Source organism: Streptomyces sp. NBC_00554 (assembly GCF_041431135.1).
Classification (GTDB): Bacteria; Actinomycetota; Actinomycetes; order Streptomycetales; family Streptomycetaceae; genus Streptomyces.
In genome coordinates this window covers 7,341,810-7,398,532 of sequence record NZ_CP107799.1, presented here as the reverse complement: position 1 = coordinate 7,398,532, position 56,723 = coordinate 7,341,810, and the positions used below count along the sequence as shown (strand labels likewise).

At 71.1% G+C, this 56,723-nt stretch carries 53 protein-coding genes (2 of these 53 cut by a window edge); 33 read left to right on the top strand and 20 right to left on the bottom strand.

Annotated elements, in window-relative coordinates:
• Positions 1-540 carry the 3' portion of a S1C family serine protease gene (locus tag OG266_RS32565; RefSeq protein WP_371550071.1) on the top strand. 531 nt of this gene lie to the left of the window's left edge, so only the last 540 of its 1,071 coding nucleotides appear in the window; the start codon falls outside the window, past its left edge; it ends in the stop codon at positions 538-540.
• Between the two features lie 234 nt (positions 541-774).
• Here OG266_RS32565 and OG266_RS32560 read toward each other — a convergent pair whose 3' ends face one another.
• Positions 775-990 carry a hypothetical protein gene (locus OG266_RS32560; RefSeq protein ID WP_266465007.1) on the bottom strand — a complete coding sequence of 72 codons (216 nt, stop codon included), beginning with the start codon at positions 988-990 and terminating at the stop codon, positions 775-777.
• A gap of 113 nt (positions 991-1,103) precedes the next feature.
• Between OG266_RS32560 and OG266_RS32555 the strand changes: the two genes are divergently transcribed.
• A complete protein-coding gene (locus OG266_RS32555; protein ID WP_266465004.1) occupies positions 1,104-2,306 on the top strand; it encodes a bifunctional adenosylcobinamide kinase/adenosylcobinamide-phosphate guanylyltransferase in 1,203 nt (400 codons plus the stop codon).
• A gap of 136 nt (positions 2,307-2,442) precedes the next feature.
• On the opposite strand, the gene OG266_RS32550 is transcribed toward OG266_RS32555, so the two are convergent.
• Complete coding sequence (locus OG266_RS32550) at positions 2,443-3,516, bottom strand: class I SAM-dependent methyltransferase (protein WP_371550067.1); 1,074 nt, start codon at positions 3,514-3,516, stop codon at positions 2,443-2,445.
• A gap of 154 nt (positions 3,517-3,670) precedes the next feature.
• On the opposite strand from OG266_RS32550, the gene cobT reads away from it, so the two are divergent.
• The 3 genes from cobT (at position 3,671) to OG266_RS32535 (ending at position 7,508) form a co-directional block, all read left to right on the top strand.
• On the top strand, positions 3,671-4,807 hold the full coding sequence (gene cobT / locus OG266_RS32545) for a nicotinate-nucleotide--dimethylbenzimidazole phosphoribosyltransferase (protein WP_371550065.1): 1,137 nt from the start codon (positions 3,671-3,673) through the stop codon (positions 4,805-4,807).
• A gap of 203 nt (positions 4,808-5,010) precedes the next feature.
• On the top strand, positions 5,011-6,768 hold the full coding sequence (locus OG266_RS32540) for a phosphatidylglycerol lysyltransferase domain-containing protein (RefSeq protein WP_371550063.1): 1,758 nt from the start codon (positions 5,011-5,013) through the stop codon (positions 6,766-6,768).
• Between the two features lie 38 nt (positions 6,769-6,806).
• Complete coding sequence (locus tag OG266_RS32535; protein WP_371550061.1) at positions 6,807-7,508, top strand: hypothetical protein; 702 nt, start codon at positions 6,807-6,809, stop codon at positions 7,506-7,508.
• Here the strand turns inward: OG266_RS32535 and OG266_RS32530 are convergent.
• Positions 7,445-8,212 carry a hypothetical protein gene (locus OG266_RS32530; protein WP_326723641.1) on the bottom strand — a complete coding sequence of 256 codons (768 nt, stop codon included), beginning with the start codon at positions 8,210-8,212 and terminating at the stop codon, positions 7,445-7,447. The two genes, OG266_RS32535 and OG266_RS32530, sit on opposite strands and share 64 nt — an antisense overlap.
• A 71-nt stretch (positions 8,213-8,283) precedes the next feature.
• Between OG266_RS32530 and OG266_RS32525 the strand changes: the two genes are divergently transcribed.
• Positions 8,284-9,066, top strand: a complete 783-nt coding sequence (locus OG266_RS32525) for an adenosylcobinamide-GDP ribazoletransferase (protein WP_266464989.1) — start codon at positions 8,284-8,286, stop codon at positions 9,064-9,066.
• A gap of 38 nt (positions 9,067-9,104) precedes the next feature.
• Here the strand turns inward: OG266_RS32525 and OG266_RS32520 are convergent, their stop codons facing one another.
• The 4 genes from OG266_RS32520 to OG266_RS32505 all read right to left on the bottom strand — a co-directional run bounded on the left by OG266_RS32520 (position 9,105) and on the right by OG266_RS32505 (position 15,386).
• A complete protein-coding gene (locus OG266_RS32520) occupies positions 9,105-9,773 on the bottom strand; it encodes a spherulation-specific family 4 protein (protein ID WP_371550058.1) in 669 nt (222 codons plus the stop codon).
• Positions 9,770-11,728: a hypothetical protein gene (locus OG266_RS32515; RefSeq protein ID WP_371550056.1), complete on the bottom strand. Its 1,959-nt coding sequence runs from the start codon at positions 11,726-11,728 to the stop codon at positions 9,770-9,772. Before OG266_RS32515 ends, OG266_RS32520 begins: the two co-directional genes overlap by 4 nt.
• A complete protein-coding gene (gene pelF, locus OG266_RS32510; protein WP_371550054.1) occupies positions 11,725-13,245 on the bottom strand; it encodes a GT4 family glycosyltransferase PelF in 1,521 nt (506 codons plus the stop codon). Before pelF ends, OG266_RS32515 begins: the two co-directional genes overlap by 4 nt.
• Before the next feature lie 119 nt (positions 13,246-13,364).
• Positions 13,365-15,386, bottom strand: coding sequence for a hypothetical protein (locus OG266_RS32505; RefSeq protein WP_371550053.1), 2,022 nt, complete (start codon positions 15,384-15,386; stop codon positions 13,365-13,367).
• Positions 15,387-15,766: 380 nt separating this feature from the next.
• Here OG266_RS32505 and OG266_RS32500 point away from each other — a divergent pair, with 380 nt between their 5' ends.
• From OG266_RS32500 to sucB, 3 genes are all read left to right on the top strand, one after another.
• Positions 15,767-17,287: a leucyl aminopeptidase gene (locus OG266_RS32500; protein WP_371550051.1), complete on the top strand. Its 1,521-nt coding sequence runs from the start codon at positions 15,767-15,769 to the stop codon at positions 17,285-17,287.
• Between the two features lie 286 nt (positions 17,288-17,573).
• On the top strand, positions 17,574-18,962 hold the full coding sequence (gene lpdA, locus OG266_RS32495; protein WP_266464970.1) for a dihydrolipoyl dehydrogenase: 1,389 nt from the start codon (positions 17,574-17,576) through the stop codon (positions 18,960-18,962).
• Positions 18,963-19,069: 107 nt separating this feature from the next.
• Positions 19,070-20,860: a 2-oxoglutarate dehydrogenase, E2 component, dihydrolipoamide succinyltransferase gene (gene sucB, locus OG266_RS32490; protein ID WP_371550047.1), complete on the top strand. Its 1,791-nt coding sequence runs from the start codon at positions 19,070-19,072 to the stop codon at positions 20,858-20,860.
• Positions 20,861-20,916: 56 nt separating this feature from the next.
• Here sucB and OG266_RS32485 read toward each other — a convergent pair whose 3' ends face one another.
• Complete coding sequence (locus OG266_RS32485) at positions 20,917-21,582, bottom strand: hypothetical protein (protein WP_266464964.1); 666 nt, start codon at positions 21,580-21,582, stop codon at positions 20,917-20,919.
• A gap of 280 nt (positions 21,583-21,862) precedes the next feature.
• On the opposite strand from OG266_RS32485, the gene OG266_RS32480 reads away from it, so the two are divergent.
• The 4 genes from OG266_RS32480 (at position 21,863) to OG266_RS32465 (ending at position 27,307) form a co-directional block, all read left to right on the top strand.
• Positions 21,863-22,486, top strand: a complete 624-nt coding sequence (locus tag OG266_RS32480) for a GntR family transcriptional regulator (RefSeq protein WP_266464960.1) — start codon at positions 21,863-21,865, stop codon at positions 22,484-22,486.
• A 294-nt stretch (positions 22,487-22,780) separates the two neighbouring features.
• A complete protein-coding gene (aceE, locus tag OG266_RS32475; protein WP_371550045.1) occupies positions 22,781-25,483 on the top strand; it encodes a pyruvate dehydrogenase (acetyl-transferring), homodimeric type in 2,703 nt (900 codons plus the stop codon).
• Positions 25,484-25,561: 78 nt separating this feature from the next.
• Positions 25,562-26,533 (top strand): YafY family protein, encoded by a 972-nt coding sequence (locus OG266_RS32470; RefSeq protein WP_266464952.1) that lies wholly within the window; start codon positions 25,562-25,564, stop codon positions 26,531-26,533.
• 255 nt (positions 26,534-26,788) lie between these two features.
• Positions 26,789-27,307 (top strand): DUF4240 domain-containing protein, encoded by a 519-nt coding sequence (locus OG266_RS32465; protein WP_266470749.1) that lies wholly within the window; start codon positions 26,789-26,791, stop codon positions 27,305-27,307.
• A gap of 32 nt (positions 27,308-27,339) precedes the next feature.
• Here the strand turns inward: OG266_RS32465 and OG266_RS32460 are convergent, their stop codons facing one another.
• A complete protein-coding gene (locus tag OG266_RS32460) occupies positions 27,340-27,573 on the bottom strand; it encodes a hypothetical protein (protein WP_371550043.1) in 234 nt (77 codons plus the stop codon).
• A gap of 124 nt (positions 27,574-27,697) precedes the next feature.
• Here OG266_RS32460 and OG266_RS32455 point away from each other — a divergent pair, with 124 nt between their 5' ends.
• Positions 27,698-27,838, top strand: a complete 141-nt coding sequence (locus tag OG266_RS32455; RefSeq protein ID WP_329548079.1) for a hypothetical protein — start codon at positions 27,698-27,700, stop codon at positions 27,836-27,838.
• Positions 27,839-28,036: 198 nt separating this feature from the next.
• Here the strand turns inward: OG266_RS32455 and OG266_RS32450 are convergent, their stop codons facing one another.
• A complete protein-coding gene (locus OG266_RS32450; RefSeq protein WP_371550040.1) occupies positions 28,037-28,954 on the bottom strand; it encodes a TIGR01777 family oxidoreductase in 918 nt (305 codons plus the stop codon).
• Positions 28,955-29,020: 66 nt separating this feature from the next.
• Here OG266_RS32450 and OG266_RS32445 point away from each other — a divergent pair, with 66 nt between their 5' ends.
• A complete protein-coding gene (locus OG266_RS32445; protein WP_266464942.1) occupies positions 29,021-29,509 on the top strand; it encodes a GNAT family N-acetyltransferase in 489 nt (162 codons plus the stop codon).
• Between the two features lie 20 nt (positions 29,510-29,529).
• On the opposite strand, the gene OG266_RS32440 is transcribed toward OG266_RS32445, so the two are convergent.
• Together OG266_RS32440 and OG266_RS32435 are read right to left on the bottom strand one after the other, a co-directional pair.
• The gene (locus tag OG266_RS32440; RefSeq protein WP_371550038.1) at positions 29,530-30,216 is read right to left on the bottom strand and encodes a TetR/AcrR family transcriptional regulator; all 687 of its coding nucleotides are present in this window, start codon (positions 30,214-30,216) and stop codon (positions 29,530-29,532) included.
• Between the two features lie 97 nt (positions 30,217-30,313).
• Complete coding sequence (locus tag OG266_RS32435; protein ID WP_371550036.1) at positions 30,314-31,498, bottom strand: MarP family serine protease; 1,185 nt, start codon at positions 31,496-31,498, stop codon at positions 30,314-30,316.
• Between the two features lie 388 nt (positions 31,499-31,886).
• On the opposite strand from OG266_RS32435, the gene OG266_RS32430 reads away from it, so the two are divergent.
• Both OG266_RS32430 and OG266_RS32425 read left to right on the top strand, forming a co-directional pair.
• On the top strand, positions 31,887-32,600 hold the full coding sequence (locus OG266_RS32430; RefSeq protein ID WP_329550267.1) for a peptidoglycan recognition protein: 714 nt from the start codon (positions 31,887-31,889) through the stop codon (positions 32,598-32,600).
• Positions 32,601-32,864: 264 nt separating this feature from the next.
• Positions 32,865-34,235, top strand: coding sequence for an NAD(P)/FAD-dependent oxidoreductase (locus OG266_RS32425; RefSeq protein ID WP_371550033.1), 1,371 nt, complete (start codon positions 32,865-32,867; stop codon positions 34,233-34,235).
• Positions 34,236-34,238: 3 nt separating this feature from the next.
• On the opposite strand, the gene OG266_RS32420 is transcribed toward OG266_RS32425, so the two are convergent.
• Entirely contained in the window at positions 34,239-35,678 is a 1,440-nt protein-coding gene (locus OG266_RS32420; RefSeq protein WP_371550032.1) for a regulator, read from the bottom strand.
• A gap of 286 nt (positions 35,679-35,964) precedes the next feature.
• Between OG266_RS32420 and lipB the strand changes: the two genes are divergently transcribed.
• From lipB to OG266_RS32400, 4 genes are all read left to right on the top strand, one after another.
• Entirely contained in the window at positions 35,965-36,762 is a 798-nt protein-coding gene (gene lipB, locus OG266_RS32415) for a lipoyl(octanoyl) transferase LipB (protein ID WP_329548072.1), read from the top strand.
• 107 nt (positions 36,763-36,869) lie between these two features.
• On the top strand, positions 36,870-37,835 hold the full coding sequence (gene lipA, locus OG266_RS32410; protein ID WP_371550029.1) for a lipoyl synthase: 966 nt from the start codon (positions 36,870-36,872) through the stop codon (positions 37,833-37,835).
• A 337-nt stretch (positions 37,836-38,172) separates the two neighbouring features.
• Positions 38,173-38,370: a hypothetical protein gene (locus OG266_RS32405; RefSeq protein ID WP_266464918.1), complete on the top strand. Its 198-nt coding sequence runs from the start codon at positions 38,173-38,175 to the stop codon at positions 38,368-38,370.
• 87 nt (positions 38,371-38,457) lie between these two features.
• On the top strand, positions 38,458-39,159 hold the full coding sequence (locus tag OG266_RS32400) for a DUF4191 domain-containing protein (protein ID WP_266464914.1): 702 nt from the start codon (positions 38,458-38,460) through the stop codon (positions 39,157-39,159).
• Positions 39,160-39,276: 117 nt separating this feature from the next.
• Here OG266_RS32400 and OG266_RS32395 read toward each other — a convergent pair whose 3' ends face one another.
• The 3 genes from OG266_RS32395 to OG266_RS32385 form a co-directional block, all read right to left on the bottom strand.
• Entirely contained in the window at positions 39,277-39,810 is a 534-nt protein-coding gene (locus OG266_RS32395; RefSeq protein WP_266464910.1) for a flavin reductase family protein, read from the bottom strand.
• 283 nt (positions 39,811-40,093) lie between these two features.
• A complete protein-coding gene (locus OG266_RS32390) occupies positions 40,094-41,281 on the bottom strand; it encodes an acyl-CoA dehydrogenase family protein (RefSeq protein ID WP_371550026.1) in 1,188 nt (395 codons plus the stop codon).
• Positions 41,282-41,421: 140 nt separating this feature from the next.
• Positions 41,422-41,889: an RDD family protein gene (locus OG266_RS32385; RefSeq protein WP_371550024.1), complete on the bottom strand. Its 468-nt coding sequence runs from the start codon at positions 41,887-41,889 to the stop codon at positions 41,422-41,424.
• Between the two features lie 199 nt (positions 41,890-42,088).
• On the opposite strand from OG266_RS32385, the gene glnA reads away from it, so the two are divergent.
• The 4 genes from glnA (at position 42,089) to OG266_RS32365 (ending at position 45,778) form a co-directional block, all read left to right on the top strand.
• The gene (gene glnA / locus OG266_RS32380) at positions 42,089-43,498 is read left to right on the top strand and encodes a type I glutamate--ammonia ligase (protein WP_371550022.1); all 1,410 of its coding nucleotides are present in this window, start codon (positions 42,089-42,091) and stop codon (positions 43,496-43,498) included.
• 135 nt (positions 43,499-43,633) lie between these two features.
• The gene (locus OG266_RS32375; protein ID WP_371550021.1) at positions 43,634-44,122 is read left to right on the top strand and encodes a hypothetical protein; all 489 of its coding nucleotides are present in this window, start codon (positions 43,634-43,636) and stop codon (positions 44,120-44,122) included.
• Positions 44,123-44,270: 148 nt separating this feature from the next.
• Complete coding sequence (gene htpX / locus OG266_RS32370) at positions 44,271-45,191, top strand: zinc metalloprotease HtpX (protein WP_371553039.1); 921 nt, start codon at positions 44,271-44,273, stop codon at positions 45,189-45,191.
• A 2-nt stretch (positions 45,192-45,193) separates the two neighbouring features.
• Positions 45,194-45,778, top strand: coding sequence for a hypothetical protein (locus OG266_RS32365; protein ID WP_371550019.1), 585 nt, complete (start codon positions 45,194-45,196; stop codon positions 45,776-45,778).
• Between the two features lie 14 nt (positions 45,779-45,792).
• Here the strand turns inward: OG266_RS32365 and OG266_RS32360 are convergent, their stop codons facing one another.
• The 3 genes from OG266_RS32360 to OG266_RS32350 form a co-directional block, all read right to left on the bottom strand.
• A complete protein-coding gene (locus OG266_RS32360; RefSeq protein WP_266464892.1) occupies positions 45,793-46,104 on the bottom strand; it encodes a hypothetical protein in 312 nt (103 codons plus the stop codon).
• Between the two features lie 274 nt (positions 46,105-46,378).
• A complete protein-coding gene (locus OG266_RS32355) occupies positions 46,379-47,737 on the bottom strand; it encodes a DUF2252 domain-containing protein (RefSeq protein WP_371550016.1) in 1,359 nt (452 codons plus the stop codon).
• A gap of 5 nt (positions 47,738-47,742) precedes the next feature.
• On the bottom strand, positions 47,743-48,249 hold the full coding sequence (locus OG266_RS32350) for a hypothetical protein (protein ID WP_371550014.1): 507 nt from the start codon (positions 48,247-48,249) through the stop codon (positions 47,743-47,745).
• 165 nt (positions 48,250-48,414) lie between these two features.
• Between OG266_RS32350 and OG266_RS32345 the strand changes: the two genes are divergently transcribed.
• On the top strand, positions 48,415-49,611 hold the full coding sequence (locus OG266_RS32345) for a winged helix DNA-binding domain-containing protein (RefSeq protein ID WP_371550013.1): 1,197 nt from the start codon (positions 48,415-48,417) through the stop codon (positions 49,609-49,611).
• A gap of 53 nt (positions 49,612-49,664) precedes the next feature.
• Here OG266_RS32345 and OG266_RS32340 read toward each other — a convergent pair whose 3' ends face one another.
• Positions 49,665-49,973: a hypothetical protein gene (locus tag OG266_RS32340; protein ID WP_266464884.1), complete on the bottom strand. Its 309-nt coding sequence runs from the start codon at positions 49,971-49,973 to the stop codon at positions 49,665-49,667.
• A 163-nt stretch (positions 49,974-50,136) separates the two neighbouring features.
• Between OG266_RS32340 and OG266_RS32335 the strand changes: the two genes are divergently transcribed.
• The 7 genes from OG266_RS32335 to OG266_RS32305 form a co-directional block, all read left to right on the top strand.
• Entirely contained in the window at positions 50,137-50,496 is a 360-nt protein-coding gene (locus OG266_RS32335) for an arsenate reductase family protein (protein ID WP_371550011.1), read from the top strand.
• 124 nt (positions 50,497-50,620) lie between these two features.
• Positions 50,621-51,292: a hypothetical protein gene (locus OG266_RS32330; protein WP_371550009.1), complete on the top strand. Its 672-nt coding sequence runs from the start codon at positions 50,621-50,623 to the stop codon at positions 51,290-51,292.
• A gap of 366 nt (positions 51,293-51,658) precedes the next feature.
• Positions 51,659-52,687 (top strand): glutamine synthetase, encoded by a 1,029-nt coding sequence (glnII, locus tag OG266_RS32325; protein ID WP_266464870.1) that lies wholly within the window; start codon positions 51,659-51,661, stop codon positions 52,685-52,687.
• Between the two features lie 398 nt (positions 52,688-53,085).
• Positions 53,086-53,673, top strand: a complete 588-nt coding sequence (locus OG266_RS32320) for a winged helix-turn-helix domain-containing protein (RefSeq protein WP_329548059.1) — start codon at positions 53,086-53,088, stop codon at positions 53,671-53,673.
• Positions 53,674-53,776: 103 nt separating this feature from the next.
• Positions 53,777-54,760 carry an NAD-dependent epimerase/dehydratase family protein gene (locus OG266_RS32315; protein ID WP_371553037.1) on the top strand — a complete coding sequence of 328 codons (984 nt, stop codon included), beginning with the start codon at positions 53,777-53,779 and terminating at the stop codon, positions 54,758-54,760.
• Between the two features lie 283 nt (positions 54,761-55,043).
• Positions 55,044-56,315 (top strand): sensor histidine kinase, encoded by a 1,272-nt coding sequence (locus OG266_RS32310; RefSeq protein ID WP_371550007.1) that lies wholly within the window; start codon positions 55,044-55,046, stop codon positions 56,313-56,315.
• Positions 56,300-56,723 carry the 5' portion of a LuxR C-terminal-related transcriptional regulator gene (locus tag OG266_RS32305; RefSeq protein ID WP_371550005.1) on the top strand. Its footprint extends 233 nt past the window's final position, so the window shows 424 of its 657 coding nt (coding positions 1-424); the start codon lies at positions 56,300-56,302; the stop codon falls past the right edge of the window. The genes OG266_RS32310 and OG266_RS32305 overlap by 16 nt, the downstream gene beginning before the upstream one ends.

Here is a 56,723-nt window from a genome sequence, read left to right as displayed (position 1 = left end):
CGCACCGTCAGCGAGGGCAGCACCGGGGGCGGGACCGGCGCCACCATCGCGAACATGGTGCAGACGTCGGCGGCGATCAACCCGGGCAACAGCGGCGGCGCGCTCGTCGATCTCGACGGACGGGTCATCGGCATCCCCACGCTCGCCGCGACCGATCCCACCCTCGGGGGCACGGCGCCCGGTATCGGCTTCGCGATCCCCGCGTCGATGGTCACGAAGGTCGCCGACCAGATCATCAAGGACGGCAGGGTCACCGACTCAGGGCGGGCCGCGCTCGGCATCACGGCCCGTACGGTCGTGGACGACGACTACCAGGCAGCCGCGGGGGTCGCCGTGGTCGAGGTGAAGAGCGGCGGCGCGGCCGACAAGGCGGGCATCGAGCCCGGCGACATCATCACCAAGATCGGGGACACCGACATCACCACGATCACCTCGCTCTCCGAGGCGCTCGCCGCCGAGAAGCCGGGCGACAAGGTGGCGGTGACGTACACGAGGGGCGGGAGCGAGAAGACGGTGGATGTGACCTTGGGCGAGCAGTAGACACGGCGGCGGACACGTGGGTGCCGGGGGCGAGCAGTAGACACGGTGCGGTGGACACGTGGGTGCCGGGAGCGAGCAGTAGAAACGGTGCGGTGGACACATGGGTGCCGGGAGCGAGCAGTAGAAACGGTGCCGTGAACGTGGGTGCCGGGGGCGAACCCCGGCACCCGCCGCTACCGCATCGGCCCGCCTACGCCTCCGAAGCTGCGCGCAGGCCCGGCAGCCCCGACCGGCCTACGCCTCCGCAGCGGCGTGCAGGCTCATCGGTCCGTAGATCTGTGTGCTGTCCTCGAAGAGGAACACCTGCTCCGCGCCGCCCTCCAGGAGCTCCTTCCACACCTCGCCGATCCAGGACTCCGCGTCCCCCTGCGTGGTGAACTCCTCGGGCTGCACCACGGGTTGGACCTCTGTCCCGTCGGCCTTCTCGAACCGCCACGTCCATGCCGCCATGTACGCCTCCCAGGTATGAGCACACTGCACAGCGGAAGCCGGACAAGATCCGGCTCCTGCCCGAAGCCTAGTCGGACCTGCAAGACCTGCGGGGACACGCGAAAATCATCCCCGTGGAACTGACTCTGCTCGGCACCGGCGCCCCAGACGGCCTGCCCCGCCCCGACTGCCCCTGCGCGGCCTGCGCGACCGCGCTCGGCGAGCACGCGCGGGCGGCGACCGCGCTGCTCGTCGACGGCACGCTGCTGCTCGACCTCACCCCCGGCGTGGCGTTCGCGGCCGCCCGTTCCGGGCACTCGCTGGGCGGCGTACGGCAGGTACTGCTCTCGCACCCGCACGACGGCCCCGCGGTCGAGGTGCCGGCCGGGCTGCCGCAGCCCGGGCGGGTCCCCGACGGGCGGGAGTTGGCGCTGCTGACCGGTCACCGGGTGCGGGCCGTGCCGATGGACGCGCCCGGCACGGGGTACGCGGTGACGGGGCCCGACGGGCAGCGGCTGCTGTATCTGCCGCCGGGCGCGGCGCCCGCCGGGCTCGACGTGAACGGCGACCCGCCGTACGACATGGTCGTCGCCGATGTCGTGGGGCGCCCCGACGCCCTGGCGAAACTGCGTGCGGTGGGCGCCGCCGGTCCGGCGACGGACGTGATCGCGGTGCATCTCGACCACGACGTGCCGCCGGGGGCCGAACTGCGGCGGCGGCTCGCGGCGGCCGGCGCACGGGCGGTGCCGGACGGGTCGACGCTGGACGTGGGCGTCTACGAGGACGTCCCCGACGTGCCGCGCCGCACGCTCGTGCTCGGCGGCGCGCGGTCGGGCAAGTCGGTGGAGGCGGAACGGCGCCTCGAGGCCTTCCCCGACGTCCTGTACGTCGCGACGGGCGGCGCCCGCAACGGCGACAACGAGTGGGCGGCACGCGTGCACGCCCACCGCGAGCGGCGCCCCGGCTCCTGGCGCACCACCGAGACCTGCGACCTCGTGCCCCTCCTGGCACAGGACGGCGCCCCCCTTCTCATCGACTGCCTCTCCCTCTGGCTGACCGACGCGATGGACTCCGTGAACGCCTGGGACGACGCGGAGTGGTCCGGCGGCGGGGAACGCGCACTGCGCGCCCGCGTGGAGGAGTTGACGACCGCCGTCCGGCAGACCCGCCGCACGGTCGTCGCCGTCTCCAACGAGGTCGGGTCGGGGATCGTCCCGGCCACGGCTTCGGGGCGGCGGTACCGGGATGAACTGGGGCGGTTGAACGCGGGGTTCGGGGCGGAGTGTGAGCATCTGTTGTTGGTGGTGGCGGGGCAGGCGGTGTCGTTGCGGGGGTGAGGGGGCCGCGGAGCGGCGCGGTGGTGGGGGTCGCGGAGCGGGCCGGAAGGGCCGGTGGGTGGGGGAAACGCCGCGGAGCGGCGGGGAAAGGACCGCGGAGCGGGCCAAGGCAGGGGCCGCGGAGCGGTGTAAAGCCTCAACGGCGGGCGATGATGCGGTACGCGTTCGAGAAGCGGGTGCGGCGGAAGAGGGGGGCCAACACATGGTCCAGGGCGACGGCTGAGGCGAGCAGGGGGACGGACGTGCGCGTCAGGGCCGTACGCAGGTGGCGCTGGAGGACGGTGGGCGGGGCGGGCCGCCACGGGGCATCGAGGCCGGGCAGGACGCGGCTGAGGACCAGCGCGACGGCGCCTGAGAGGTCGTACGGGATGTGCGGTTCTCGACGGTCCGTCGAGACGATCTCGCAGCCGAGCGATTCGAGTTCGGCGAGCAGGTTGGGCAGCGGCATCAGGTGGAGGTGGCGCGGCTGGCCGTAGGACATCCACCACTTGCCGAGGAGCGGGCCGAACGCGCAGTCGGGGTCCGGGACTTCGACGAGGAGGTGTCCGCCGGGGCGCAGCACGGTCAGCGCGGCGCGCAGTTCCTCGCGGGGGTCGGGGGTGTGCTCCAGGTGGTGGAACATGCTGACGACGTCGTAGCGGGCGCGCAGCCGTTCGGCGATCTCCGGGTCGGTGAGCCTGCCGCGGTGGGCTTCCTCCACCCGTCCGGCGGCCCGTGCCTTGTCGACGCGCCGGGTGGGGTCGAGCCCGTCGAAGGCGGTGTACGGGTGGATCTCCTTGGCCACCGCGGGGAAGTACCCGTGCCCGGTGCCGACGTCGAGCCAGCTCTCAGGTTCGGGGTGGGGCAGCATCGCGCGGGCGGCGGCCAGATGACGGCCGTGTCCAGCGCGGGCGGCGAGGATCCGCTCGGCGAGGCCGTCGTGTGCGTCCGCCTGGCGGTCGGGGTGGTAGTCCCGGTGGTAGAAGGCCACTCCCTCGGCCGTCAGCCGGGGGTTCTGGAAGGCGTGGGCGCAGTCCCCGCACTCGTCGACGACGAAGGTGCCGGGTTTGCGCTGCCGCAGGTCCGGTGTGCGGAGCCGGGTGCGCAGCCGCTTCGAGCCGCACCAGGGGCAGTCGTCCCGGCGCGGTTCATGGAACCGGTCGGTGCCCTGGGCGAGTTCGCTCAGCCAGGCGGCGCGGCGTTCGGCGGCCGACTGCGGGGTGGGGGGCATGGGTGCTCCTGTTGTTCCTGCGTGCTCCTGTGGGGACGAAGAGCCGCACGAAAGCCGTACGACAATCCGACACAAAAGGTACGTAGCGGATGGCGATCTCAGGTGCACCGACGTGGCGCAGCCGTGTTCGATCGGTGCCGGTACTGTTCGGCGAATGAGCTCGCTTAATCTCGACGACTTCACCGATCTGATCGAGCGTCCCGACGGAGGCGTCCGCCGCGACGCCGAGGCGCACCGGGAGCGCCAGATCGTGCCGCCCGGCGCACTGGGCCGCCTCGACGACCTGGGTGAATGGCTGGCGGCGGCACAGGGCGCGGTGCCGGTGCGGCCGATCGAGCACCCGCGCGCGGTGCTGTTCGCGGGCGATCACGGGATCGCCGGACTCGGCGTGTCGGCTCGGCCCGCGGGCAGCGCCGACCAGTTGGTGCGGGCGGTCCTGGAGGGCGCGAGCCCGGCGTCGATCCTCGCCCGCCGGCTGGGCGTTCCGGTGCGTGTCGTCGACATGGCGCTGGACTGCGATCCGGAGGGGCTGCCCGACGAGGTCGTACGGCATCGGGTGCGGCGCGGTTCGGGTCGTATCGACGTCGAGGACGCGCTGACTGCGGAGGAGGCGGAGGCGGCGTTCCGCGCGGGCGTCGCCGTCGCGGACGAAGAGGCCGACTCCGGTACGGATCTGGTGGTGCTCGGCGACATCAGCGTCGGCGGGACCACGGCGGCGGCCGTGCTGGTCGCCGCGCTGTGCGGGACCGACGCGTCCGTGGTCACCGGGCGGGGCGGGCTCGCCATCGACGACCTCGCGTGGATGCGCAAGTGCGCCGCCGTGCGGGACGCGCTGCGGCGGGCCCGGCCGGTGCTCGGGGATCAGCTGCAGCTGCTCGCGGTGGTCGGCGGGGCCGATCTCGCGGCGATGACCGGGTTCCTGCTGCAGAGCGCGGTGCGGAAGATGCCGGTGGTTCTCGATGGGGTTGTCTCGGCCGCCTGCGCGCTGGTCGCGCAGCGGGTCGCCTTCCGGGCGCCGGACTGGTGGCTGGCCGGTCAGAACAGTGGGGAGCCGGCGCAGGCGAAGGCGCTGGACCGGATGGCTCTGGAGCCTCTGCTCGACCATGGGGTCACGGTGGGCGAGGGGGCGGGGGCGCTTCTCGCGCTTCCCCTTGTCCAGGCGGCGGCAGCGCTGGCGGCGGAGCTTCCGGAGAAGCCGTTGCCCGAGGCCTCCGGCCAGGACGAGGTCTCCGACCAGGACGAGACCTCCGGCCAGGAAGGGCTCTCCAGCCAGGACAAGGAAGCGGAGTAGTGGCCGGGGCAGGGGGTTTCGCCCCCTCCGCCCCTACCCGTCCCTTGTTCCTGGGGCTCCGCCCCAGACCCCGCTCCTCAAACGCCGGAGGGGCTGAAGATTTCCCCGGCCGGAGCTGAATCTCTCGCTGGCCGGGACTGAATCTCTCCCCAACCGGGGCCAGAAGCCCTTAGCCCGCCCGGCGCCCCATATCATCCCCTCCCATGGGAGATGCCCGAATTGTCGCCGATCGGGAGCGGGGCGCCGCCCAGCGGGCCGCCTCCTTCGCGGTCTGGTACTTGCGCGTTGTCACGTTCTTGAACTTTCTGAGTGCCGTGTGGGTCTCCTTCGGGCAGGACCTGCGGCGGCACAACACCGAGAACTACTTCACCCCGTATCTGCTGACGGCGGGATTCGCGTCCGGCGTCTTCACGATGTTCCTGGCGATCACGATGCGCCGCCGGAAGCGGGCCGCGTGGATCCTGAACCTCGTGCTGAGCGGGCTGTTCCTGCTGTTGTTCGCGTTCGCGCTGGCTTTCCCGGAGATCCGCCGGTACCCGCAGAACTGGATCTCGTGCATCCTGACCGCGGCCTTCGTGGCGTCGCTCGTCGTCGGCCGCCGGGAGTTCTACGCCAAGGGCGACCGGTCGAATCCCAAGCTGGCCGCGGCCGTCGCGGTCGGCGGGCTGTTGGTCACCTCGCTGTTCGCCGCGTTCCTGGTGACGGTCACCAACCAGGCCCACGACGCGCACCGTTCGACCTTCCTCGACCGCTGGCGCTACGGCGTCCTGCGGCTCGTCTCCGTCGCTGCCGACGACTCCCGCTTCCCCGGGATCACCACGCCCAACTGGGTCAACGTCACCATCAACGTGCTCAGCACCCTGCTGATCCTCGCCGTCTTCTACGCCGCCTTCCGCTCCCGGCGTGCCGTCGACCCGCTCACCGAGGACGACGAGCGACGGCTGCGGGCGCTGCTCGACAGATACGGCGACCGGGACTCACTCGGCTACTTCGCCCTGCGCCGCGAGAAGAGCGCGGTCTGGTCGCCGACCGGCAAGGCTGCCGTCGTCTACCGCGTCCTCGGCGGGGTCTCGCTGGCCTCCGGTGATCCCATCGGCGATCTGGAGGCCTGGCCCGGCGCCATCGAACCCTGGCTGGCCGAGGCGCGCGAGCACGGCTGGATCCCGGCGGTGATGGGTGCGAGCGAGGAGGCGGGCACCGTCTATGCCCGGCACGGCCTGGACGCCCTGGAGCTCGGCGACGAAGCCATCGTGGAGACCGCCGAGTTCACGCTCGACGGACGGGCCATGCGCACCGTCCGGCAGGCCTACAACCGGGTCAAGCGCGCCGGGTACGAGGTGCGCATCCGGCGCCACCAGGACATCCCGGCCGACGAGATGGCGTACCTCCTCGAACGCGCCGACGACTGGCGCGACGGCGCCACCGAACGCGGGTTCAGCATGGCGCTCGGGCGGCTCGGCCATCCCGACGACGGGCAGTGCATGATGCTCGAATGCACTGACGGGGACGGTGAGTTGAGGGCGGTGCTGTCCTTCGTGCCGTGGGGGCCGCACGGACTCTCCCTCGACCTCATGAGGCGCGACCGCGACTCCGAGAACGGGCTGATGGAGTTCATGGTGATCGAACTCCTCAACCGTGCCCAGGAGATCCAGATCACCCAGGTCTCACTCAACTTCGCCATGTTCCGCTCGGTCTTCGAACGTGGCGCGCGCCTCGGCGCGGGGCCGGTGCTGCGGCTGTGGCGCTCCCTGCTCAGCTTCTTCTCCCGCTGGTGGCAGATCGAGTCGCTGTACCGCGCCAACGCCAAGTACCGGCCCATCTGGGAGCCGCGGTTCCTGCTCTTCGAGAAGAGCGCGGACCTGCTGCGCATCGGTGTCGCGTCCGCGCGCGCCGAAGGGTTCCTGGAGGCGCCGGGCCTGCCGAAGTGGCTGCACCGAAAGCACCTGGAGTCGCACGGATGAAGTCGCACGGATGAGGACGGAGAGATGAAGTCGCAGAGGTGAGGTGGCCCGCCCGCTGGGCCCGTGCCGAATGGGGGCTGCTGTACGTCACCGTGCGCGAGGCGCTCCTCAGGGAACGGTGGCGGGCGATCCCCATGACCATCGGAACGGTCTGCCTGACGGCCGCCCTCCAGTTCGTCCAGAACCAGTCCTGGGGCTATCAATTCGTCCAGGACATCGGCTCCGTCCGCGCCGAGGACCCGCTCCCGCTCGCCCTCGCACGCACCCCGCTCTCCCTCTTCGTACCGGCGCTCGACCTCCCGGTGTGGGGCGCGCTCGCGCAGATCCTCCTGGTGTTCGGGATCGCCGAGATCTGTCTCGGCCGGTGGCGGACCCTCGTCGTCGCCTACGTCGCCACGCTGGCCGGCACGCTCTACGCGCGCGTGGGCATCGCGTTGGGCCCCGGGAGTCCGCTGGGGCTGCCCTCGGCGGACCGGCTTGTCGTCGACACCGGTCCTTCGGCGGCCGTGGTCGGCCTGGCCGTCTTCGTGTGCTGGCGCTATCGCGCGTACGTCACGGGGGGTCTGGTGATCGCGGCGATGCTCGTCGAGGTCACGGTCAAGGAGAACCTCGCGGGCAAGGAACATCTCGGAGCCATCGCCGTGGTGCTGCTGCTGTGCGGGGTCTCCGCGTGGCGTCACCGGCCGCCGGGCAGCGCGCGGACGGGCTCGGGGTCCGGTTTGCCGCCGATCCAGTCCTGAAGCTTTCGGCTGGGGCCCGCCCAGCGGCGGTCGTGGTGGTAGGCCCGCAGGGTGGACTTGGCCCGGGCGCGCGGCCGGCGCCGGTAGAAGCGCTTGGCCCAGGGCGAGCCGGGGCGGGCCAGCCGGACCGCGCCGACGATCGCGACGAACGGGATGATGACGCCGAAGATCGCCATGCGGGCCTTGCCCTTGCCCAGGGCGAGCAGCGCGATACCGAAGTTCACGAGGATGCTCACGATCACGCCGCCCCGGTCCTGCAGTTCCTCGTCGCTGAGGTCGTTGACGCCGAACGGCAGGAAGCCGCTGAGCACCAGGCCGACGAGGGCCGCCGTGACCACTACGACCTCGACGCTCTTGCGCCCCTCCTCGGTCCAGTAGACGTCGTCGAGATGCAGGATCAGCGCGAACTCGTCGAGCACCAGGCCCGTACCGGCCCCGAACACCACGGCGAACACGGCCGCACCGAATCCGTACCGGCTGCTGGCCACCGCCCCGAAACCGCCGATCACCGTCAGCACGACACCGGGGACGACGTGGTGGATGTGCAGACCGCCCGCCTTCACGTTGCCGAACGGCCCTTTGCCGGCCCGGATCATCCGGACGATGACTCGGGTGATCACAAAGGTCAGCACGAACGAGGCGAGCGCCAGCAGCAGCGGCAGTTTCCCCGGCTCGATGATGTTCCGCTGCAACCAATGACCCATATCGCGCACTTTATCCACGACTGTCCATGGCCGCCGTACGGGCCCCCGGGACCCCCGGGTAACCTGCGCCGGTGTCCAAGACCCCCCTTCCCGACGCCCTCCGCTTCGCCTTCGGCACCCTCACCGTGCTCCCCGTGACGGTGACCCGCTGGGACCGTGCGGCCGCGCGCGGCGGGATGCTGTGCGCGCCTGTGGCCGGGCTGGTCGTCGGGGCGGGCGCGGCTCTGGTGGGGGTGGCGCTGCTGGCGATGGGCGCGGGCCCGCTGCTGGCCGCCGTGGCCACCGCCGCCGTACCGGCCGCGCTCACGCGCGGTCTGCACCTGGACGGGCTCGCCGACACCGCGGACGGGCTCGGCAGCGGCAAGCCCGCCGAGGACGCGCTGCGGATCATGAAGCAGTCGGACATCGGCCCGTTCGGGGTGATCACCCTGCTCTTCGTGCTGCTCGCCCAGGTGGCCGCACTCTTCCAGGCGTACGACACCTCCTGGGCCCGGGGTGTGCTCGCGGCCGTCGTCTCGGCGACCGCGGCCCGGCTCGCCCTCACGCTGGCCGCCCGCACCGGCGTCCCGCCGGCCCGCCCCGAGGGCCTCGGCGCGGCGGTGGCGGGCACGGTGCCGGTGCGCGGGGCCCTGCTGGTGGCGGCCGTGGTCGTCGGGGCGGCGGCCGGCGCTGGTGCGCTCCTCGGGACGTACGACCTCGTGCGCGCCGCGCTCGCGGTCCTCGCCGCCTGCGTCGCCGCCGAACTGCTGCTGCGCCACTGCACCCGCCGTTTCGGCGGCATCACGGGCGACGTCTTCGGCGGCCTGGCGGAGACGGCCGCGACGACGGCGCTCGTGGTGCTGTCACTCGGCTGACATCGGCTCAGCCCATGCGTGGCCTCTCGGGTGGCCTCTCACCCAGCGGGCGCAAGGCCGTGCGGCAGGGTTCCCCAGGGGTGCTCGCCCGTGCCCGGCACCGCGCAGTGCAGGCCGGCGCCCCGCGCGCGGGCGGGCGCCGCCACGTCGACGCCCGCCGGCACACCGTGGACGAGGTGGCACAGCCGCGTCGCTGCGCCCGTCCACGGTGGCGGGCGGTCTTCCCTGTACATGTCGTACGTGTCCCAGGTGCCCTCGAAGGTGACGAGTACGTCGGCGATCCTGGCGTACGAGGGGTGCGGCGCCGTGCCGTGGTTGAGGGCGAGGGTGCCGCAGCCCAGCCCCCGGGCGGCTGTCGCGAGCCGCCGGTAGTACGCGAACTCGGCGATTCCCGAGGCGACCTGGTCGAGGAAGGCGCCGTCGGTTCCGTACCAGGAGCGGTGCCGTGACAGGTCGCGTACGACGGCGGCGCACGGTCTGCGGCCGTAGTCCGTGTCGGTGTACCCGAGCACCCGCACGTCCGCGGCGCGCAGCCGTTCGGCGACCGCGGCGAACGCCGGGTCGGGGCGTTCGCCGGGGCCGCTGGCCGGATTCAGCACGACGGAGTGGAGGCGGGGCGCGGCGGCGATCAGCGCCTCCCACTCGGCGGGGCGTACGGACGGGTGTTCGTAGTAGGGCACGAGGAGGGACTTGCCGGGCTGGTTCATCGGTGGGCGGTCGCCCTTCCCAACAGGCCGCAGACGAGCCCGGTCTGGGCGCCGGCCGCCGCACCGTTGACGATCAGGCCCACCCAGTGGGGGCTGCCCGCGTGCGCCGCCAGTGCCGCGGTCTGGGCGAGCGCAGCGACGCAGCAGACCGAGGCGGTGCTCAGGACGGCGCCGAAGGACTGGAGCAACAGCCCGGTCCACAGGACCACGCCGAGCAGGAGCAGCCCGGCGAGCCGTACGCCGCCGGTCACCGCGGGTGCGTGCGGCCACAGTGCGGACGTGGCGAGGCTGAGCGCGAACAGCGCGGCGAGGTAGCCGGTGAGGCACCGGACGAGGGTGCCGGACGTGGTGCGCCAGAAGTCCTTCGACGTGCCGCTGGACCGCAGCCCGGCAAGGCTCCCGCTGCGGAAGCGGAACAGCAGCCACTCGGCGGGGCCCATGCTCAGCGTCAACGCGACCGCGGCAGGCGCGGCCACCGCGGTGTGCGCGTCGCCTGCCAGTACGTCGCCGAGCGCCACGTAGAGCACGAGGACTCCACTGCCGAGTCCGAAGAGGGCGTAGGGCAAGGAGGTGGCGAGCCACGGGACGGCGGTACGGCGTGGACGCGCCGCCTCGGCGAGCGACCGCAGGCGGGCGCCCCGGGCGCCGGGCGTGATGCGGGCCTTGCGCGGAGCAGCGGGGGCCGCCGACCCACGGCCACGGTTCGCGGCGGTACCGCGAGGACGCACCTCTCCAACAAGCGACCGCAGGCGCGCGCCTCGGGCGCCGGGCAAGACACGCGCCTTGCGCAGAGCAGCGAGGGCCACCGACCGGTCGCCACCGTTCGCGGCGGTACCGCTAGGACGCGCCGCTTCAGCAAGCGACCGCAGACGGGCGCCTCGGGCGCCGGGCACGACGCGCGCCTTGCGCGGAGCGTCACGGGCCGCCGGGCGGTCGCCGGGGCCACGGTTCGGCCGGCCGCGGTCTCCGCTGGGGCCATCCGCCCGCCCACGCTCGCCACTCGTGGCCGTCGAGCCGGTCGTGGCCGGGCGCCGCCCGGTCACGCCGATCAGTGTCCCGAACGGCAGCAGTGCCGCGAGCCCCGCGGACCAGCTACCCTTCCCCGACGCCCCTACAGAGGGCGCCACTTCGAGCAGTGCGAGCAGGGTGACCGCCGCCAGTGAGCCTGTCAGCAGGAGGAGTCTCGGCAGGTCGGGGACCGGATGGAGCATGGCGAGGAGCGCGCCCGCGGTCATCGGCAGCAGGGCGGCGAGCAGGGCCCGTTCGCGGCCCATCACCAGCAGTACGGTGGCGGCGCCGAGATAGCAGGACTGTCCGGCGGCGAAGGCCACCGCCGCCGGTGCGGCCGTGCCCACCGCGGCCAGCGCGACCAGGGAGCCGAGCAGTACGCCCACCGGGGCGCCGACGAGCAGTGAGCGGCGGGCGGCCGAGCGGTCGCCCAGCCCCAGCAAGGAGTACGCCCGGTGGGCCAGCCCCTGGTTCCAGGTCCAGCCGCACAGCGCCCCGGCGAGCAGCGGGACCGTGCCGGCGGGGAGCCCGAACTCGCCCTTGGGGCCCGCGAGGAGTGGCGCCCCGAGTACGTATCCGAGGCCCGGCAGGGCGAAGACGACACCCCGCAACAGGCAGCCGAGGAGGCTGAGTTGCCAGGGGTCGTGGGGTGGGTCTTCCGGCTCGGGGTAGTGGCGCTCGACCCGTTCGTACAGTTCCTCGGCGAGGGCGAAGGAGTTCTCCATGCCGTAGCGCTCGCGTATCTGGTCGTCCGACATGCCGTCGGACTCCAGGAGCGCGGCTATCTCGTCGGGGTGGACGGCCGCGGCTATGAAGTCCCGTATGCGTGTGGCGAGTTCGTCGACAGGGTCCGGCTGCGCCCAGCTCGGTGTGCGGCGCTGGAGCGGCACATGCGGGAGCGTTTCCCCGTGTGCACCGGGCGGCGGCATGCGAAGCGAACCGCTCACCAGCCGGTCCCGTCCGTGGCGACCGCCTGGTACCAGGGGTCGCGCAGTTCGACGGTCCAGTCGGCGACGGTCTCGACGGTGGGCTCGTACACCTCGGGCAGGCCCGCCAGTTCCTGGTAGATGGTGCGGAAGGCGTCCACGGAACGGCGCAGTGTGAACCGATCGATGACGCGCTGGCGTGACAACTCGCCCAGTTCCAGGCGGCGTCGGTCGTCCTTCAGCAGGGTCAGCGCGGCGGCGGCCATCTTCTCAGGCTCGCGCGGAGGGACGACGAGACCGGTGTCGCCGACGGCCTCGCGGACACCGCCGACGTCGGTCGAGACCGTCGTACGGCCGCAGGACATCGCCTCGATGATCGAGAAGGGGAAGCCTTCGGAGATCGACGAGAGCATCACGAGGTGGCCTGCCGCGTAGGCGCGCCAGACCTCGCTGATCCGGCCCTCGAAGGTCAGCCCGTCGGTCACGCCCAGTTCGGCGGCGAGCTTCTCCAGGCGGGTGCGGTACTCCTCCCCGCCGGGCGGCACCGGGCCGAACAGCCGCAGCCGGGTCTCGGGCATTTCGGCGCGCACCATGCCGTACGCGCGGAGCAGTGTCTCCAGGTCCTTGATGGGGTCGACGCGACCGCACCAGGTGAGAGTGGGGACTTCGGGCTCGGGGCCCGCGTGCGGGAAGGCGGCCGGGTCGACGCCGTTGTAGACCGTGCGGATCCTGTCGGCCTCGGCGCCGCCGCGCTCCTCCCAGCGGCGGTTGTACTGGTTGCACGGGGTGATCAGGTCGGCCGCCCGGTAGCCGAGGGAGTTCAGCTCGCGGTAGAAGCCGAGCATGAACGCCTTGACGGGCCAGCGCTGTTCGGCACCGCGGTAGTTGAGGTAGCGCTCGCGCAGATAGATGCCGTGCTCGGTGAGGAGGAACGGGACCCCGTCCAGCTGGTGCGCGGCGAGGGCGGGCAGCGTGGCCAGGCCGCTGCTGACCGCGTGGGCCACTGTGTCCTCGGGGATGCGGATGCCGAGTGGGCGAAGTGCGTGCTCCAGCAGGTCCGTTGCCGTCAGCGCGTCGTGGACGGTGGGGCGGGCGGCGGCCGTCGGCAGGTGCGGCATCGTCCAGATCCACATCAGCGAGCGCAGCGCGGCCTCGGTGCGCAGGGCCGCCGACAGGCCTCCGTCGCGGGCGAGTTCGGCCAGCTGGTACAGCGCCTCGCCGAAGTCGCAGTGCGCGTCCGGGTCGAGGAAGGACAGCAGGAAACGCTCGTAGGTGTCGATGAACCGCCGCTGGGCCCGGCCCTGCGGCGCCCGGGTGTGCCCCGGCCGCGGGCCCCAGGTCGGCACGGAGGTGTGCCGGCGGATGTTGGGCGGCAGCTCCCAGGTCACGGGTTCGCGGCCGCTGCCGGTGAGCGAGACGATGTGGAAGTCGACCTCGGGCATGCCCTTCACGAGCTGGTCGCACCAGGTGCTGACCCCGCCGTGGACATGCGGATAGGTACCTTCGGTGAGCATGGTGACATGACGGCCTGTACGCATCGCTGCGCGGCTCCCCCTGTTTATGCGGATGTTCCAGGGGGAACTGCGGACCGGCCGCCGGCTGCTTGTCCGTCGTGGCTGGTCGCGCAGTTCCCCGCGCCCCCTTGGGGCGCTGCCCCCTACGGCAGGTTCAGCGTGAGAGCGGACTGCAGGAGCTCAGGCGTGGTCCAGGCCGAGCGCTTGCCCGCGTACGGCGTGCCGAACGCGGCGGTTCCGAGCAGGAGTTGCTTCTTTGTCCCTTCGGGTGCGGTCACCGGGATCTGTGTGCCGGACGGAGCCGTGACGGTGACCTTCGTGCCGACGCGGTACGCCGTGACCTTGCCGTTCGCGACGGCGGCGGCCCAGGCGGTACGGCGCTGGAGTTCGGTGCCGATCGCACTCTGCCGGGGGTTCACCAGCGGGGTGTTGTCGGCGTGCAGCGCCTTGTAGCCGGCGAGCACCTGGTCCAGGACCGGGTACAGGATGCGGCCCTCGGCCAGGTTGGACTGGTGCACGTAGTGCGGGCGCGGGTCGTTGCCGATGGCATGCCCGAGAGCGGTGCGAGCCTCCCGCGGGACGATGTACGACGCGTAGCCGGTGTCGGTGTCCAGCGGCGCCGGCAGGCACGTGGACGTGGCGTTGTTCTCGCAGATGCCGCTGCCGCCGTCGGCCCTGGACGTGTAGATCCAGTTGTACTCGTCGGCCATCTCCTGCGGCGTACCCGTGTTGTAGTACACGTTCATCGGGTAGCGGGGCACGGTCAGCGCACTGCCGACGGCGCGCTGGGCGGGCTCGCGGGAGTTGTCGGAGCCCGTCCACTTGACGCCGTTGGCGGACAGGGCGCCCGCGAGGTTCGGGTTGTCGGCGGGCTGCTGGGGCAGCGTCTTGAGACCCGAGTGCTCGCCGGTCACCAGCTCGGTGCGGTCGGTCGACAGACCGTGCGACTGCGCCCAGTTGTAGTTGCTGGCGATCTCCGCGGAGATGTCGGCCCGGCTCATGTACTGGGTCGAGCCGTCCGCGTTCTTCGCGCAGCTCCACGGCACCGTCGCGGTGTTCTGCACGCAACCGAGGAACTTGTGCGTGTAGGTGTGGTTCATCCAGCGGAACTTGGCCTTGTCGGCGAGCAGTTGGGTGGTGAGGGCGTCGGTGCCGCCGTTCTCGGTCTTCCACTCCTCGCCGGAGCCCGCGTTGAAGACCATGTCGAGGGTGAAGCCGTTGGCCTGCTGCCACTGGGCGGCGTACACCGCGTCGGCCGCGGTCATCCGGATCGGCGCGGCCTCCTCGCCGCCGGTGCCCACGCAGTCGATGTCGCCGGGCGTGCAGTTGCGCTCGGCGTCCCAGCGGGCGTCGGGCGCGAAGACGTCGTCGACGTGGACGGAGAAGTAGTTCCTGCTCTGTCCGAGGTGAATGCCCTGGGTCAGCCATTCGACGATGCCGCGGGCCAGCAGCTTGAACTGCTGCTGGTTCTGGTTGTACGCGAAGGTCACCACGAGTTCACGGCGCCCGTCGTGCGCGTACTGGCCGAGCAGGGTGCCGCCCGTGGGTGCGTCCAGGTAGCTGGTGAACCCGTCCCTCGGGTGGGCCGCGTACCCGTAACTCTCCTGCACCGACGGGTCGTTGTCCTCGAAGGTCAGCGGCCCGTCGAGGTAGCCGAACGGGCCCGCCGTGCCGGCCGCGGTGACCTGGGTCCGCGCGCCGTCCAGCGTGCCGGACCAGCCGCCGTTCTGGTCGGTGTAGTCGAGCCCGACCCCGGGGTGCGCCCAGGTGTAGGCGTCGACCTGCGGGATGCCGTACGTCCTCTCGTACGTCTCCAGGGCGGTCTGCTCGGCCGGACCCAGGCCGAACGGTGCCTCGTTCGGCAGGACGACGCCCTGGTACTTGGCCCGCGGGGTGCCGTTCACCGTGTCGCTCAGGAACGCCGCGTCGATGGTCGGGCGGCCCGGGGTCCCCAGGTCGACGAGGGTGTACGGGATGCCGGTGTTCTTCAGCTCGGCGGTGATGGCGCCGACCTGGCCGACGCCGTTGTCGACGACCAGGACCTTGAGATCGATGCGCGGTGTGGTCGCCGCGGACGCGCCGGGTGCCCCCAGGCCCAGCGCCAGCAGACCGGCGGTCGTCAGGACCGCGGATGCCCGTCTCCATCTGCACGCATGTTGCGTCATGTGTAGCCCTCCCCCTTGAAGATCCCCTTTTGGCCGAACCAGGCCGAACCAGGCCGAACCCAAATGACCTCGGCCTAACTCGGCCGAACCGAGGAGGATCTGTGGAAATGTCGCGAAGCAGTGAGCGTCGCGCCCACCGGAACACGATGAGTGTTACTCAGGTCACCGGGAGTGAGAGGCGAGAAGAGGCCATGACGCCACCAGACGGTGAATGGTCGCAAGAATGAGCGAAACCCGGCCCCGAGCGTAGGCTCGTCACGGGTACTCGCCCGCCCCGGTAGAGCCCGCCCTCAGGGCCGGATCTAGGGTCGATCGTCGGGCCCGGTCGACCCATCCCCACTCGGCCGAAGCAATTTCAACGGAAGCGAGATTTCACCACCGTGACTGCTCTCACTCTCAGCACCGCCGCGGCGTCCGGTCTGCGGGCCGACGCGATCGTCGTCGGTGTCGCGAAGGGCCCCAAGGGTCCGGTCGTCGCACCGGGCGCCGAGGCCGTGGACAAGGCGTACGACGGCGGGCTCGCCGGCATCCTGGAGACCCTCGGCGCCACGGGCGGCGAGGGCGAGGTGACGAAGCTGCCCGCGCCCTCCGGTTTCAAGGCCCCGGTCGTCGTGGCCGTCGGCCTGGGAGCGGTCCCGGAGAAGGACGACACCTACGGCGCCGAGGCGCTGCGCCGCGCGGCCGGTGCCGCCGCCCGCGCCCTCGCCGGTGCGAAGAAGGCCGCGTTCGCCCTGCCGATCTCGGACCCCGCCGACGCCGGTGCCGTCGCGGAGGGCGCCCGCCTCGGCGCGTACGCCTTCGACGCGTACAAGGAGAACGGCAACGGCGCCAAGAACGGCAAGGCCCCGCTCGGCGAGGTCGCCCTGATCGGCGGCAAGCCCCGTGACGCGGCGTACAAGGCCGCGATCGCGCGCGCCACCGCCGTGACCGAGGAGCTCAACCGCGCCCGCGACCTCATCAACACCCCGCCGAACGACCTGAACCCCGAGTCCTTCGCCGCCGTCGTCAGCGCGGCCGGCAAGGAGCACGGCATCAAGGTGCAGGTGCTCGACGAGAAGGCCCTCGAAAAGGGCGGCTACGGCGGCATCCTCGGCGTCGGCAAGGGCTCGGCCGCCGGTCCGCGCCTGGTGAAGCTGTCGTACACCTCCGCCAAGGCGACCAAGCACCTCGCCTTCGTCGGCAAGGGCATCACCTACGACTCGGGCGGCATCTCCCTCAAGCCCGCCGGGCACAACGAGACGATGAAGTGCGACATGAGCGGTGCGGCGGCGGTCTTCGCTGCCGTGGTCGCCGCCGCGCGCCTGGGTCTCGAGGTCAACGTCACCGGCTGGCTCGCGCTGGCCGAGAACATGCCCTCCGGTTCCGCGACCCGCCCCGGTGACGTGCTGCGCATGTACAGCGGCAAGACCGTCGAGGTCCTCAACACGGACGCCGAGGGCCGTCTCGTCCTCGCCGACGCGCTGTGGAAGGCCTCCGAGGAGAAGCCGGACGCGATCGTCGACGTGGCGACGCTGACCGGAGCCATGGTGCTGGCGCTCGGCAACCGCACCTTCGGCGTCATGGCGAACGACGACGCGTTCCGGGCGTCGATCGTCGAGGCCGCGGAGGAGGTCGGCGAGGAGTCCTGGCCGATGCCGCTGCCGGAGCATCTCCGCAAGGGGATGGACTCCCCCACCGCCGACATCGCCAACATGGGTGAGCGGATGGGTGGCGGGCTGGTCGCCGGTCTGTTCCTGCGGGAGTTCGTGGGTGAGGGGATCACCTGGGCGCACCTGGACATCGCGGGGCCCGCGTTCAATGAGGCCGGGCCGTTCGGTTACACGCCCAAGGGGGGTACGGGGTCGGCGGTTCGGACGCTGGTGCGGCTTGCCGAGCTGACCGCGGCGGGGGATCTCGGCTAGCAGTGTGGGGCGACCGCGAGTCCGTCGTGGTCGCTCGCGCCTCTGAAGGGGCGCTGCTGTACGGCCCCGGGTGACAAGTTCACCCGGGGCCGTTTTGTCCCCTCTGCAATCCAGGTGGGACGTGTCACACACCGGCCCGGCGTCTCGCTCGTCGCCGACAAGTGCGAAGATGGGTTCTCGGCAGGACAGGGCCCCCACCACAGGGCCGGAGAAAGAGCGGCCGGACACCAGCCGCCGCCCGGTCACAGTTGACCGGCGTGAGGCGCACATGCATGGAGGACGTGACGTGGCGAACGACGCCAGCACCGTTTTCGACCTAGTGATTCTCGGCGGCGGTAGCGGCGGTTACGCCGCGGCGCTGCGCGGAGCGCAGCTGGGTCTGGACGTCGCCCTGATCGAAAAGGACAAGGTCGGCGGTACCTGCCTGCACCGTGGGTGCATTCCGACCAAGGCTCTGCTGCACGCGGGTGAGATCGCCGACCAGGCCCGCGAGAGCGAGCAGTTCGGTGTCAAGGCCACCTTCGAGGGCATCGACGTGGCAGCCGTCCACAAGTACAAGGACGGGGTCATCTCGGGCCTGTACAAGGGCCTGCAGGGGCTCATCGCCTCCCGCAAGGTGACGTACATCGAGGGTGAGGGCCGCCTCTCCTCCCCGACGTCGGTCGACGTGAACGGCCAGCGCATCCAGGGCCGCCACGTGCTCCTCGCGACCGGCTCCGTGCCGAAGTCGCTGCCGGGCCTGGAGATCGACGGCAACCGCATCATCTCCTCGGACCACGCGCTGGTCCTGGACCGCGTTCCGCAGTCCGCGATCGTGCTCGGCGGCGGCGTCATCGGCGTCGAGTTCGCCTCCGCGTGGAAGTCCTTCGGTACGGACGTCACGATCATCGAGGGTCTGAAGCACCTCGCCCCGCTCGAGGACGAGAACTCCTCCAAGCTGCTTGAGCGCGCGTTCCGCAAGCGCGGCATCAAGTTCAACCTGGGCACCTTCTTCTCGAAGGCCGAGTACACCGCCGACGGCGTCAAGGTCACCCTCGCCGACGGCAAGGAGTTCGAGGCCGAGGTGCTGCTCGTCGCGGTCGGCCGCGGTCCGGTCTCGCAGGGCCTGGGCTACGAGGAGCAGGGCGTCGCGATCGACCGCGGCTACGTCCTGGTCGACGAGTACATGCGCACGAACGTCCCGACCATCTCCGCCGTCGGTGACCTGGTCCCGACGCTCCAGCTCGCGCACGTCGGCTTCGCCGAGGGCATCCTGGTGGCGGAGCGTCTGGCCGGTCTCAAGACCGTTCCGATCGACTACGACGGTGTCCCCCGGGTGACGTACTGCCACCCCGAGGTCGCCTCCGTGGGTATCACCGAGGCCAAGGCCAAGGAGATCTACGGCGCGGACAAGGTCGTCGCTCTGAAGTACAACCTCGCGGGCAACGGCAAGAGCAAGATCCTCAACACCTCGGGCGAGATCAAGCTCGTCCAGGTGAAGGACGGTGCCGTGGTCGGCGTCCACATGGTCGGTGACCGTATGGGCGAGCAGGTCGGCGAAGCCCAGCTGATCTACAACTGGGAGGCGCTGCCGGCCGAGGTCGCGCAGCTCATCCACGCGCACCCGACGCAAAGCGAGGCGCTCGGCGAGGCCCACCTGGCCCTCGCGGGCAAGCCGCTGCACTCGCACGACTGATCAGCGGGCGGCTGACCTTCAGCCACCGGCTGTCCCCAGTCACCGCGTCGAGCAGGCGCGACGACGACCACAGACTTCCGCACCATTCGTAAGGAGCAACAGAAACCATGGCGGTTTCCGTAACCCTTCCGGCGCTCGGCGAGAGCGTCACCGAGGGCACTGTCACCCGCTGGCTGAAGGCAGAGGGCGAGCGCGTCGAGGCCGACGAGCCGCTGCTGGAGGTGTCGACCGACAAGGTCGACACCGAGATCCCCTCGCCCGTAGCCGGTGTGCTCGCCTCCATCAAGGTCGCCGAGGACGAGACGGTGGAGGTCGGCGCCGAGCTGGCCGTCATCGACGACGGCTCGGGTGCGCCCGCTGCCGCCCCGGCCCCCGTCGCCGAGCCCGTGGCCGCCCCCGCTGCCCCGGCCCCAGTGGCCGAGGCCCCCGCGGCTCCGGCCGCCCCCGTCGCCGCCCCTGCCGCTCCGGCCGGTGGCGCCTCCGGTACCGACGTCGTGCTGCCCGCACTGGGCGAGTCGGTCACCGAGGGCACCGTCACCCGCTGGCTGAAGGAGGTCGGCGAGGAGGTCGCGGAGGACGAGCCGCTACTCGAGGTCTCCACGGACAAGGTCGACACCGAGATCCCGTCGCCGGTCGCCGGCGTGCTGCTTGAGATCGTGGTGGGCGAGGACGAGACCGCCGAGGTCGGTGCCAGGCTGGCCGTCATCGGCGCTCCCGGCGCGGCTCCGGCCGCGGCTGCCCCGGCGGCTCCGGCCGCTCCCGCCGCCGCTGCCCCGGCTCCGGTCGCCCCCGCGGCTCCGGTCGCTCCGCCCGCCCCCGTCGCGCCCGCTGTCCCGGCTCCCGCGCCTGCCGCTCCGGTGGCAGCCGCCCCGGCTCCGGTCCAGCCCGCGGCCCCGGCTCCCGCGCCGGTCGCGGCGCCCGCCCCCGTCATCCCGGCCCCGGCTCCCGCCGCGACCTCCGGTGACGAAGGCGCGTACGTGACCCCGCTGGTGCGCAAGCTCGCCGCCGAGAACGGCGTCGACCTGGCCACCGTCAAGGGCACCGGCGTCGGCGGCCGTATCCGCAAGCAGGACGTCATCGCCGCCGCCGAGGCCGCGAAGGCCGCCGCAGCCGCTCCGGCTCCGGCCGCCGCTGCCCCGGCTGCCGCCAAGAAGGCGCCGGCTCTGGAGGCCTCTCCGCTGCGCGGCCAGACCGTCAAGATGCCCCGCATCCGCAAGGTCATCGGCGACAACATGGTGAAGGCCCTGCACGAGCAGGCCCAGCTGTCCTCGGTCGTCGAGGTCGACGTCACGCGGCTGATGAGGCTGCGCGCGCAGGCGAAGGACTCCTTCGCGGCCCGCGAGGGCGTCAAGCTCTCCCCGATGCCGTTCTTCGTGAAGGCGGCGGCCCAGGCGCTGAAGGCCCACCCGGCCGTCAACGCCCGGATCAACGTCGAAGAGGGCACGATCACCTACTTCGACACCGAGAGCATCGGTATCGCGGTGGACTCCGAGAAGGGCCTGATGACCCCGGTCATCAAGCACGCGGGCGACCTGAACATCGCCGGTATCTCCAAGGCCACCGCCGAACTGGCGGGCAAGGTCCGGGCCAACAAGATCACCCCGGACGAGCTGTCCGGCGCGACCTTCACCATCTCCAACACCGGCTCGCGCGGCGCGCTCTTCGACACGATCATCGTGCCGCCGAACCAGGTCGCGATCCTGGGCATCGGCGCCACGGTCAAGCGTCCGGCCGTCATCGAGACGGAAGAGGGCACCGTCATCGGCGTCCGCGACATGACGTACCTGACGCTCTCCTACGACCACCGTCTGGTGGACGGCGCCGACGCGGCCCGTTACCTGACCGCGGTCAAGGCGATCCTGGAGGCGGGCGAGTTCGAGGTCGAGCTCGGCCTGTAACCGAACCGCTTGTGCGATGCCCCCGTCCGGAACTTCCGGGCGGGGGCATCGCATTTCTAGCGCGGCTTCAGCGTCTTGTCCGACCAGCCCCACAGCGTCTCCACCCACACGTTCGGAATGGACAGCTTGGCGGCGGGCGTCAGCCGCTGCGTCCGGTACGCCCTGAGGACGTCGTACGTCGCGTCGAGGCAGTCCCATGAGGTGAGGTTTCCGGTCTTCGGGTCCCTGCCGACGAGGAAGCCGCGCCCTTCGACCTTGCGGATCATCGCCCGGGCGGCCGGCACATCACTGCTCGTGGATCCGGTGCAGCGGTAGCGGCTGTACGGGTGTTCCGACCTGCCGGGGTAGTACGCGTCCCGGGACATGTCGCCGAGCATGCGGGCGTAGGTGCCCTCCGCGTGCCAGGCGCCGATGTCGCCGCCGGGCGGGGTGTGGAGCTTGCCGGAGGGGTTCTCCACCGCGCCGTAGACCCAGCGGTTCGTTCCCGTGATCCGGAAGCCCCAGCCGACGTGCCCGAGCTTCTGTGCGCCGTCCGGCTTGACGAAGACGCAGGCGCCGCCGGAACCGGTGGGCTGCTGGGGCCCCGCCATCCCGACGACGGTTTTCGTACCACCGCCCGGCTCCGCCGCCGCCCCCGTGGCCATCTGCTGGCATCCCGTCAAGCCCACAACCAGCCCTGCCACCACTGCCGCCGTCGCCCGGCGAAGCCCGCGCTCGTTCATGTCATCCCCCTGCTGTGCCCAGGGGCGCTCCTGACGGCGACCCCTGTGCCGACCCCCACGCCGTGCGGGCCCCGCGAGTTCACGGGGTGACACGGCCGTGACACCTCCGCACCGCACCCGGTACGGGTCTTTACAAAGGCGCTCGCTCTGCGAGCGTGTAAGTCTCGTCTCACCTGCGCGAAAGCGCCCCTGTGCGCCTCTCCTCGGCGGCGGCGCGGCCTTATTGTCTAAACGTCAAACGCCCTTGGGGCCGGCACGCCCCCAGTACAAGGAGCACTTCATGACCGCGCCCGTCGTCCACTCGCTGCGCGAACAGATCCGCGAGCACATCGTGGAGGGGATCGTCAGCGGGCGCTGGAAGCCGGGCGAGCGGATCGTGGAGCGGCGGATCGCGACCGAGCTGGAGGTCAGCCAGACGCCGGTGCGGGAAGCGCTGCGCGAGCTGGAGTCGCTGCGGCTGATCGAGTCGGCGCCCAACAAGGGCGTACGGGTACGGAATCTGACCGCGGCCGACCTGGAGGAGAGCTATCCCGTACGGGCCGGTCTGGAGGCCATCGCGGCGGAGCTGGCGGCCGAGCGGCTCGCCCAGGACTGCTCGGCCCTGGAGCCGCACGTCACGGCGCTCTACGAGGCCGACCGGCTGTCCGACGGGACCGGCCAGGTCCGGCACACCGTCGGCTTCCACCGGGAGCTGGTCCGGGCGGCCGGGAACTCGGTCCTCCTGCACACCTGGGAGGGCCTGGGCATCGAGGTGTTCACGGCTCTGTCGATCCGCTGGCTGGGGACCGTACAGCAGTCGTACGCGGAGGAGCACGAGGCCCTCGTGGACGCGTTCCGCCGCCGGGACCCGCTGATCGCCGACCTCGTGAAGGCGCACGTACTGGGCTGCGCGCCGCGCGCCTGAAGCACGCGACACACGCACCGCAGAGCACGCGACACAGCGGAGCGCACCCCCGCTCACCTGGGAAAACCCTTTGAATCCAAGGCACCCCGTGCCTGGCTTGAAGGCACCCCGTGCCGACTTTCTCGATCTGGAGAGGTTTTGCCCTGGAACCCTTTGATCGATCATCGATCAGGGAGTTACAGTCACCCCGGGCTCCCACCAGAGCCCGCCGCCCTGTCCTGCCAAAGACATCAAGGGCACCCGAAAACCCCTTACCGACGAGGGAACCCCCCTCCGCATCCGGAAGGCGGCGCAATGACCGACCCCACCGCTATCCAGCCGAGCGAGCTCGACCAGCTCCCGGACCGCGACCCCGAGGAGACCGCCGAATGGCAGGCCTCCCTGGACGCCGTCACCAAGGCGGCCGGGCCGCACCGTGCCGTGTATCTGATGCGCCGCACACTGGAGCGCGCCGAGGGCAACGGCCTCGCGCTGCCCAAGCTGCTTGAGACCGACTACGTCAACACCATCCCCACCGCCGCCGAGCCCGTCGCGGACGGCGACCAGGCGATGGAGAACCGGATCACCGCGTGGAACCGCTGGAACGCGGCCGCGATGGTGACCCGGGGCAGCAAATACGGCGTCGGCGGCCACATCGCCACCTTCGCCTCCGCTGCCTGGCTCTACGAGACCGGCTTCAACCACTTCTTCAAGGGCAAGGAGGGTGACGGGTCCGGCGACCAGCTCTACATCCAGGGCCACGCCTCCCCCGGCATCTACGCCCGCGCCTTCCTCGACGGCCGGCTGACCGAGCACCACCTCGACCACTTCCGCCGCGAGTCCGGCGGCGACGGTCTGCCCTCGTACCCGCACCCGCGCCGCCTCCCCTGGCTGTGGGAGTTCCCGACGGTGTCGATGGGCCTCGGCCCGCTCTCCGCGATCTACCAGGCGCGCTTCAACCGCTACCTCACCAGCCGCAACATCAAGGACGTGTCCGCGTCCCACGTGTGGGCGTTCCTCGGTGACGGCGAGATGGATGAGCCGGAGTCGACGGCGGCACTCGCGCTGGCCTCCCGCGAGGGTCTGGACAACCTGACCTTCGTCATCAACTGCAACCTGCAGCGCCTCGACGGCCCGGTCCGCGCCAACTTCAAGATCGTGCAGGAGCTGGAGGCCCAGTTCCGCGGCGCCGGCTGGAACGTCATCAAGTCGCTGTGGGGCAACGCCTGGGACGAGCTGTTCCGGCTCGACACCACGGGGGCGCTCGTACGACGGCTCCGCGAGGTGCCGGACGCCCAGGTGCAGACGTACCAGACCCGCGACGCCGCCTACATCCGCCAGGACTTCTTCGGCAAGGACCCGGCGCTCGTCGCGATGGCGCAGCTGCTGAGCGACGACAAGATCCTCGAGTGTTTCCACCTCTCGCGCGGCGGTCACGAGGCGAGCAAGGTGTACGCGGCCTACAAGGCGGCCGTCGAGCACAAGGGCGCGCCGACGGTCATCCTGGCCCAGACGGTCAAGGGCCACACCCTGGGCGAGGGCTTCGCGTCTAAGAACGCCAACCACCAGATGAAGAAGCTGTCGACGGACGAGTTCAAGCAGATGCGTGACCTGCTCGAACTGCCCATCTCCGACAGCCAGTTCGTCGACGGTGTGGTGCCTTACGGCCACCCCGGCGCCGACTCCCCCGAGGTCCGCTACCTCCAGGAGCGCCGCGCGGCCCTCGGCGGCCCGGCCCCGGCCCGCCGTACGCACGCGCTCGCGCCGCTGCCCGCCCCCGCCGACAAGACGTTCACGTCCTTCGACAAGGGTTCCGGCTCGCAGAACGTGGCCACGACCATGGCGTTCGTACGCCTGGTCAAGGACCTGGTCCGCGACAAGCAGACCGGTAAGCGCTGGGTGCCGATCGTCCCCGACGAGGCGCGCACCTTCGGCATGGAGAGCCTCTTCCCCTCCCTCGGCATCTACTCGCCCAAGGGCCAGACGTACGAGCCGGTCGACCGCGACCAGTTGATGTACTACAAGGAGGCCAAGGACGGCCAGATCCTCAACGAGGGGATCACCGAGGCCGGTTCCATGGCGGACTTCATCGCCGCGTCCACCGCGTACTCCACGCACGGCGAAGCGATGATCCCGTTCTACATCTTCTACTCGATGTTCGGCTGGCAGCGCACGGCCGACCAGATGTGGCAGCTCGGCGACCAGCTCGGCCGCGGCTTCCTGGTCGGCGCCACGGCAGGACGCACGACGCTGACGGGTGAGGGCCTGCAGCACGCCGACGGCCACTCCCCCGTCATCGCGGCGACCAACCCGGCGGCCATGTCGTACGACCCGGCATTCGCGTACGAGGTCGCGACGATCGTCAAGGACGGTCTGCGCCGCATGTACGGCGAGGCGGCACCCGGCGAGGACCCGAACGTCTTCTACTACCTGACGGTCTACAACGAGCCGATCCCGCAGCCCGCCAAGCCGGCCGGACTCGGTATCGACGAGGGCATCGTCAAGGGCCTGTACCGCTTCAACACGGCCGAGTCGGCGGGGCTGTCCCCGGCCGCCAACGCCGCGCGCATCCAGCTCGTCGGCTCCGGTACGGCGATCCACTGGACCCTCGCGGCGCAGAAGCTGCTCGCCGAGGAGTGGGGTGTGGCCGCCGACGTGTGGTCCGCGACCTCCTGGACCGAGCTGCGGCGCGACGCCCTGGACGCCGACGCGGCGCTGCTGCGCGGCGAGGAGCGGGTGCCGTTCGTACGCCAGGCGCTGCACGGCGCGGAGGGCCCGGTCCTCGCGGTCTCCGACTACATGCGCCAGGTCCCGGACCAGATCGCGCAGTGGGTCGAGCAGGACTACTCCTCGCTCGGTGCCGACGGCTTCGGTCTGTCCGACACCCGTGACGCCGCCCGCCGCCACTTCGGTGTCGACGCGGAGTCGATCGTCGTCGCGGCACTCGCGCAGCTCGCGCGCCGTGGTGAGGTCAAGGCCACCGCGGTGAAGGAAGCGCGGGAGCGGTACGGCCTGTAGTTTCCGCAGTTCTGAGGCGAAGGGGTACGGCGATTGCCGTGCCCCTTCGCTGTCGGCGGGGAGCGGCATCATGAACGTATGCGCGCTGCCCGCCTGATCAAGATGGTGCTGCTGCTCCAGTCGCGGCCGTCGATGACCGCCGCCGAGCTGGCGCGGGAGCTGGAGGTGTCCGAGCGGACGATCACCCGGGACGCGCAGGCGCTGTCGGAGGCGGGGGTCCCGGTGTACGCGGACCGGGGGCGGGCCGGCGGGTACCGGCTGGTCGGCGGGTATCGGACGCGGCTGACCGGGCTGGCCCGGAGTGAGGCGGAGGCGCTGTTCCTGAGCGGGGTGCCGGGGGCGCTGCGCGAGATGGGGCTCGAGGACGCGGCCTCGGCGGCCCGGCTGAAGGTGTCCGCGGCGCTGCTTCCCTCCCTGCGGGACGCCTCGCGGACGGTGGCGCAGCGGTTCCATCTGGACGCGCCGGCCTGGTTCAGCGAGCCCAAGGCGCCCGAGCTGCTGCCCATGGTCGCGGACGCGGTGTGGGACGACCGGCGGATCACCGCGCGCTACCGGCGTGGGAAGGCCGAGGTGGAGCGGGCCATTGAGCCGTACGGGCTCGTGCTGAAGGCGGGCGTCTGGTACCTGTGCGCGCGGGTGCCGGAGGCGGGGTCCTTCCGGGTGTACCGGATCGACCGGTTCACGGCGGTGGACGGCGCCGCGGACCGCTTCAGCCGGGAGGAGGGGTTCGACCTGCCGGGGTTCTGGGCGGAGCGGGCCGAGGAGTTCGCCCGGTCCATCCTGCGGGCGGAGGTCGTCGTACGGCTGTCTCCCGAGGGCGTACGACGACTTCCGTACGTCGTCGATCCCGCGTCCGCTCGGGAGGCACTGTCCGTCTCCGGGCCGCCGGACAGCGGAGGCCGGGTGACCGTCACCCTCCCCGTCGAGTCCGAGGAGGTCGCCCATTCGCAGCTGACGGGGCTCGGGGCGGAGGTGGAGGTGCTGTCGCCGGCGGCGCTACGTGAGCGCTTCGCTGGGGACGCGGCTCGGTTGGCCTCCCTTTACCGGTGACCGCGCCTTTGGGCACCGATCCCCGCCGCTCCGCGACGGCTCTCCCACCCACCCACCCGACTCGCCCCGCCTCCCAGCACCCTTCTCCGCCGCTCCGCGACGGGTCTCCCACCCACCCGCCCGTCTCGGCCCGCTGACACGGCTCCCTCGAAAATCCGCCCGAACCCGGCGGTTTTACCTTCGGCATGTGCACGCATAACAATCTGCGGCACTCCACGTGCGTCCCTCCCGTCCAGGCCCGATGCTTGACCCGTGATGGACGAGACGGAGTTCTGGGAGCTGGTGGACGCGACCCGTGAGGGCGCCGAGGGCGACCCCGAGGAGCAGGCCGACCTGCTCGTCGAGCGGCTCCTCCAGATGGACCCGGACTCGGTCCTGGACTTCGCCCGGCACTTCGAGTCCCGCTACAACCGCGCCTACCGCTGGGATCTGTGGGGCGCGGCCTGGGTACTGCTCGACGGTGCCAGCGACGACGCCTTCGACTTCTTCCGGTGCTGGCTGATCGGCCAGGGCCGGGAGGTCTTCGAGGGCGCGCTGCACGACCCGGACTCGCTCGCCGATCTCGTGGACGACTTCGACGAGGAGATCGACGGCGACGGCGAGGAACTGGGCTACTCGGCGGACGAGGCGTACGAACAGCTCACCGGCGTCGTCGCCCCCGACCTGGGCATTCCGCCCGCGCCGCCCGAGCCGGAGGGCACACCGGTCGACTTCGAGAACGAGTCGGCGCTCGCGGATCGCTATCCGAAGCTGTGGGAGCGGTTCAGGGGCTGAACCGCTCGGCCGCCGACCTCAAGCCGCCGGCCTCAGGTGGCCAGAGTCTTCCGGCGGCCGGTGTCCGAGGGGATGTACGCCTGCGTCTGGTCGAGCTTCACCGCGTGGTACATCGGCGCCGCGTTGGCCTGGTCCAGGGCCGACGCCGTGACCGCGGCCGGCCCCAGGACGACCGTCACCATCGCGCAGACCACCGTCCACGGACCGCGCGCCGCCCTGGCCCAGCCGGCACCCTTCTCCGGGGTTTCCCTACGACTGCCGCTCATGATCCCCACCTCCAGTCAGTGCGTACGACGACGGTAGGACGCCCGGCTCTGGGAATTCTGTGAACCACCTGCGGCATGGCTGTGGTTGTGGTTGTCGCGGTGGTTCCGGATGTGCCGTGAGGTCGTGACCGACCTGTATAGCGAGGCCAGTTGGTACACCGCCGAGCACCTCAACCACTCCGCGTACGCGGTGTTCGACGACGCGGCGATACCGGCGGGGGCGGCGGTGCTGGCGGAGATGGCGTTGGGGCGGGTGCGGGCATAGTTTTTTCGCCCCCTCCGCCCCTACCCGTCCCGTTCCCGGGGCTCCGCCCCAGACCCCGCTCCTCAAACGCCGGAGGGGCTACCCCCTAGCCCGTCCGGCGATTGAGGACGAGGCCGTCCAGGCCGAAGCGGGGGTCTGGGGGCGGCAGCCCCCAGGAGCAAGGGACGGGTAGGGGCGGAGGGGGCGATAAAACCCTCCTCACCGCAGCGCCGCCCGCAACGCCCCCTCGATCGTCGGAAACGCGAACGTGAAGCCCGATTCAAGAAGCCGCGTGGGAAGCACCCGCTGGCTGCCGAGGATGTCGTCGGACATGCCGCCGAGGGCGAGGCGGAGAAGGGGCGCCGGCGTCGCGAGGACGGTGGGCCGGTGCAGGACGCGCCCCATCGCCTCGGTGATCTCACGGTTGGTGAGGGGCTCCGGGGCCGTCAGGTTGAACGGACCCGACAGCGACTCGGTGTCGATGAGGTGCCGGATCGCGGCCACCTCGTCGTGCAGCGAGACAAAGCTCCAGTACTGACCGCCGGACCCCATCCGCCCCCCGAGCCCCGCCTTGAAGAGCGGGAAGAGCTTCCCCCAGGCCCCGCCCTTGCGGGCCACCACCAGCCCCGTACGGACGAAGACCGTGCGGACGCCCGCCTCCTGGACGGCAGCCGTCGCCCCCTCCCACTCCACGCAGAGGGAGGAGAGGAACCCGTCCCCGGCCGGCGCCGACTCGTCCACCGCCCGCCCGTCGGTGTCCCCGTAGAACCCGATCGCACTGCCGTTGACGAACACCCCCGGCGGCGAGTCGAGCGAGGCGACCGCGTCGGCCAGCGTCTTCGTGCCGAGCACCCGGCTGCGGCGGATCTTCTCCTTGTACGCCTTGGTCCAGTACCGCGAAGCGACCCCCGCCCCGGCGAGGTTGACCACCGCCGCGCACCCCTCAAGACGCGCCGCGTCGAGCCGGTGGCCCTCCGGATCCCACTGGACCTCGTCCTTCCCGCCGGGCGCCCGGCGGACAAGGCGGATCACCTCGTATCCGTCCGAGGTCAGGGAACGCGCCAGCGCCGACCCGATCAGACCGGACGCACCGGCGATCGCGACGCGGGAACCGGGGGCAAGGCGTGAGTCACTCATGGGTCCATAGTGCCGCGCCCGCCGGCGATTCAGAGGGCCGGGTGGGGCCGCCGTAAGGTGATCCTCATGCCGGTTCCGCATATACGTTTCGCCACCTTCGACGACGAGGACACGCTCGGCCGACTCGACCGCGTCACCTGGTCCCCGCTGCACGCCGTCACGCCGCGCCCCCGTCCGCCGTACGAACCCTTCTACAACGAGCGGTTCGGGCCGCGTGATCACCTCGTCGCCGAGCTCGGCGACGATGTCGTCGGCTACATCCGGCTGGGGTTCCCGACCCCCCTCCCCTGCAACTCCCACGTGCGGCAGATCCAGGGCCTCGCGGTGGCCGACGAGGCGCGCGGTGCCGGGGTGGGGCGGGCGCTGCTACGGGCCGCGCAGGAGGAGGCGCGGCGGCAGGGGGCCCGGCGCATCACGCTGCGCGTGCTGGGGCACAACACCCCGGCGAGGAAACTCTACGAGTCCGAGGGGTTCGTGGTGGAGGGGATCCTGCCGGAGGAGTTCCTGCTCGACGGCGCGTACGTGGACGACGTACTGATGGGGCGCCATCTCTGACCGTGGGGTGCCGGCTGCAATCAGCCCTCCCCTCCCGCTCTGTCTCCCCCTGCCGGACTCCCGGCCAGCAACGGGCGCATGCCGCCCATGAGTTGACGCAGGCAGCGCACCGCCAGTTCGGCCGGGGAGCCCGGCCCCCGTACGTCCGCGTCCGTCTCCGCCCAGGCCTCCAGGGCGACCCTGATCGCGTCCGTGGCCACCGCGGCGGCGAGGCGGGCCTCCAGGGGGTCCGCCCCGATACCGGCGAGGCGGGTCACCACCGGGATCAGCTTCTCCTCGGAGTCCTGGTTGACGCGGTACCAGACGGCGCGCAGGGCCGGGTCGTCCACAGCGGCCCGGAGCAGCGCGCGGGTCAGGTTCAGGCCCTCGGCCGCGTGCTTGTCGGGGCTGGACAACGCCTCCTCGATCGCCGTCTCCAGTGCTTCGGGAAGCGCTGTGCCCGGTTCTGTCGCCGCGAGCAGGTCGCGCCAGTGGTCTCCGCCGGCGGAGAGCAGCGGGCCGACGGCGTCCTGCTTGTTGCGGAAGTACCGGTAGAAGGTGCGCAGCGCGACTCCGGCGCGGCGGGCGATGTCCTCCGCCGTGGTGCCGTCGGGGCCGTACTCCATGAAGAGTTCCGCCGCCGCGCGTGCGATGTCGAGCTGGGTCGCCGCTTTGCGTCGCTCGGTCAGGGAGCGGGCGGGCGGTGCGGGGGACGGCTGGCTGCTCACCGGAGAAAGGGTACGCCCGGAATCGGTGCGGGGGCGCTTTACGCCGACATGGCAAAACGTGCCACAGGGGCGTAACGCCGACCCCGGCTCCTGAGTGTCAGGAGGCGATGAGGTCGCCCGTGTCCACCGCCGCCGTGGCGTTCGCCGCCTGCCGGGCGTCGCCCGCGACCTCGTCCGCCGTCAGGACGTAACCCGTCTCGTCGTCGGAGGTCGAGCGGGCGAAGACGACGCCGTACACCTTGCCGTCGGTGGTGAGGAGCGGGCCGCCGGAGTTGCCGGGGCGGACGGTGGAGCGGATCGAGTAGATCTCGCGGGTGACGGTGCCCGTGCTGTAGATGTTCTGGCCCGTCGCGTCGATCCGGCTCGCGACCGTGGCCGCCTGGAGGTCGAGCCCGCCGTCCTGCGGGTAGCCCGCCACGACCGCCGAGTCGCCGCGCGTGGCGGTGTCGTCGAAGGGGAGCACGGGCGCCTTGAGGCCCGGGACGTACAGGACGGCGACGTCCTTCTGCGGGTCGAAGAGCACCACCGTCGCCTCGTACGCACGGCCCACGCCGCCCACCCGGACGGTCGGCTCGTCGATGCCCGCCACCACATGGGCGTTGGTCATCACGTGCTCCGACGTGTAGACGAAGCCGCTGCCCTCGCGGCCCTGGTTGCCCGAGACGCCCTCGACCTTCACCGTGCTCAGCTTGGCGGCGTTCGTCGCGGTCGCCGTGACACTGTCCCCGGAGGGCTTCGCGACACCGGCCGCCGGCTCGTTCTCGAAGGGGTTGAAAACCTGCGGGAAGCCCGCCTCCGTGAGCGCCGAGGTCGCGCGCGAGAACCAGGTCGGTGTGGTCTCCGGCATCGCGTCCTGTACGGCGCCAAGCAGCGCCGAGTTGCGGATCGACTGGGTGACGACGGCGGACGAGGAGGCGCCCAGGACGCTCGCGGCCACCCAGGCCACAAGGAGCACGGCCACCGTGTTCGCCGCGGCTCCGCCGATTCCGTCGGCCACCCGCAGCGGCCCGCGGTCCAGCTCGCGGCGCAGCTTCAGCGCCAGCCGTCCCATCAGCTCGTGGCCCACCACGGCGGGCACGAGCACCGTAAGGACGGCCGTCACCGTGGCCCCGGGTGTCCCCGGCTCCACCAGGTCCATCATCCACGGCAGCACCCATACGCCGATGACGGCGCCGCCCACGAAACCGGCCAGCGAGACACAGCCTGCGACCAGGCCGCGACGGTAGCCGGACGCCGCGTAGGCCAGGATCACCAGCAACAGCAGGAGGTCGAGCAGGTCCACGGGGCCGCCTTTCTCTCGGGCCCCCTAGTACGCGTGACGCGGGCCCAGTGATCAGGCACGCGCACGTGCCTGGACCTCTAAAAACGTCCCGGACCGGGCCGATGGTTCCACGAAGGTTCCACCGGGTGGCACAACACACATCGCGGGGGGCGCGGTTCCGGGTCAGGGTGAGTGCATGCGTGTCTTCCGGAAGACGCGGGGGGCACGAATACGGGGCGGGGGGCGGGCGAGGCGTGCGGTGCGCCGGCTGCCTCTGTCGTCCCTGTCCCTGTCGCGGGGGGATCGGCCGCGGAGTGCGCGGTCCCGCGGCGGGTGGTCGCCGCGTGCTCGGTCACGGAGGGTGCGGCTGCCGCGGGCGGCTCTCGTCGGGCTGGCGTGCGTGCCCGGGATGATCGCCGTCCTGCTCCTTGTCGTGTGCGCCGTACGGGTGGGTCGTACGGGGGACCGTCCCGCGCGGCCGCCGGTCGCCGCCCGGCCCGCCGTGGTCCACCCCGCGGCCAAGCCGCCCATCGTGCCGCGGTCGCGGTGGCTGGACGCCGAGAGCACCCACGACCAGCCGCCCGCCCGTTACGACGACCGGGTCGTCGCCGTCTTCGTCCACCACACCGACTCGCCGAACGGGTACGACTGCGCCGACGCGCCCCGCATCATCCGCTATCTGTACGCCGGGCAGACCGGTGCCCGGCAGTGGGACGACATCGGGTACAACTTCCTCGTCGATCGCTGCGGCACGATCTACGAGGGCCGCGCGGGGGGTGTCGACCGGCCCGTCACCGGGGCGCACGCGCAGGGCTTCAACCATCGCACCGCCGGGGTCGCGGCGATCGGTACGTTCACGGCGGGTACGCCGGTGCCGCGGGCGATGACCGATGCGATCGCCGCGCTCACCGCGTGGAAGCTCGGACTCTCGGACGTCGATCCGCGTGCCACGGTCCGGCTGACCTCCAGCAACAACCTCGCCCGGTTCGCCGCCGGGACGTCCGCCGTGCTGCCCACCCTGGCCGGCCACAACGACGGCTTCATGACCAGCTGCCCGGGCGCCGCGCTGACGGCCCGCCTGCCGGCGATACGGGAACTGGCGGCGCGCCTTCAGGGGCGGTGAGCAGATTTTCAGCCCCTCCGGCGTTTGAGGAGCGGGGTCTGGGGCGGAGCCCCAGAAACAAGGGACGGGTAGGGGCGGAGGGGGCGAAAAACCCACCCCGGGCCCGCCCGCACGCACCCCCATGCGACCGTGCACGGCCCCCGCGCGACTTCCCCCCGGCGGCCACGCCCCTACCCTCGATCCGAACTCGGGTATCCCTGGAGCCCGTTGGGGGCATGACGTCCCCACCCGGCAAGGCCGCCGCGCAACCTCGAGGAGGAGCACGTGCTAGAGCCCGCTCGCCTGGCGCAAGACGTGGACGTCGTCATCGTGGGAGCCGGGGTCGCCGGCCTCGCAGCCGCCCAGCATCTGACCAGGGCAGGCCTCACGGCCACCGTCCTGGAGGCCGCCCAGAACGTGGGCGGCCGCATGTCCACGGAGAAAGTCGACGGCTTCCGGCTCGACCGCACGGGCCGGCTCCTCTCCACGGCGTACCCCGAACTACGCATCACCCCGGGCCTGAACACCCTGACCCTGCGCCCGTTCTCGCCGGGCGTCCTGCTGCACAGCGACGGCCTGCACCACCGCACGGCCGCCCCCAGCGCCCCCCGGAGCGCGAGGGGCGCACTCACCGCCGCGCGCGCCCTCGCGAGCGCCCCCCGCCTCCCCCGGCCACGCCCCCCGGGCGGAGCCCCCCGCCCCGGCCCCCTCGGTGGCCCCATGGACCAGACCCGCCTCTCCACCGCGCTCGCCCGTCTCGCCGCCGTCCCACCGGCCCGCCTCCTCGCCCGACCGGACCTCCCCGCCGCACAGGCGCTGGCCGCCCGGGGCCTCCCGCCCCGCACGGTCGACGGCTTCCTACGTCCTCTCCTCGCCGCACTGCTCTGCGATCCGGCGCTCCAGACCTCCAGCCGCTGTGCGGACCTGGCGCTGCATTCCTTCGCGACGGGCCGGCTGTGTCTGCCGGAGGGCGGCGCCGACACACTCCCGGAACTTCTCGCGGCCTCACTCCCGCCGGGCACGGTCCACACAGGCGTCCAGGTCCGCACGGTCTCCACGACCAGCGTGACGACGCGGGACCACGGCGAACTCACCTGCCGGGCCGTCCTGTTGGCGACCGGGGCGCGGGCCGCCGCCGAGTTGCTGCCCGGGCTGCACCTGCCCGCCTTCCATCCGGTGACGGTCCTGCACCACACCACGGACGAGCCCCCGCTCTCGGAGGGGGCCCTGCTCCTGGACTCGGACCGGAGCGGCCCGGTGGCGCACACGGCGGTCATCAGCCAGGTGGACGCGACCCGCGCGCCGGCCGGACGGGCCCTCATCTCCTCGACCGTGCTCGGCACTCCGCCGGCCGCCGCCCACCTGGACGCGGCGGTCCGCGCCCAACTGGCCCGCCTCTACGGGACGTCGACCTCGCGCTGGGAACTCCTCGCGGTCCATCACGACCCCGAGGCGGTCCCCGCGATGCCCCCGCCGCACGACCTGCGCCGCCCGGTACGGCTCCTGGCGGGGCTGTACGTCTGCGGCGACCACCGCGACACGAGCACGGTCCAGGGCGCGCTCCACTCGGCCCGCCGGGCGGCCCACGCCGTGCTCATGGACCTGGGCTCCTCCCGCCCGGCCTTACTGGAGGAGCCCCTGGAGTCGGCGGCCTGAGCCTCAGCCCAGCGCCGCCACCCGCTCGCGGTACCCGCGTACGGGCGCCGCGTCCCGGTACGGCTCGAGCCGCCGCTCGAAGTCCCGTACGTACTCGACAGCCCGTACCGACCGCATCTCCACCGCCTGACCGGCGGCCTCGGCGCCCAACTGGCAGGCCTGGTCGAGCTCCCCGAGCCCGAGCCGCGCCGAGGCGAGCACCACCCGGCAGAACAGCCGGCTGCGCGCATAGCCGGGCGCCCGCAACTGCAGCGAGCGCTCGGCGTGCTGCGCGGCGGCCCGGTACTGCTGGAGGTCCCGATGGCAGTGCCCGAACTCGTCGGCGAGCTGCGCCTCGTCGAAGTGCCGTGCCCAGTAGGGGACTTCGTCGCCGGAGCGGGCCGCCTCCAGGGCTCGTTCGGCGCGCACCAGGGACGCCGTGCAGGCCCGCACCTCCCCCAGCACCCCGTGCCCGCGTGCCTCGACGGCGTGCAGCATCGCCTGGATCACGGGCGGCGCCGCCGACCCGACGCCCTGCTGGGCGACCCGCGCGAGCTGCACGGCCTCCCGCCCGTGTCCCAGATAGACGGCCTGCCTGCTCATCGTCACCAGGACGTAGGAGCCGTACGCCCGGTCCCCTGCCGCCTGCGCGAGGCGCAGCGCCTGGACGAAGTACCGCTGGGCGAGCCCGTGCGCGGCGATGTCGTACGAGGTCCAGCCGGCGAGCCTGGTGAGGTCGGCGGTGGCGGCGAACAGGCGCCGCCCGGTCTGCTCGCCGTACGCGCCGCGCAGCATCGGCTCGGCCTCGTGCTCCAGGTAGCGGACCAGGGCCTGGCGTGCATGTCCGCCGCCGTAGGCGTGGTCGAGGGTGCGGAACAGTTCGCCCACCGAGCGCAGCGCGGCGATGTCGCCGCCGGTGACCTTCTGGCCGGGGCCGCGCTCGGTCTGGTTGCGCTGCCGGGGCACGGCGGGGCGGCCCTGCACGGGGACGCGTCCGGGCCCGGGTTCGCCGCGGCTCACCCGGTCGTCGGCCTTCCCGATGAGCCAGTCCCGGCTGGGGACGACGAGTCCCGCCGGGGTGAAGGCGATCTTGCGCAGCTCGGCGTGGCTGCCGGAGTCCTTGCGCCAGAGGCCGCTGACGATGTCGACGGCTTCCTCGGGGGTCGCGGCGAACTCGAGCCCGGCGTACACCGGGGCGCACGCGTCGAGTCCTAGGTCCTGTGCGCTGAGCCGGCGTCCGAGGCGGCGGGTGAACACCTCGGCGATGAGTGCGGGCGTGGTCCCTCTCGGCTGCTGGCCGCGCAGCCACCGGGTGACCGAGGTCTTGTCGTATCTCAGGTCCAGGCCGTGTTCGAGGCCGAGCTGGTCCACGCGACGGGCGAGACCTGCGTTGGAGAACCCCGCTTCTGCGATGAGCGCGGCGAGCTGGCGGTTGGGGGTGCGCTGCGCGGGTCGTTCCGTCATCTGCGGTGCGGTCTCCTGCCTTTCGGGCCTCTGAGCGGCCTTGGGGCCGCCGAGGTGGCCCGGATTGCCTGTGAGCAGCCCTTTTGGCCTCTTGAACGGCGCGAATGTAGCGGAGCGTGAGCACGTGGTCGCACAATTCGACGGGCATTCATCCGATCGTGTGAGGATTGGCCGCCGGGCTGACGGGCATCGGCCGGACGTACAGTGGCGTGGTCGCGTTACATGCCTGACACAGGTACTTCGCTTGTTCCGCGTGCCTGACGAAGCTTCTAGGGAGGCGCTTGCCGTGAGTGAGTTGCGGTTCGTCCGTATGGGATTCGGTGCGGAGGCCGTCGAGTACCAGGAGGCGTGGGACGAGCAGCGGCGCGTACATGCCGCCCGTTTCCTGGACGAGGCCCCCGACACCTGTCTCCTCCTGGAGCACCCGCCGGTCTACACGGCGGGCAGGCGCACGGCGGACAACGAGCGGCCCCTCGACGGCACCCCGGTCATCGACGTGGACCGCGGCGGCAAGATCACCTGGCACGGACCGGGCCAGCTGGTGGGCTACCCGATCCAGAAGCTGCCGCGCCCGGTGGACGTCGTAGCACATGTACGCCGCCTGGAAGAGGCTCTTATCCGTACGTGTGCGGAGTTCGGCCTGGAGACCAGCCGCGTCGAAGGGCGCAGCGGGGTCTGGGTGCTGGGCGACCCGGTGGATCAGCGCCCCGCGCTGGGCGGCCTCTCCCTGGACTTCGACCCGCGGCTGCACGACGAGGAGTTCGACGCCCGGCTCAACGGCCCCGAGTACGCCCCCTCCAACGCCGGCCAGCGCCGCGAGGACCGCAAGATCGCGGCGATCGGCATCCGGGTGGCCAAGGGCGTGACGATGCACGGCTTCGCGCTGAACGTGAACCCGGACAACGTGTGGTTCGACCGCATCATCCCGTGCGGCATCCGTGACGCCGGCGTCACGTCCCTGGCGAACGAACTGGGCCGCGACGTGACGATCGCCGACGTCCTGCCGGTGGTCGAGCGGCACCTGAAGGACGTACTGGAGAATGCGGAACTGCTGCCCCGGGAGATCGAGCGGGCGTCTGCGTAGCCCAGCGGGAATGGGCCCCTGTTCCGCAGGGTTGCCCGTCTCGTAGACCGAAAACGAACGGGCGTACCCTGGTGTACGCCGAAGAATCGAAGCTACAGGGAGCCGATGTGTCCGCAGTCGCACCCGACGGACGCAAGATGCTGCGCCTGGAGGTCCGGAACGCCCAGACCCCCATCGAGCGCAAGCCCGAGTGGATCAAGACCCGGGCGAAAATGGGTCCCGAGTACACGAAGATGCAAGCCCTCGTGAAGAGCGAGGGTCTGCACACGGTCTGCCAGGAGGCGGGCTGCCCCAACATCTACGAGTGCTGGGAAGACCGCGAGGCCACGTTCCTCATCGGGGGAGACCAGTGCACCCGGCGCTGCGACTTCTGCCAGATCGACACCGGCAAGCCCGAGGCGCTGGACCGCGACGAGCCCCGCCGGGTCGGCGAGTCCGTCGTCACGATGGACCTGAACTACGCCACGATCACCGGCGTCGCCCGCGACGACCTGGCGGACGGCGGCGCCTGGCTGTACGCCGAGACGGTCCGCCAGATCCACGCCCAGACCTCGGGCCGGGAGGCCGGCCGCACCAAGGTCGAGCTGCTCGCCCCCGACTTCAACGCCGAGCCCGACCAGCTGGCCGAGGTCTTCTCCTCGCGCCCGGAGGTCTTCGCGCACAACGTCGAGACGGTCCCCCGGATCTTCAAGCGCATCCGCCCCGGCTTCCGCTACGAGCGCTCGCTGAAGGTCATCACCGAGGCCCGCGACTACGGTCTGGTCACGAAGTCGAACCTGATCCTCGGCATGGGCGAGACCCGCGAGGAGGTCAGCGAGGCGCTCCGCCAGCTGCACGAGGCGGGCTGCGAGCTGATCACGATCACGCAGTACCTGCGTCCCTCGGTGCGTCACCACCCCGTCGAGCGCTGGGTCAAGCCGCACGAGTTCGTGGAGCTGAAGGACGAGGCCGAGCAGATCGGCTTCTCCGGTGTCATGTCCGGCCCGCTGGTGCGTTCCTCGTACCGCGCCGGGCGGCTGTACCAGATGGCCGTCGAGAAGCGTGGCGCGTACGTCGCCTCACAGGCGGTCTGAGCCGACGCACCGGCACGTACGACGACCCCGTACGGCCTAGGCGGTAGGACTCGCCGCAGACAGCGGTCCAACGAGAGCGGTGGCACTGAGTGCCACCGCTTTTGTGTGAATCGGCGCACAAGCAACTCCCCCTTCACAATGGCCCGTTCGGCACGGCGGAGGTCTTACCCGCAGATGGGGACGCTGTCAGGGGCGCGTCAGCGATCGTGCCCGGTGCATCAAGGTTTCATTGGCGTTTGACCGGTCGGTCACGCCCTGGTAACACCAATCAGTGACCCTGGTCTTACGCCACGTGAAGCACCCGCCAGAGCCGCCACCCCGAGGAGGGAACACCATCATGCAGGCTGCGCCCGTACGCGCCACCGCCATCCCGTCGTTCACCGATGCACTCCGTGCCGTCGAGTCGATCCTGATGAGCGGCGGCCAGCGCACCGCCCGTCGCAACGCCTGGACCTCCGTCCTGGAGGACCGCCGCCACGCCAAGGACAGGGTCGAGGCACAGCGCGTACTGGAAGCCGTCGCGACGCGTTCGTAGTGCCGTCCCGCTCCCCGCGGCACCTCGCCCGCCGCTCCCCCGGTACTGCCGTCGTCGGCGCTTCCCGGGCCACGTAGACTTCCAGGCATGGCGAGGAAGGAAAGCGCAGCGGACGCCGCTGCCGAACCCGGGCGACTCAAGCAGATCGCTCTGACTTACAAGATGACCCGCAAGGCCGACTCCAAGATCGGTCTTGTACTCGCGGCTGTCGGAATTGCCACCCTTGGTGTCTTCCTCGCGATCGGCTTCTTGATCGGCCACCCGATCTATGTCGGCATTTTCGGCCTCCTGCTCGCCTTCCTCGCGACGGCGATCGTCTTCGGGCGCAGGGCCGAGCGGGCCGCGTTCGGGCAGATGGAGGGCCAGCCGGGCGCAGCCGCTGCCGTGCTGGACAACATCGGCCGAGGCTGGACCACGACCCCCGCGGTGGCGATGAACCGCAGCCAGGACGTGGTGCACCGCGCGGTCGGCAAGGCCGGCATCGTGCTGGTGGCCGAGGGCAACCCGAACCGGGTGAAGAGCCTGCTGGCCGCCGAGAAGAAGAAGATGGCGCGGATCGTCTCGGACGTCCCGGTGCACGACATTCTCGTGGGCACCGGCGAGGGTCAGGTCGAGCTCAAGAAGCTCCGCACGACGATGCTGAAGCTGCCGCGGGTCCTTTCCGGCCCGCAGGTCACCACGACCAACGACCGGCTGCGCGCGATGGGCGACCTGATGAGCAACATGCCGCTGCCGAAGGGTCCTATGCCCAAGGGGATGCGCATGCCGCGCGGCGGCAAGATGCGCTGACAAGACTTGTTCCGATGCTCCCCGTCATGTGGATGACGGGGAGCATCTCTGTTTCGGGCTCCGAGTCGGGCTTCTGTGCCGGGCTTCCGTCTCGGGCTTCCGTGTCAGATTTCCGTCTCAGGCCAGGGTTCTGAACGACCGGTCGTAGTACACCATCGGGGATCCCTCACCGAGGCGGACGCCTTTCACCCGGCCTATCAGGACCGTGTGGTCCCCGGCCGGGTGACGGGCGTGTGCCGCGCAGTCCAGCTCGGACAGCGCCCGCTCGACCGTCGGCAGCCCGTCGGGGCTGAGGCACAGCCCGCCCGACGCGAACTTGTCGCTGCCCTTGGTGGCGAAGCGCAGTGCGAGCGGGCGGTGGTCCGGGGCCAGCACACTCACCGCGAAACGGTCGCAGCACTCGAACGACGCTGCCGAGTCGGCCGAGTTCGCCAGGCACACGAGGATCATCGGCGGCTCCAGCGACACCGAGCAGAAGGAGCTGGCCGTGAATCCCCGGGGGGTGCCGTCCGCGCAACGGGTGGTCACCACGACCACGCCCGAGGGGAAGCGCGCCATCGCGGCGCGGAACTGCTCGGGGGCCACCTCGGCGTCCACCGCGTCCTGGCGATCCGTGATGGCGGCCGAACCGCCATCGATCTGCTGAACCATCGTCAACTCCCGGAGGACTGACAGGTGAGCGCTCTGCCTGGCCGCATTCGTGGCGATCGTGGACGTCGGTTACGGCAATGTGGCGGCCACCGACCGTGTTCGGGATGTCACGCGCATCCAGGACGACTATGCCGTCGCCGTCCCGGACGGGCAACCGGACGAGCGGCCTCCTGACAGCGCTCACCACCTGCGGCGACGCGGCACTCCTGACCCCGCGCCCGGGCGGGCACCTGTTCGGGAGATACCGCCGAACGGGTGCCTGAAGCGTCGTGCGGGGACGCGGTCATCGCACCGGCTCCGTCCGCTTGTCCCCCTTGCCCCCCTTGTCGTCGGACAGCGCCCAGGCGCCGTAGGCCGCACCGGTGGTCTCGAAGGACAGCGCCACGTGCGAGGCGGCGCTGTTCACATCCCTCCAGAACCGCTGTACGGGGTCGGACGAGGACTGCCCCGACGTCCCGCTCGCGCGGAAGACCCGGTCGACCGCCGAGACGAGCAGTTCCACCGCCAGTGCGAGGTCCCGGGCGCCCCGGACCGCCGCCTCGCCCTCCGGCGGACACTCCGTTCCGTCGGCCACCGCCGCCGTCCGCAGGATGAGGAGTTCCGCGGCGTCCACCTCGGCGGCCGAGCGGGCCAGCGAGACCTGCGCCGACGGCATCTCCCGGACGGCCCGTCCCCGGCGGTCGACGCGCTGTCCGGTCCGCGCGATCCAGGCGCGCAGTGCGCCTCGGGCGGCCCCGATCAGCGGAGCGGCGAAGGGCAGGGCGTTCACGGCGTACATCGGGACGATGTGGCAGCGGGCGTCGGACGCGGGCGCGCGCCCTGCGTGGACGGCCGACCGCGGCAGGGTCAGGTGATCGGGCACGAAGACGTCGGAGAGGAGGAGGGTGTGGCTGCCGGTGCCGCGCATGCCGACGGTGGACCAGGTGTCCTCGATGGAGAAATCGGCGCGCGGCACCGCGAAGAACAGCACCTCGGGCCGCTCCGGGGGGTTCTCGGCGTCCTTGGCCGGTACGGCCGCGCAGGCGAGCGCCCAGTCGGCGAAGTGCACCCCGCTGATGTACTTCCACTCACCGCTCAGCCGCCAGCCGCCGGCGACGGGCTCCGCCTTGCCGGACGGCATGAGCGCGCCGGCCAGCACCACGTCCGGTCCCTCCGCCCAGATCTCCGCCTGCCCCGCCTCGGGCAGGAACGCCGCGTACCGCCCGGCGTATGCGGCCAGCGAGGCCGCCCAGGCCGCTGACGTACACCCTTCTCCGACCAGCGCCACCGCCGAGGTCAGCTCGGCGAAACCGCCGGTCTCGCCGCCGTGGGCGGCCGGTACGAAGTGCCGCGCGAACCCGGCGTCCCGCACCGCGCGGACCACCTGCGGCGAGAGCTGACGGGCGGTTTCCGCCTCGTCGCTGTACTGGGCCGCGATTTCGGCTACCTGCGGCGCTCGGGCCACGATCGTCGACTTGCTGTCGTGCGACATGCTGTCCACCACCTCCACCGGGAATGGACGCAGTGTCTCCGGCACGGCTCATCACCGACCGGACCCCGAGCCGGTCGGGGCGATCCGTCACCCGACCGGCGTCACAGCCGGCAAGGACAAACGCCGGCCAAGGACAGTCGCTAGCTGCGGACCTCGATCGTGCGGGCCAGGCGGTCGTGCAGGCCCCGGCCGTCGCGGTCCCAGATCAGGGCCGGGATGGCCACGCACAGGAGCGCGGTGCGCAGGACGACGCGCAGGGGGTTCGGACGGCCGCCGTTCTCGGGGACGATCCGCAGGCCGAACAGGCGCTTGCCGGGGGTGAAGCCGACCGTGCCGACGGTGAGGACGCCGAGGGTGAAGAAGAGGAGCAGGGCCCAGTTGCCGGTGGCCTGGTTGTAGCCGTCAGTGAGCAGGCCGTATGCGATCAAGAGGCAGAGGGCCCAGTCGACGGCGAGGGCACCGAGGCGGCGTCCGGGGCGGGCGATCGAGCCGGGGCCGTGCTCGGGCAGACCGAGCTGCTCACCGCGGTAGCCGAGCTCCACACCGGCTTTCTCCAAGGCCTCGCGGGGTCCGGAGAGCCATGATCCGATTGCATCCCTGTTGTCCACCCGTCCACGGTACTGCGGTCGTTTTGGCATGTGGACAGGTGGGGTATGCCGGACCTGATCCGGTTAACTTGGGCGAAACAAATGGGTCACGCTTGAGAAATCACCCGTCCCTAAGGTCGGGCTCAGCGTGTGCCACCGCACTGGCCGCACGAACGAACTACCACCCCGGTCCGAAGTGAGCGGGAGTAGGAGGAGCTGGATGTTCCAGAACGCCGACGAGGTCAAGAAGTTCATCAAGGACGAAGACGTCAAGTTCGTCGACGTCCGCTTCTGCGACCTGCCGGGTGTGATGCAGCACTTCACCATTCCGGCAGAGGCCTTCGACCCGACCGAGGAACTGGCCTTCGACGGCTCCTCCATCCGCGGCTTCCAGGCCATCCACGAGTCCGACATGGCGCTCCGCGCCGACCTGTCCACCTCGCGCGTCGACCCGTTCCGCCGCGACAAGACGGTCAACATCAACTTCTTCATCCACGACCCGATCACGGGCGAGCAGTACTCCCGTGACCCGCGCAACGTGGCGAAGAAGGCGGAGGCGTACCTCGCGTCGACCGGCATCGCCGACACCGCGTACTTCGGCCCCGAGGCCGAGTTCTACGTCTTCGACAGCGTGCGCTTCGACACCAAGTCGAACGAGGCCTTCTACCACATCGACTCCGAGGCGGGCGCCTGGAACACCGGTGCGGTCGAGGACAACCGCGGCTACAAGGTCCGCTACAAGGGCGGGTACTTCCCGACCCCGCCGGTCGACCACTTCGCCGACCTCCGTGCCGAGATCTCCCTGGAGCTGGCCAAGTCCGGCCTCCAGGTCGAGCGCCAGCACCACGAGGTGGGCACCGCGGGCCAGGCCGAGATCAACTACAAGTTCAACACGCTGCTCGCCGCGGCCGACGACCTCCAGCTCTTCAAGTACATCGTGAAGAACGTCGCCTGGCGCAACAACAAGACCGCGACCTTCATGCCGAAGCCGATCTTCGGTGACAACGGCTCGGGCATGCACATCCACTCCTCGCTGTGGGCCGGCGGCCAGCCGCTCTTCTACGACGAGGCCGGTTACGCGGGCCTCTCGGACACCGCCCGCTTCTACATCGGCGGCATCCTCAAGCACGCCCCGTCGCTGCTCGCCTTCACCAACCCGACGGTGAACTCCTACCACCGCCTGGTCCCCGGCTTCGAGGCCCCGGTCAACCTGGTGTACTCGCAGCGCAACCGCTCCGCGGCCATGCGTATCCCGATCACCGGCTCGAACCCGAAGGCCAAGCGCGTCGAGTTCCGCGCGCCCGACTCCTCCGGCAACCCGTACCTCGCCTTCTCGGCGCTGCTCCTCGCGGGCCTCGACGGCATCAAGAACAAGATCGAGCCGGCCGAGCCGATCGACAAGGACCTCTACGAGCTGGCTCCCGAGGAGCACGCGGGCGTCGCGCAGGTCCCGACCTCGCTCCCGGCCGTCCTCGACCGCCTTGAGGCCGACCACGAGTTCCTGCTCGCGGGCAACGTCTTCACGCCGGACCTGATCGAGACCTGGATCGACTTCAAGCGCACCAACGAGATCGCTCCGCTGCAGCTGCGTCCGCACCCGCACGAGTTCGAGCTGTACTACGACGTGTAAGAACGCCGCACCAGCCGTACGGCATCGGCCGTGTCCTTCCTTTCGGGAGGGGCACGGCCGTTGTGTTGTTCGGTGGCGCGTTGTGAGTGGGGCGGCTGGGAAGGAGTACGGTCTCGGCGTCGTGGGGGGCAGCCAGTGAACTCGGACACGGTCACGGCCATATCGGCGACGGCGATAGCGCTCGGCTCGCTGTGGATCAGTTATTCGCAGACCAGGGCCACGCGGCTGCACAACCGTCAGTCCGTCAAGCCCTTGCTGGAGATGCGAACCATCAAGGGATACGACGACCACAGGGCAGGCCTTCAGGTCATCAACGCGGGCCTCGGGCCGGCCATCGTGACGAACTCCGTGGTCCGGCTGGACGGAGAGGCCATCGGGTACTGGAGCCTCGAGGTTTATCGCCTCGTCACGGCATCGGTGCCGGTAAAACCCAAGGTCTACTGCGCGGGCCCGGGGGCCGTCATCCTCGCAGGGCAGTCTTCCTTCTTGCTGCACCTCGAAGGGTTCCGCGACGACGAGCACGGCTGGTTCTGGGACCTCGTCACGAGGCGGCTGGTCATCGAGATCCACTACGAGTCTCTCTACGGTGGCGAGAACTTCAAGGCAGCACTGTCCCCGTTCTGATGCGGCCCCCCATGTCCGCTCCCCATAAATAAGTGGCTCTTGACAGGCCAGATCTTTGCCCGCTGCGAACCGATCGGGGCCTGTCCATGGGGGTACCCGGGCGCACAATGGAAAGCGGGACGAGTGCCCGAGTGTGGGGTGATGCATGATGCAGAGCCGGTTCCAGAGCGATCGGCGGTTGACCGCGCGGATGACGGTCACGTTGTTTCTGCTCGGATTGCTGTACGTGGCCTTCATCGCCGCGTTGATCGTGCTGATGAAGTCCTGGGTGCTGGTCGTGGTGATCGCGGCGGCGTTCCTCGGGGCGCAGTACTGGTTCTCGGACCGGATCGCGCTGTTCGCGATGCGCGGGCGGATCGTGGAGCGGGAGGAGTATCCGCAGCTGCACGGGGTGGTCGACCGGCTGTGTGCCGTCGCCGACATGCCGAAGCCGCTCGTCGCCGTCTCCGATATGGACATGCCCAACGCCTTCGCGACCGGGCGGAACCCCGATCACGCGGTGCTCTGTGTGACGACCGGACTGCTGCGGCGGCTGGAGCCCGATGAGCTCGAAGGGGTTCTTGCGCACGAGCTGTCGCATGTGGCGCACAAGGACGTCGCGGTGATCACCATCGCCTCCTTCCTGGGGGTGATCGCCGGGCTGATCGTCCGGTTCGCCTTCTACTCGCAGCTCCTGGGTGGCGGGCGGCGGGACCAGAACACGGCTCTCGTGTTCATGGCCGTCATGACGGTCTCCGCGGCCGTGTACGCGATCAGCTTCATGCTCATCCGGGCGCTGTCCCGGTACCGCGAGCTGGCCGCCGACCGGGCCGCGGCCCAGCTCACCGGACGGCCCTCGGCACTGGCGTCCGCGCTGACCAAGGTCACCGGGGACATCGCCAGGATCCCGTCCAAGGACCTGCGGACGGCCCAGGCCTTCAACGCCTTCTACTTCACGCCCGCCCTCGGCGCCGAACCGGGTGTCGCGCGGTTGTTCTCGACCCACCCGAGCCTGGAGCAGCGGCTCGAACAACTGGCGCGCATCTCCGCCGAGTTGGGTGAGGCTGCGACCCCCGGGAAGGCCGACTGAACATGGGGCTACTGGACATCCTGCTGGGGCGCAGCAGACCCGTCGCGCCCGACCTCGACCAGCTCTTCGCCCTGCCGTCGGCCGCCATCACCTTGCAGGCGGCCGCCGGGTTCACTCCGACGGGGACGGGCGCGGTGTGCTTCGCGACCGTCGAGGGGGCGGCCTTCGCCGAGGCGCACAAGGAGGTCCAGGAGCTGCTGGACGCGGACGCCGAGCGCGCGGGCCCGCCGGTGGAGGTCAGCCGTGACGAGTACGGGTACTCGTGGCTGGTCTCGCAGCGCGCGCCCGACGATCTGCCCGCTTTGGTGAGTGATCTGCACGCGGTCAACAGCGCGTTGGAGGGCAGTGGCTTCGGGCCGCAGCTGCTCTGCTCGGTGGCGAGCTTCCAGGGCGCCGACCAGCGGCGGCTCGGGCTCGTCTATCTGTACAAGCGCGGGACGTTCTATCCCTTCGCGCCGCTGGCCGGCGGCGGCCAACAGCGCGACAACGCGCTGGAGTTGCAGATCAAGGCCGCGCTGGCCGACGATCTGAGGATCGAGCAGGACCTGAGCCGCTGGTTCCCGATCTGGGGCGCCCCGGGTCTGTGACCCGGGGCACCGGATTACTTCTGGCGCTCCTGGCGCCGCGCCTCCATCGGACGTTCGCGGCGGTAGCGGCGCTCCCACTGGGCCTGACGGTCACGGCGGGCGCGGTAGGCACGGTAGGTGGAGTCCGCGCGGCCGCCGGATCCGGACGCGCCTCCCGAGGAGGCGCCCGGTGCCGACGCCGCCGACGTGCCGCCCGTGCTGCCGCCCCCGGTGCGGCCGTAGCGGACGTACAGGAAGAGCAGGGCGACCGCCGCGAGCCAGAGGACATGGTTGGAGAAGCCCATGACGACCAGGATCGCGACCGCTGAAATGATCAAGGTGCCCATGACGGGACTCCTTGCGTGCGTGGGTGACTGGATCTTGATGGCGTGAAGGTCTTGCCTGAAGACCGACGGGGCGCTGGGGGAGGCTGCCGTCCGTCGGTGCGTAGAGAGTAGCTCTGAGTCCGCCCGCTGATACCTGTCGGGAGAGAAGCGATACTCAGCGCCTCCGGAACGCCTGTCCAGCGTAGGGAAACAAGCAGTCGGCGCGCATCTGCATTTCCCTCGACATATCCCTCACGGAGAGCGGTACACCCTAGGCCTGAGGGGATGCGTGCGCTCACACGTCCTGTGTCGCCCTGATCACGCCCGCCGTCACGGCGGCGCCCAGGGCGGCGTGGTCGGCGGTGTTCTGGTCCGCGTAGCGCAGCGCGAAGTCCGCGATGGCGTGGTCGAAGGTGTCCGCGCCGCCTAGGTAGGCGGCGATCGCGATGCGGTCGCCCGAGCGGGCGTGGGCGCGGGCCAGGGCGGTGCCACACAGGCGGGCGTAGGCGAGTAGCGCGTCGGGGGTCATGCCGGCGACGTCCGCGGAGCCCTTCATGTCGCGCAACTGCCGCCAGTAGAAGGCGCGTCCCTGCGGCCCGGTCATCCAGCCGAGGAAGATGTCGCTCGCCGCCTGCAGCAGGCGCTGCCCCGCGACGACCCGGTGCCCTGGATGGACGTACGGGCCGCTGGGCAGATGCTCTTCGAGTACGGATCTGCCGGCCTGCTTGATCTGGAGGAACAGCGGGTCGTCCGCGTCCCGCCCGGCCAGCAGCACGATGAAGCAGCGGGTGCCGACGCTGCCGACGCCGACGACCTTGCGGGCGGCGTCGACGAAGCGGTAGCGGTCGAGGAGGAAGCGGCGTTCCTCGGAGAGTGTGGAGCGGTAGTCACTGAAGATCTTGCGGAGCGAGGCCATGTCGGTGACTCCGGCCGACTCCAGCAGGGGCGGGTCCTGGACGATGCGGCGGCGTCCGTCGACGGTCTCGGTGAGCTTGCCGAGTGCGTGCAGGCTGGTGCGCCGGCGGGCGCGGGTGAGGCTCGACTCGACCCGCCTGCGGTGGCGGGCCGAGCGGACCAGCGGAAGCAGGCGGTCGGCGTCGATGCGCTCGTACCAGACCGCCAGTTCGCCCTTCCCCGCCAGCCGCCGGATGCTTCGGCGGTACTCCCCCACCGCCGCCTGGGCCGCGCTGTGGGCCTGCGCCTCCGTGTGCCCGTTCTCGCGGCCCGCCACCGCGACGCTGGCCGCGAGCCGTTTGACGTCCCATTCGAAGGGGCCCGGATGCGTCTCGTCGAAGTCGTTCAGGTCGAAGAGCAGGGTGCGTTCCGGGGAGGCGTACAGGCCGAAGTTGAGGAGGTGGGCGTCCCCGCACAGCTGCACCGTGAGCCCGGTGTGCGGCTGGGCCGCCAGGTCGGCGGCCATGACGGCGGCGGCGCCGCGCAGGAACGCGAACGGCGACGCCGTCATCCTCCCGTACCGGATCGGCAGCAGCTCCGGCAGCCGGTCCCTGCCCTGCCGCTCCAGTACGGCCACGGGGTCGGGGCGGTCGACGCCGGGGATCCAGGCGGCGTGCGCGGAACGGGAGACGCGTTTGCGGGCAGCTCTGCCCTGTGCGGCGCGGTCCTCCGGGTTGGCCGTGGCGCCGATCGGGGCCACGGCCGTCAGTTCCGCACGGCTCGGGCCACTTCGGCGGTGACGTCGCCGGAGAGGCTGCGGTGGCTGCGGGCGGTGGCGTCCTCGGTGGCGCCCGCCGCGATGTCGTTCAGCGTGACGACGACGGTGTCGAGGAGGTTGCCGCTCGGGTCGCGGAAGTCGACCTGGACGACGTACGACTTCGACGAGGAGGCGGAGTTGGTGACGGTCACCTTCGCGGTGGAACGCCCGTCGGAGCCGGTGCTCGCCTTGCCGACCTTCACGTCGCCCTTGGCGTTCACGCCGTTCTTGAACTCGTCGAACTTCTGGCCGGCCTCGGCGGTGGCGGAGGCGAGGGTGTCGCCGAGCTGGGCCGTGGCGGAGGACAGCGCGTCGCCTGCCTCGGAGGCGGCGGACGCGGCCTTGGAGGCGGCGTCGGAGGGGGTGGTGTCGTCGGAGCAGCCGGTGAGGGGCGCGGCCAGGGCCGCCGTCGCGGCCACCGCGAGGGCCAGTCCTCGTACGTCGTGCCTCTTCATCGCGTCTCCCGACGTCGTCCCTCGTGCTCCTCCGGATTCCGCTCCTCGCGGTTGCCTCAGTCAAGGCGGGGAGCGGGGCGTACGCATGCCGGGTACGGCGATCGGGTGAGGTGCGCGCGAGGATGGGGACGGGAACGACGGCGTACTACGGGTGGGTGGAGACGCATGGGCGGACAGCGGCGGCACATCGGGGTGGCGGAGCGGCGGGCTCGGCTCGCGCTGGGGCATCGGCTCGCGGTGTCCGCGCGGGCGAAGAGCCCCGAGGAGGTCGCCGGGTCGCTGGTCGCGCTGCACGGGACCGATCCGGCGACGGTGTATCTGGCGGTCGGCGCGCGGCTGGCGGATGCCGGGAGGACGGTGACGGAGGTCGAGCGGGCGCTGTACGAAAACCAAACGCTGGTGCGGATGCACGGCATGCGGCACACCGTGTTCGTGTTCCCGACCGGGCTGGCCGCCGTGGTGCACGCGTCGACCGGGCTCGCCATCGCCGCGAAGGCCCGTGCCGGGCTGGTCAAGGACATGGCGACCGGCAGTGACGGCCGGCTGACCGAGGAGTGGCTCGCGGAGGTCGAGGCGTCCGCGCTCGCCGCGCTGGCCCGGCGCGGGCAGGCCACCGTGAACGAACTCACCCGGGACGAACCGCGGTTGAAGGAGCAGTTCACGTACGGGGCCGGTAAGAGCTACGAGGCTCCGCAGACCGTGTCCTCGCGGTTGATGCGGGTGCTCGGTGTCGAGGGGCGGGTCGTGCGCGGGCGTCCCCTGGGTTCGTGGACGTCGTCCCAGTTCCGCTGGGCGGTCGCTCCACCGCATCCCGGGCTTCCCGTCCCCGAGGCCCAGGCCGAGCTGCTGCGCCGTTGGCTGCGGGTGTGCGGGCCCGCGACCGAGGCGGACCTGAAGTGGTGGACGGGGTGGAAGGTCACCGACGTACGGCGTTCGCTGGCCGCGGTCGGGGCGGTGGCCGTGACGCTCGACGGCGGGGTCACGGGGTACGTGGCCGACGGTGACGACGGGCCGGTCGGCGGGCCCGCGGAGCCGTGGGCCGCGCTGCTGCCCGGGCTTGATCCGACGGCCATGGGGTGGCAGGAGCGGGACTGGTATCTCGACCCGGCCCTGCGGTCGGCCCTCTTCGACCGCAGCGGGAATGTCGGGCCGACGGTGTGGTGGGACGGGCGGGTGGTCGGGGGGTGGGCGCAGCGGGCCTCCGGGGAGGTGGTGTGGCGGGTGCTGGACGCCGACGGGGTCGGGCGGGAGGCTCGGGCGGGTATCTCGGCGGAGGCTGCGCGGGTGGGGGCGTGGCTGGGGTCGACGCGGATCACTCCGCGGTTCCGGACGCCGTTGGAGCGGGAGTTGGGGGCGGGGTGAGCCAACTCGATGCCGGGTGCCCTGCCGGAGGCAGGGCACCCGGCACCCGGGAATCAGCGCGCGTACCTCATCAGCGCTCGCACCATGTGGCACGTGGTGTCCGACGGTGGGTGGACGCCGATTTGCTGTGCGGTGGTGCGTATCTTCTCGTTGCGGGCCTGGTTCGGCATGTAGACGCCGGAGTCGAGCAGGGCGATCGCGAGGCGCATCGCCTTGAGCCGGCGGTTGTGCGTGACGTACCAATCGCGGGGGCGCCCCGGCGGCAGCGGGCGCTTCTCCACGGGCTCGTACGGCAGGTCCAGCAGGACCGCCCTCTTGGATGTGGACTGGGTGGGCAGCGGCTTCAGTGCGGCAGCGGGCACAGGCATCCTCCTGTCGCGGTCAGGGAGCCGCCGGACCCCCCGGCGACACCCTCGAACACTGCTTCTATTCTACCGCCGAGCACTGACAAAAGCCGCTGGCCACAAGGGTTCTGGGGCCCTCGGGACACCAGCGGAAAAGGGTGTCTCGCGTAACGTGTGCGGCATGGAGATCTGGATCAATCCGGCCTGCTCGAAGTGCCGAAGCGCCCTCAGCCTGCTCGACGCCGAGGGCGCCGACTACACCGTGCGCCGCTACCTGGAGGACGTACCGTCCCAGGACGAGATCCGTGACGTACTGGAGCGGCTGGGGCTCGAACCGTGGGACATCACACGGACCCAGGAAGCCGTCGCCAAGGAGTTGGGGCTCAAGGAGTGGGCCCGGGACGCCGGTTCACGGGATCAGTGGGTCAAGGCGCTGTCCGAGCACCCCAAGCTCATCCAGCGACCGATCATTACCGCGGAGGACGGGACGGCCGTCGTGGCACGCAGCGAAGAGGCGGTACGGGATGCCCTGTCCCGATAGCTCCCACCGGCCACCAACTCCCGTGTGATCCACGTTACTTCGGTGACTCCTGTAACTGTTGAGTAACTCTGTTCGGCATCTCGTACCTAGCGACGTACCGCACCCCCGCACACAGGAGGCGCTCATGTCGCGCAGGAGAACCCTCAGCACCAAGAAGAAGCTCGTACTGCTGGTCAGCGCCGCGGCCGTGGCCGGAGGAGGGGCCTTCGCCTTTGCCGCCACCTCGAACGCGTCGTCGGTGCAGAACGCGGCGACTTCGACGGTCTGCCAGGGACTGGCCACCGCGTTCGGCAACAACGAGACGTTCATCGCCGACCAGCGGGCCAACCCCGACGCGCAGTCGGAGGCCCGGATCGCCAACCGCGAAGCGGTCCTCGCGCAGATCAAGGTCCAGCAGGAAGCGTCCGGCTGCGAGGTCGGGGAGTCGGCTCAGGACTCCCAGCCCGTCACGCCGCCCGCGGCCTCCACTCCCCCGGCGGCCTCCGCTCCCGCGCAGAGCGCCCCCGCCGAGGACACCGGGGCCGATGCCGGCGCCGGCGCCGCCACCGGCGAGCAGGTCTGCAACGGCTCGACCGTCACCCTCTCCGGAGAGGCCGGCGCCCCGGCCGCGTCCAGCAACCAGTTCCCCGCCGGGACGCTGCTCAAGGTCACGAACCTGGACAACAACAAGTCCACGACCGTGGAGGTCACCGCGACCTCCGGAAGCTGCGCCCTGCTGAACAACGCGGCCTTCGAGCTGGTCCGGGAACCCGGCAAGTTCCTGATCCGCAACGCGCTGATCGAGAAGGTGGGCTGACGGCATCTGTATGACCTGACGGGATCCGCACGAACCGGGGTCCTGCCGCTTTCCGGCCAGGAGCGGCAGGGCCCCTCCCCATGCGCGCCCGCAAACCCATCGCATACGAGCCGTGGGGCCGGGAGCAGCGCGGAACACCGCGTGCCACCGACCGGCAGGGCCGCCGGTCGCGGTCGCAAGCGCCCCCGTCGGGCGATGCCGAGTGACAACGGGCACACACAGCTCAGGTAACACGGGGTTCACATTCGAGCAATGATCGGGAAATCGCCTGTTGACAGGCTGCCCTGCATCTACGCGGCGCCTCAGTGCCGCAGCGCCGCAGCACCCGCAAGTGCGATGAAGACCCACCCCCGAAGGATGTGGCCCGTGACGTTCAAGGCTGAGTACATCTGGATCGACGGCACCGAGCCGACGGCCAAGCTCCGTTCGAAGACGAAGATACTGGCCGACGACGCCAAGGGTGCCGAGCTCCCGATCTGGGGCTTCGACGGTTCCTCGACGAACCAGGCCGAGGGTCACGCCTCCGACCGCGTACTCAAGCCGGTCGCCACCTACCCGGACCCGATCCGCGGCGGCGACGACGTCCTCGTCATGTGCGAGGTCCTGAACATCGACATGACGCCGCACGAGTCCAACACCCGTGCCGCGCTGACCGAGGTGTCGGACAAGTTCGCCGCGCAGGAGTCGATCTTCGGCATCGAGCAGGAGTACACCTTCTTCAAGGGCACCCGCCCGCTCGGCTTCCCCGAGGGCGGCTTCCCGGCCGCGCAGGGCGGCTACTACTGCGGCGTCGGCTCGGACGAGATCTTCGGCCGTGACATCGTCGAGGCGCACCTGGAGAACTGTCTCAAGGCGGGTCTCGCCATCTCCGGCATCAACGCCGAGGTCATGCCCGGCCAGTGGGAGTTCCAGGTCGGCCCGGTCTCCCCGCTGGAGGTCTCCGACCAGCTGTGGGTGGCCCGCTGGCTGCTCTACCGCACCGCCGAGGACTTCGACGTCTCCGCGACGCTGGACCCGAAGCCGGTGAAGGGCGACTGGAACGGCGCGGGCGCGCACACCAACTTCTCCACGAAGGCGATGCGCGAGGGCTACGACGCGATCATCACCGCGTGCGAGTCGCTGGGCGAGGGCTCGAAGCCGATGGACCACGTCAAGAACTACGGCGCGGGCATCGACGACCGTCTGACGGGCCTGCACGAGACCGCCCCGTGGAACGAGTACAGCTACGGCGTCTCCAACCGCGGCGCCTCGGTCCGTATCCCGTGGCAGGTCGAGCAGGACGGCAAGGGCTACATCGAGGACCGCCGTCCGAACGCCAACGTCGACCCGTACGTCGTGACGCGTCTGATCGTCGACACCTGCTGCACCGCTCTGGAGAAGGCCGGCCAGATCTGATCCGCCCAGCTCCCAGCTTGCTCGAAGAGGCGTCCACCGTCGTGGTGGGCGCCTCTTCGCGTTGTTTCACGAGGTTGCAGTACCAAGTTCACGCCAAGGAAGCGTCCGACCGGTGAGAGGACTCTCCTGCCGGGCGCCGGGTTCTGCTTCAATGGGGGCATGGCCAGCTTCCAGAGGTACACCGCGACAGGTCGCCATGACCTCGAGCCGTTCTGGCCCTCCCGTCAGCACCATGACTTCGACCGGGTGTGTTGTCGCGCGATGAACGCGCGGGCCCTCTAAAGCCGACACCCGGCCTCCGGCCAGCGCGCACGACGTACGTCCTTGACGGTCCCGACCACGAACTCGCGGCCGTCGATCTCCCCGACGAACTTCTCGCGCGAAAGAGCTGACCTCTCATGGCGAACACCCGTTCCTTCTCCTCCCTCGCGACCGCTCCCGCGACCACCTCCACCACCGGACGACACCGACTGCGTGCCGTCGACCGGGACGAGGTGGTGGACGTCGCCGACTTCCTGCCGCCGGGCGCCACCTGGCTGCCCGCTCCCCCGCACACCCTGCCCGTGCTGCCAGGGCAGCCGCCGATGATCGGCTACCTCGTCCTCGTACCGGCCGACCAGCAGCCCCTGCTGCCGGTCGCCGTGCCCGACCGGCCCGAGCCGCTCGGCACCGCGGGCGCCGCCGGCGGTGCCAACCCGCTCGTCCACATCGACACCGTGCAGCGCACCGCCCAGGTCGACGGGCGGCAACTCGACCTCACGTACCTGGAGTTCGAGCTGCTCGCGCACCTCGTCGCACACCCGCACCGGGTGCACACCCGGGATCAGCTGGTCACCACGGTGTGGGGCTACGGGCATGTGGGCGACGGGCGGACCGTCGACGTCCACGTCGCCCGGCTGCGGCGCAAGCTCGGCGCGCAGCACCGGCAGACGATCCAGACCGTGCGGCGCGTTGGCTACAAGTACACGCCGCCGACCGGGCGTTGACCCTCCGGCCGACTTCGGCACCGCTCACGGCCGCTCTTCTGTCAGCAGATTTCCGTTCCGTGCGGCGGGCCGTCCGGGCAGAGTCGTCCGTATGAGACTTCTGATGCTGGGTGGTACGGAGTTCGCGGGGCGCGCCGTCGTGGAGGCGGCGCTCGGGCGCGGCTGGGAGGTGACCGTCTTCCACCGGGGGCGGCACGAACCCCCTGCCGGGGTGCGGTCGTTGCACGGCGACCGCACCGCGCCCGACGGGCTCTTGGCGCTTGCCGACGGTGAGTGGGATGTCGTCGTCGACACCTGGTCGGCGGCGCCGCGGGCCGTGCGGGACGCGGCGCGGCTGCTGGCCGGCCGGGTCGGACGGTATGTGTACGTGTCGAGCCGCTCCGTGTACGCGTGGCCCCGGGCCGGCGGGGCCGCCGAGGACGCCGCCCTCGTCGACGGCGCCTCCGCGGACGCCGAGCAGACCGACTACGCGCGGGACAAGCGGGGCGGGGAGCTGGCCGCGCTCGGCTCCTTCGGGGCGGAGGCGACGCTGCTCGTACGGGCCGGGCTGATCCTCGGGCCGTACGAGAACGTCGGGCGCCTGCCGTGGTGGCTGAACCGTGTCGCCCGCGGCGGGCCCGTCCTTGCTCCCGGGCCTCGTGAGCTCCCCCTCCAGTACATCGACGTCCGCGATCTCGCCGAGTGGATCCTCGGGGCGGTGGAGCGGGGGCTCGGCGGGGCGTACAACCTGGTCTCTCCTTCTGGGCATACGACGATGGGCGAGCTCCTCGACGCGTGCGTCCAGGTCACCGGGGGTGAGGGGGATCTGCGGTGGACCGAGGCGTCCGTGATTCTCGGGGCCGGGATCGAGCCGTGGGGTGATCTGCCTGTGTGGGTGCCGGGTGGCAGCGAACTGCACGACGCGCTTCATGGCGCCGATGTGTCGCGGGCGGTCGAGGCCGGGCTTCGGTGCCGGTCCGTGTCGGAGACCGTCGCCGACACCTGGAGCTGGCTCCAGGGTCTCGGCGGGGTTGCACCCCAACGCGCCGACCGGCCCGCGGTGGGGCTCGATCCTGCGACGGAGGCGAAGGTACTGGGCCTGAGCTAAGACGTTTTTCGCCCCCTCCGCCCCTACCCATTCCCGTCACTTGGGGGCTCCGCCCCCAAACCCCCGCTCCTCAAACGCCGGAGGGGCTAAGAGTTTTCAGCCCGTCCGGCGTTTGAGGACGAGGCCGTCCAGGCCGACAGCGGGGGTCTGGGGGCGGCAGCCCCCAGGTACGGGACGGGCAGGGGCGGAGGGGGCGAAAACCCAAGGGGTGCACCCACCACCACCCCCGGCCGGGGTGCTCGGCCCAGTGACCCACCCGACCCCGTCGGTGAAGACTGAGCGCATGGATACGGAGAGCAGCCAGGTGCGGGCGCGGGCGCGGGAAGTCGTCGTGGCGGGGGGACGGGGGCTCCTGGTCTGTGTGGTCGGGCTGGCCGGGTCGGTCATCCTGTTCGTGATGGCGGTCGTGTCGATCGCGCTGGTGCCGATCGGCGTAGGGATCGTCACGACACCGTGGGTACTGACCGGCGTACGCGCCTTCGCGAACTGGCGCCGAGCGATCGCGGCGGAGTGGTGCGGCGTACGGATTCCGGCCACGTACCGACCCATACCCAAGGGCGCCAACCCATGGGAACGCTGCTTCCGGATGCTCCGGGACCCGGCGACATGGCGGGACCTGGCATGGCTGCCGGTCGACATGACCGCCGGCTTCGTCACCGCACTGCTCCCGGCCGTACTGCTGCTCTACCCCCTGGAGGGCTTCGCCCTCGCGCTCGGACTGTGGCGCGTCCTGACGAACGCGACGGACGGCGACTGGTGGTACGGATTCGTACCGGTCTCCGGCCAGGGCACGGCCCTCCTCGCGGGCGCGCTCGGCGCGACACTCCTCGTCGCCTCCTACCACCTCACCCCGCCCCTCCTGCGCGTCCACTTCCTGCTCACCCGCTCCCTGCTCGCCCCGGCCGATGGCGAACTCGCCGAGCGGGTACGCGTACTGACCGAGACACGACGCGACGCCGTCGACACCTCGGCATCCGAACTCCGGCGTATCGAGCGGGACTTGCACGACGGGGCACAGGCGCGCCTGGTCGCCATGGGCATGGATCTGGGGACCATCGAGGCGCTGGTCGAGAAGGACCCGGCGAAGGCGAAGGAGTTGCTGGCGCAGGCCCGCAGGTCCTCCGCCGAGGCGCTCACCGAACTGCGGGATCTGGTACGGGGCATCCATCCGCCCGTACTCGCGGAGCGCGGACTCGGCGACGCCGTACGGGCGTTGGCGCTGCGGCTGCCCCTGGCGAGCGAGGTGGATGTCGAGCTCGACGGGAGGCCGGACGCGCCGGTGGAGTCCGCGGCGTACTTCGCCGTCAGCGAGGTGCTGACCAACGCGGTCAAGCACTCCGGCGCCGAACGCGTCTGGGTGGACGTCCACCACAGGGACGGCATGCTGCGCATCGCGGTCACCGACAACGGCATGGGCGGCGCCCGGCTCGACGCGGGCTCCGGACTCACCGGAGTCGACCGGCGACTGGGTACATTCGACGGCGTCCTGGCCGTCAGCAGCCCCGCGGGCGGTCCCACCATGGTCACCATGGAGATCCCTTGCGAGTTGTCCTAGCCGAAGACCTGTTCCTGCTGCGCGACGGACTGGTCCGGATGCTCGAGGCGTACGACTTCGAGATCGCGGCGGCGGTCGAGAGCGGGCCCGAACTCAGCCGGGCGCTGGCCGAGTTGGAGCCGGACGTCGCGGTGGTCGACGTACGGCTGCCGCCCTCGCACACGGACGAGGGGCTGCAGTGCGCGTTGGAGGCCCGCCGCAACCGGCCCGGGTTGCCGGTGCTCGTCCTGTCCCAGCATGTGGAGCAGTTGTACGCGCGGGAGTTGCTCGCCGACGGCACGGGCGGGATCGGCTATCTGCTCAAGGACCGGGTGTTCGACGCGGAGCAGTTCATCGACGCCGTACGGCGGGTCGCGGGAGGGGGTACGGCCATGGATCCGCAGGTGATCCAGCAACTGCTGTCACGGC

Coding starts and splice junctions, on each gene's coding strand:
- OG266_RS32560 (WP_266465007.1), bottom strand. CDS start 990: ATGGCGGCATGGACGTGGCGGTTCGAGAAGGCCGACGGGACAGAGGTC.
- OG266_RS32550 (WP_371550067.1), bottom strand. CDS start 3,516: ATGCCCCCCACCCCGCAGTCGGCCGCCGAACGCCGCGCCGCCTGGCTG.
- cobT (WP_371550065.1), top strand. CDS start 3,671: ATGAGCTCGCTTAATCTCGACGACTTCACCGATCTGATCGAGCGTCCC.
- OG266_RS32540 (WP_371550063.1), top strand. CDS start 5,011: ATGGGAGATGCCCGAATTGTCGCCGATCGGGAGCGGGGCGCCGCCCAG.
- OG266_RS32530 (WP_326723641.1), bottom strand. CDS start 8,212: ATGGGTCATTGGTTGCAGCGGAACATCATCGAGCCGGGGAAACTGCCG.
- OG266_RS32520 (WP_371550058.1), bottom strand. CDS start 9,773: ATGAACCAGCCCGGCAAGTCCCTCCTCGTGCCCTACTACGAACACCCG.
- pelF (WP_371550054.1), bottom strand. CDS start 13,245: ATGCGTACAGGCCGTCATGTCACCATGCTCACCGAAGGTACCTATCCG.
- OG266_RS32505 (WP_371550053.1), bottom strand. CDS start 15,386: ATGACGCAACATGCGTGCAGATGGAGACGGGCATCCGCGGTCCTGACG.
- sucB (WP_371550047.1), top strand. CDS start 19,070: ATGGCGGTTTCCGTAACCCTTCCGGCGCTCGGCGAGAGCGTCACCGAG.
- OG266_RS32485 (WP_266464964.1), bottom strand. CDS start 21,582: ATGAACGAGCGCGGGCTTCGCCGGGCGACGGCGGCAGTGGTGGCAGGG.
- OG266_RS32480 (WP_266464960.1), top strand. CDS start 21,863: ATGACCGCGCCCGTCGTCCACTCGCTGCGCGAACAGATCCGCGAGCAC.
- aceE (WP_371550045.1), top strand. CDS start 22,781: ATGACCGACCCCACCGCTATCCAGCCGAGCGAGCTCGACCAGCTCCCG.
- OG266_RS32470 (WP_266464952.1), top strand. CDS start 25,562: ATGCGCGCTGCCCGCCTGATCAAGATGGTGCTGCTGCTCCAGTCGCGG.
- OG266_RS32465 (WP_266470749.1), top strand. CDS start 26,789: ATGGACGAGACGGAGTTCTGGGAGCTGGTGGACGCGACCCGTGAGGGC.
- OG266_RS32460 (WP_371550043.1), bottom strand. CDS start 27,573: ATGAGCGGCAGTCGTAGGGAAACCCCGGAGAAGGGTGCCGGCTGGGCC.
- OG266_RS32450 (WP_371550040.1), bottom strand. CDS start 28,954: ATGAGTGACTCACGCCTTGCCCCCGGTTCCCGCGTCGCGATCGCCGGT.
- OG266_RS32445 (WP_266464942.1), top strand. CDS start 29,021: ATGCCGGTTCCGCATATACGTTTCGCCACCTTCGACGACGAGGACACG.
- OG266_RS32430 (WP_329550267.1), top strand. CDS start 31,887: ATGATCGCCGTCCTGCTCCTTGTCGTGTGCGCCGTACGGGTGGGTCGT.
- OG266_RS32420 (WP_371550032.1), bottom strand. CDS start 35,678: ATGACGGAACGACCCGCGCAGCGCACCCCCAACCGCCAGCTCGCCGCG.
- OG266_RS32405 (WP_266464918.1), top strand. CDS start 38,173: ATGCAGGCTGCGCCCGTACGCGCCACCGCCATCCCGTCGTTCACCGAT.
- OG266_RS32400 (WP_266464914.1), top strand. CDS start 38,458: ATGGCGAGGAAGGAAAGCGCAGCGGACGCCGCTGCCGAACCCGGGCGA.
- OG266_RS32395 (WP_266464910.1), bottom strand. CDS start 39,810: ATGGTTCAGCAGATCGATGGCGGTTCGGCCGCCATCACGGATCGCCAG.
- OG266_RS32390 (WP_371550026.1), bottom strand. CDS start 41,281: ATGTCGCACGACAGCAAGTCGACGATCGTGGCCCGAGCGCCGCAGGTA.
- glnA (WP_371550022.1), top strand. CDS start 42,089: ATGTTCCAGAACGCCGACGAGGTCAAGAAGTTCATCAAGGACGAAGAC.
- htpX (WP_371553039.1), top strand. CDS start 44,271: ATGCAGAGCCGGTTCCAGAGCGATCGGCGGTTGACCGCGCGGATGACG.
- OG266_RS32365 (WP_371550019.1), top strand. CDS start 45,194: ATGGGGCTACTGGACATCCTGCTGGGGCGCAGCAGACCCGTCGCGCCC.
- OG266_RS32360 (WP_266464892.1), bottom strand. CDS start 46,104: ATGGGCACCTTGATCATTTCAGCGGTCGCGATCCTGGTCGTCATGGGC.
- OG266_RS32350 (WP_371550014.1), bottom strand. CDS start 48,249: ATGAAGAGGCACGACGTACGAGGACTGGCCCTCGCGGTGGCCGCGACG.
- OG266_RS32345 (WP_371550013.1), top strand. CDS start 48,415: ATGGGCGGACAGCGGCGGCACATCGGGGTGGCGGAGCGGCGGGCTCGG.
- OG266_RS32335 (WP_371550011.1), top strand. CDS start 50,137: ATGGAGATCTGGATCAATCCGGCCTGCTCGAAGTGCCGAAGCGCCCTC.
- OG266_RS32330 (WP_371550009.1), top strand. CDS start 50,621: ATGTCGCGCAGGAGAACCCTCAGCACCAAGAAGAAGCTCGTACTGCTG.
- OG266_RS32320 (WP_329548059.1), top strand. CDS start 53,086: ATGGCGAACACCCGTTCCTTCTCCTCCCTCGCGACCGCTCCCGCGACC.
- OG266_RS32315 (WP_371553037.1), top strand. CDS start 53,777: ATGCTGGGTGGTACGGAGTTCGCGGGGCGCGCCGTCGTGGAGGCGGCG.
- OG266_RS32310 (WP_371550007.1), top strand. CDS start 55,044: ATGGATACGGAGAGCAGCCAGGTGCGGGCGCGGGCGCGGGAAGTCGTC.